This window comes from Nocardioides sp. (genome assembly GCF_035697785.1).
In the GTDB taxonomy this organism is placed as follows: Bacteria; Actinomycetota; Actinomycetes; order Propionibacteriales; family Nocardioidaceae; genus Nocardioides_B.
The window spans coordinates 1-49658 of sequence record NZ_DASSCL010000131.1 but is presented as its reverse complement, the minus strand read 5'-3'; the positions used below and the strand labels follow the sequence as shown (position 1 = coordinate 49658).

The following is a 49658-nucleotide window of genomic DNA, read 5'->3' as shown; positions in this document are numbered from 1 at the left end:
CCGCTGATCAGCCACCTCTACGAGACCGGTGAGCTCGAGGCGCAGTCGATGTCCCAGAGCGACTGCTTCGCCGCGGGCGTGCAGTTCGCCCGCACCGAGGGCATCGTGCCCGCACCCGAGCCGACCCACGCGCTGGCCGCGACGGTGCAGGAGGCCTTGCGGTGCAAGGAGACCGGCGAGGAGAAGGTCATCCTCACCGCGCTGTGCGGACACGGGCACCTCGACCTCGCGGCCTACGACGCCTACCTGTCCGGTCAGGTGACCGACCACGCCTGGGACGGTGCCGGCTCCGAGGCCGCCCTGGCGAAGCTGCCCGTCCTCAACGCATGACCGAGCTCCACGACCTCACCGCGCTGGAGCAGGGCGCGGCGGTACGACGACGCGAGGTGTCACCGGTCGAGCTCGTCGACCACTACCTCGACCGGGTGGACCGGCTCTCCGACGAGGTGGGCGCGTTCGTCACGGTGACCGGCGACCTCGCCCGCGGGCAGGCACGGCTGGCCGAGGCAAGGGCGGGTGAGGGCGGGCCCCTGTTCGGCGTACCCACGGCTGTGAAGGACCTCAACCTCACCGCAGGGATCCGCACGACGTTCGGCGCGAAGGTGATGGCGGACTTCGTGCCCGATGTCTCCGACGAGGTGGTGCTGCGGCTCGAACGTGCCGGGACGATCAGCCTCGGCAAGACGAACACGCCGGAGTTCGGGTCGCCCTGCTACACCGAGCCCGACGTCGCCCCGCCGGCGCGCACCCCCTGGGACCTGACCCGGATGGCCGGCGGCTCGAGCGGTGGCGCCGGTGCCGCCGTGGCCGCCGGGCTGGTGCCGGTGGCGCAGGGGTCCGACGGCGGCGGATCGATCCGGATCCCGGCCTCGTGCTGCGGCCTCGTCGGCTTCAAGCCGAGCCGTGGCCGGGTCAGCGGCAGCCCGGTGCACGGCGACCCGATCGGCCTCGGCACCGCGGGACCCCTCGCGCGCACCGTGCGCGACGCCGCCGCACTGCTCGACGTGATCGCCGGTCCTGCGGTCGGCGACCCGTTCTGGGCCGCGCCGCTGCCGGCGGACCAGACGTTCCTCGGCTGGTGTGACCGCGAGCCGGGGCGGCTGCGGGTGGCACGGTTCGACGACCCGGTGATCGCCGACGCCGCCATCAACCCCGAGTGCCTGGCCGGCTACGAGGCGACCAGCCGGCTGCTCGAGGACCTCGGGCACGACGTCGAGGACGTCGACATGCCGCTCGCACCCGACGCCACCCGGGTCTTCGAGACCTGCTGGTCGGTGCTCACCGCACTTGCCGAGGTGCCGCCGGGCCGCGAGGGAGACCTCCGGCCACTGACGCGGTGGCTGATCGAGCGCGGCCGGAAGGTCTCCGGTCCGGAGTTCGGGCTGGCGCTCGGGGAGATCCGCCGGATCGCGGCCCGGGCGCTGCGCCACCTCGCGGCGTACGACGTGGTGCTGACGCCGACGCTGGCGCAGCCGCCCTTGCCGGTGGGCGCGATCCGTGACGACGCCGACCCGGCCCGGGACTTCCAGAACCAGAAGGAGTTCACGCCGTTCACGTCGGCCTGGAACGTCACCGGCATGCCCGCGGTGTCGTTGCCGCTGCACCGGACAGCCGACGGGCTGCCGGTTGGTGTGATGCTGGCTGGCCGGCCGGGCGAGGACGCGCCACTGCTCGCGCTCGCGGCTCAGGTCGAGGCGGCGGCCCCGTGGCTGGACCGCCACCCGCCCTGCTGGTGAGGCTCAGCGTCGGGCGTCGACCATCCGAAGCGCCAGCGTCGGGCACACCTTGACGGCCTCTCGAGCCAGCCCGATCGTGTCCTCGTCGATGTCGGAGACGACGAGGGGGTAGCCCCACTCGTCGAGCTGGATCGCCTCGGGCAGGATCTCGTGGCACAGTCCCCGGCCCTTGCAGCTGGGCCAGTCGACTCGTAGCTGCTTGGTCATCGCGTGGCTCCCGTCAGGTCGCCGGAGCGGTTCGTGTGCGAGGAGGCCCGCTCGACGTACGAGCAGTGCCCGTCGGCGTGCAGCGCGATCTCCTCCCCGAACGCGGTCATCATCGACTGCACGAGTCTCAGCGTGCCGTCGGGGTGCGCGCAGGCGCCGCGGCGCGCGAGCAGCGCGCCGAGCTGCTCGATCCGCTCGCTTCCGTCTTGGCCGCGATGCACGGCCCAGACGGCGTCGTAGAGGGCGGGCAGCCCGTTGAGGCAGGGGCCGCAGCGCCGGGCGGACTGGCCGGCGAGGTACGCCGTGACTCGCGCGGTCCGGTGCAGCGGACAGTCCCCGGGCTCCAGCGGCAGTACGACGCCCGCGCCGAGCGCCAGGCCGAGGTCGGTCATCCGCGAACGGGACACCGGGACGTCGCGAAGCCCCGAGGGTGCCGCCCAGGTGCCGTGGTAGCCGCCGACCAGGACCGGCCGGTCGAGCACGCGGTCGGTGAGGACGTCGGACCAGGCCGTGCCGTGCGGCACCTCGATAACCTGCGGGCGGTGACCGTCGCCGTTCACGGTGAGCAGGCAGGTGCCCGGCTCGTCCTCGGTGCCGAGAGCCCGGTAGCCCTCGCCGCCGAGGGCGGCGAGCGCGGCGACCTGGGTGTAGGTCTCGGCGTTCGAGAGCAGCGTGGGTCGGTTCTTGTAGCCCTTGTGCGCCTCCGGCCCCCAGGACGTGACCGGCAGGTTCTCGCGGCCGGCCATCAGCTCGATGACCGCACGTGCCTGGCCGGCGACGAAGCGCTGGTCGGCGGTGTGAGTGCGCCACTTGATGCGGCCGTCCGTGCCGTCGCGCTCACGCTCCGCCACCGCCTCGGTGAGCGAACGACGCACCGCGGGGTGCTCACCGGGCAGCACCAGGTGGATCTCCTTGGCGCCGAGCACGCGCGCGGTCAGCACCGCCCCGTCGAGGATCAGGTGCGGCTTGGTGAGCGCCACGGCCGCGTCCTTCATGCTGGCCGGCTCGCCCTCGCTGGCGTTGACCACGACGGTGGCGCGCCCCTTGGCGCCGGCCGCAGCCTCGAGCTTGATCGTGAACGGGAAGCCCGCGCCGCCGCGGCCGCGGATGTTTACGTCCTCGAGCAGCCCGAGCATTCCGGCGAGGTCGAGGTCGGGCAGCGGTCCCGAGATGGCCCGGTGCGCCGCGAGGGACGGCCCGTGGCTGATGCCGTCGAGAAGCCGTGGGCCGGGGTGGACTTGCAGGGGTCCGTAGTTCTCGGACGGACGGACCTCAACGGTGGGGGTGCGACGTGTGGTGGTGTGGCTCATCGGTGGCCTCCTGCGGGGACGACGTACGACGGGACGTGGTGGCGTTCGCGGTTGCGACGCCAGGCCTCGAGGCCCAGCCAGAGGAGCCGGTACAGGACGGCGAGGGCGACGAGGCCGGCGCAGACGATCCCGATCCAGGTGGCCCATCCGGTCTGGGCGTCAGTGCCGATCCCGATCCCGTGCGCCAGGGAGAGCCCCCAGCTGCCGTAGGCGAGGACGTGGATCGCCCGCCACGGACGATGCGGGATCCGGTTGCGGAACAGGCTGGTGACGACGATGACGAGCATCAGGTCGAGCGCCAGTGTGCCGAGCCCGAGCCAGAGCGGTTCGTACGTCGAGCCCCAGAACGGCACCAGCGCCTGCCACCAGCGGATGTCGACATAGGTGTCGACGACCGCGGTGACGACGTGCGCCAGCAGCAGCGCCATCGAGATCAGGCTGACGTTGCGGTGGAACGCCTGCGTCACGAAGCGGGGCAGTCCGCGTCCCGCGTCGCCGCGCGTCGACATGACGCCGAGCAGCGTCGTGAGGGTGAGCAGGAGCAGCAGCACCACTCCCGTCCCCCGGTTGGCGAACCAGAGAAGAGGACCTTCGGTCAGTTCCATCGGTTCCATCCGTTCGTCGGTTGGGTCATGGGTCGAGCTTGGGTCGGCGCCGGCCAGCTGCCGATCAGGGTGACCGCGCCGGTGCGGTCCACGAGGCGCGCGGTGACCTCGTTGGCCTGGAGCCAGGCCGGCGCATCGGCCCCGAGCACGAGGGCGGCTGTGGTGGCCACGTTGGCGGCCACGCAGGTGCCGCCGGTGGCGGTCGCCGTGCGCCAGTGCTCGTCGGTGGGTCGTCCGGTCCGCGGGTCGAGCACGTGGTGCACCTCCCCGTGGTCGGAGGCCCAGCGGCGTCCGGTCGTGCTGGACGTGGCGAGCCCGCCGTAGGTGAGCCAGATCCGCTCCGGGTCCTCGTCGTCGGGCCGCTCGGTGATGTCGATCGCCCAGCCCGGTTGCCCGGGACCGGCGATGCGTACGTCGCCACCGAGGCTCACCACCAGGTCGCACCCGAGGCGATCCACGATGCTCGCGGCGACGAGGTCACTGGCCCAGGCCTTGCAGGTCGCGCCCAGGTCGATCGAGCAGCCCTCCGGCACCAGCAGGCCGCCCTCGGGGTCGGTGCCGATCAGCCGCCACGCGTCGGGGGTGGGCGTCACGTCGGCCCGGTGACCGGGCACCGGGCCGCGTCGCTGCACGACCGCCAGGTCCGCGTCGTACCCGAGCAGGACCAGCGACCGCCCCAGGCACGGGTCGACCAGGCCGTCCGTGGCCCGGGCGGCCGCGACGGCGACGTCGACGGCGGCTACCAGCAGCGGGTCGACGGTGACCCAGCGCCCCGGCCGGCGGTTCGCCAGCTCCAGGTCGGAGTCGTCGCGGAACCGGCTGCAGGTGCGGTCGACGGCGTCGAGCACCTCGCGCGCGATGGCGAAGGCGTCGTCGAGGTGCGCCGGGTCGGCCGTGGCGAGATACCCGTAGGTCCCCAGGGTGTCCCAGCGCACGGACGTCTCGCCGGACGTCGGCGTCACCGTGGTCAGGAGCCGCTGCTCGGTGCGGGCGCGGGTGCCGGTGCGGGCGCCGGTGCTGCGGGGGCCGGGGCCGGCGCGGGCACAGCGGCGGACCCGCCGGACGCCGGTGCGGGCGCTGGAGCGGCGGGTGCGGCGGGTGCCGCGGGTGCGCTGACCTCGCCGCCTCCGCCCATCTGCGTGGCGGCCGGACCGCTGACCTCCTGGACGACGGTGCGCTGCGGACGCGGGTCGGTCACCGTGACGACCGGCGTCCAGGCCGGCTGCCGGGCGGCGGCGAGCGCGGCGGAGTACTTCACCCGCGCGGCCTCGGCCTCCTTCGCGGCCTTCGCCTGCTCCGCCTCGCCGGTCTCCCGGGCGGCGGCGCCGGTGATCGCGCCGGTGGCCACGAACGAGCCGAACGTGGCGGCGCCGGTGAGCACGGCGAGCAGGTTCTTGTACCGGTCACGCGTCTTGGGCGTGTAACGCATGTAGGGGTTCCCTCCCGAGCGGATCAGGTGCGACCACCAGCATGCGAGGTCCTTCTCAAAGCCCGTGTCATCGTCGTGTTAAGAGCACGTCAGGCCGGGGGATCCCGGCGTGCGGCGCAGATGCTTGAGACGGGCTTGAGGTTCACACGAGGTGTGCATAGCGACCGGCGCTGCAGACTCGCTGTCGCACCGCACCTGATCCGATTCTCGAGGATGTGAACCATGCGGATCTCCTCCGCTCTCGTAGCGCTCGTCGGCGCCACCGCTGGCGTGGCCACCGGCGTCACGACCTACCAGTCCAGTGCCGAGGTCCCACCCCCGGCGTACGACGACGGGCCGGTGCTCGCAGTGGGGCAGCCGCTGCCCGGGCCGCCGCCGCAGGTCAAGCACAGGCTCGCCGACTGCGTGGCCCCGGCCGTGCTCCAGGGCGGCGCCTGCGTGACCACCGTGACGAGGACGGTCCCCGCACCCGAGCCGAAGACGGAGCCGCAACCGGCTGCCGAGGCCCCGGCGCCCGCCGCCCCCGCAGCAGCTGCCCCGGCACCGGCGGCACCCCCCGCCCCCGCGCCCGCGGCCGCGCCGCCCACGCAGTGGACCGGAGCCGCCGGCAGCGTCGTGGTGCAGTGCAACGGCGACGCGATCGCGTTGCAGGCCGCGACGCCGGCGAACGGCTACACCGTCGAGGTCGACGAGGGCGGGCCGGAAGAGGTCAAGGTCGAGTTCGAGTCCGAGGAGACCGACGCCGAGGTCGAGGCGATGTGCGCGGGCGGTACGGCGCAGTTCGACGCCGAAGAGGACGACTGACCGCGCCGTCAGTAGGACCGGCCGCGCCGCTCGGCGGTGCCGCGTCGGCCGCGACCGATCCCTCGACGGTGAGGACTGCCGTTCTCGCCCGGGGGCGCGGGCGGTAGCCACACCTGGATCCGGGTCCCCTCTCCTGGAGCCGACGAGGTGGTCATCTCACCGTTGAAGCGCGCCACCGTGCGTCGGACGATCTGCAGGCCCAGCCCGGAGAATCCCTGGCGCTGCCCCGCGGGGTCGGCGGGCTCCGGGGCGCCGGCCATCCCGGGTCCGTGGTCGCGCACGGTGAGCAGGGGCCTGGGTCCGGGCGTGAGCGAGACTTCGAACGGGGTGCTCTCGGGCGTGTGCGCGAACACGTTGTCGACCAGGATGTCGACGATGTCACGCAGGTCGGCTGCCTCGACGGACACCTCCACCGGCTCGCCAGGCAGCCGGCACTCGAACCGGCGCCCCTGGTCCTCGGCCAGCGGTGACCAGAAGTCGGTCCGCTCGCGGACCGTCGCCGTCGCGTCGCAGGTGTGGTGCATGGTGCTCCGGACTGGGCGCCGCGCGGCTCGCACGATCGCGTCGATGGCCAGCTGCAGGTGCTCGACGTGCTCCCGCAGCCGCTCGGCGACCACGGTGTCGTCGACCGCCTCCACGTCCAGGCGGAGCGCGGTCACCGGCGTCCGCAGCCGGTGCGAGAGGTCGCCGACCGCGGCCCGCTCCGCGGCCAGCAGCTCCGTGATCCGGTCGGCCAGGCCGTTGAGGGCCTCACCGAGCTCGCGCGTCTCGGCCGTGCCGCTGGGGTCGGCGCGTGCCTCGAAGTCGCCGCCGCGCAGACGGTGCGCCACCTCGGCCAGGCCGGTCACCGGGCGGCTCAGCCGTCTGCCGAAGCGGTCGGCCACGACAACGGCCAGCGCCAGCAGCACCAGCCCGAGCAGGACGATGCCCAGCCACGCGCGGGTCACCCCGCGGTGCAGCTCGTCGGGACTCACCGTCGTACGGACCACGTCCGTGCCGTTGCCGGTCACGATCGGCACCAGGACCTGACCGCCCTCGGCGTCGACCCGGGTGAACGCGGCCCCCTCGCTGGCCCTGACGACCGCCGGGTCGTCGGCCAGGCCGGGCGCCTCGGCGCCGAGCACGGTGCCGTCGGAGGTGATCACCGAGGTGCTCGCCGGGGAGCGTTCGTCGACCGCGTCGATCAGCTCACCGAGCCTCGGGTCGTCGTGCAGGCCGGAGACCAGGATCGCCACGTTGCGGGCCTCCTGGCTGGCATTGGCCATCGCGCGCTCCTCGGCCATGCTCCGCACCAGCAGGCACAGCGGGATCACGAAGGCCAGGACCACAGCCGACGTCGTGGCCAGCACCAGCAGCGCCAGCCGTCTCCTCATCCGTCGCCGCCGTTCGGGCGCGGCGCGACCATGCGGACGCCGACGCCGCGGACCGTGTGCAGGTACCTCGGTTCGGCCGCCGTCTCGCCGAGCTTGCGCCGCAACCAGGACAGGTGCACGTCCACGGTGCGCTCGCCGCCGCCGTAGCCCTGCTGCCACACCTCGGCGAGCAGCTCGCGCTTGGTGATCACCTCACCGACGCGCGAGGCGAGCACCAGGAGCAGGTCGAACTCCTTGCGGGACAGCTCCAGCGCCCTGTCGTCGAGGGACGCGGTGCGGGTCCGTGGGTCGATCGACAGCCCGCCGACGACGATCGGCTGGGCGTCTCCCGGCGCGGTGCCACCGCGGCGCAGGATCGCCCGGATGCGGGCGTCGATCTGCGGCAGGCTGAAGGGCTTGCTCACGAAGTCGTCGGCGCCGGCGTCGAGCGCCTTGACCAGCGCCTCGTCGTCGTCGCGCGCGGTGATCACGATGATCGGTGTCGCGTCGACCGCCCGGATCATCGAGATCACCTGCAGGCCGTCCACGTCGGGCAGACCGAGGTCGAGCAGCACCACGTCGGGGCGCGCGCTGAGCAGCAGCTCCAGGCCGTTGAGGCCGGCCGTCGCGAGCGTGACCGCGTGGCCCCGCTCGGTGAGGCCGCGGGACAACGCGCCGCGGATGGCGGTGTCGTCCTCGACGACCAGGATGCTGGTCATGGGTCGAACGCTACGCCTGCACGGATGGCTCGGACGCGTGCGACAGTGGGGACGTGCGTCGGTCCGTTCTCGTGGCCGTCATCGCGTGGCTCGGGGTCGTGATCGCCGGCTCGACGATGACGTGGGCCACCATCAACACCGCGGGGCAGGAGGTGCTGTCCCCGCGCAGCGTGCCGACCCCGACCACGAGTGGCGCACCCATGCCGGTGCGCGATCCGGCCACCTTGCGGCCGAGCCCGTCGGGTTCGGAGTCCGCCGAGTCGCGCCCGCGTCGTACCCCTTCGCCGAGCCCGGAGGAGGAGGCGAGCCGCAGTCCGGAAGGCGAGCGGTCACCTGCACCGTCCCCGGCCCGGACGGCGGCCCCACCACCGGCACCCGCCCCTGCTCCGGCCCCGCCCGCCCCGGCCACCCGGGCGTTCACGTGGCAGGGCGCCGCCGGGTCGGTCACCGTCGTGTGTGACGGGTCGACGATCTCGCTGCAGGCGGCGAGCCCGGCCAACGGCTACTCGGTGGACGTCCGCGAGGGCGGGCCCGAGGAGGTCGACGTGCGCCTGGAGGCCGAGGACGAGGAGGCCGACGTCGAGGCGGAGTGCGAAGCCGGCCAGGCGGTCTTCGACGTCAGCACCTAGGCCCGGCCACGTCGAGCAGCCGCTCGCACTCGGCGACCAGCCGGGACCGCAGCGGGGCGCCGCGCTTGGCGAACTCCCGCTGCGCCGCGACGTACTCCTGCTTGCCCGCCGGGGTCTCGACCCGGACCGGGGAGTAGCCGAGCCCGGAGAGGTCGTACGGCGACGCCCGCATGTCGAGCACCCGGATGTCGCGGGCGAGCGCGAAGCAGTCGGTGACCAGCTCCGAGGGCACCATCGGGGTCAGCCGGTAAGCGTGCTTGTAGAGGTCCATCCCGGCATGGAGGCACCCGGGCTGCTCGAAGTCCGCACGGTCGTCACGGCCCGGCCGCAGCGTGTTGAACGGCCGTGCCTCGTCGGTGAAGAACCGGAACGCGTCAAAGTGCGAGCAGGCGATCCGGTGGCCCTCGACCACCTCGTCGGTGCCCGTGCCGCCGAGCCGCAGCGGCCACGTCGCGTGCCGCACGTCGTCCTGCTCGAGCCGGTAGACCATCGCCCACTCGTGCATCCCGAAGCAGCCGAGCTGGGGCGGGCGCGCGGCCGTGGCGCGCAGCAACCGGAGCAGCGTCGCGAGCAGCACCTGCTGGGACGCGACGTGGTCGTCGGACACGGTCAGCCCGGCGAGTGATCCCCTCGTGACCCGCACGTAGCCCTTGAGCCCCGCGTACTCCTCGGCCTCACGGCCCGTCAGCAGCTCGCCGTACCCGGGGTGCCAACGCCGCAACGCGGCCGGCCGCTGCGAGTAGTAGGTGAACAGGAAGTCCTCGACCGGGTGCGCCGCACCGCGTTGCCGACGCTCGAGGTGCGGGGCGACCCAGGCGTCGACGCGTCGCCGGTGCGCGTCGCGCCGCGCGATCCAGGCGGGTGTCGTGAGGGCCTCCACGGCATCGAGGGTAGATGCGAGGAGGGTGCCGCTCCGCCGGTAGGCTCGGGGAGTGCGTATCGCGAGGTTCACGACCGGAGAAGATCCCCAGTACGGCGTGGTGACGGGGGACGTCGACGAGCTCGGCATCCCCGCCGACGACACCGTCCTGGTCGCCCTCGCGGGCGACCCGCTCTATGTAGGGGTCCAGCTCACCGACAAGGAGATCCCGCTCTCCGAGGTTCGCCTGCTCGCGCCGGTCCTGCCACGCAGCAAGGTGGTCGGCATCGGCCGCAACTACGCAGCCCACGCGGCCGAGCTGGGCAACGAGGTGCCCGACGAGCCGATGATGTTCATGAAGCCCAACACCTCCGTGGTCGGCCCCGGCGACCCGGTGTTCTACCCCCGCCAGTCCGCCGACGTGCACTACGAGGGCGAGCTCGCGGTGGTCATCGGCCGCATCTGCCGCGACGTGGCGCCCGACCGCGTCGGCGAGGTCGTCTACGGCTACACCGTCGGCAACGACGTGACCGCCCGCGACCTGCAGAAGAAGGACGTCCAGTTCACGCGGGCCAAGGGATTCGACTCGTTCTGCCCGCTCGGACCCTGGATCGAGACCGGTCATGAGGGCTTCGACCCCGGCGACCTCAGGCTGACCACGCACCTCAACGGCGACATCGTCCAGGACGGCACCACCAAGGACATGATCTTCGACGTGCCGAGCCTCGTCTCGCACGTCTCCTCGGTCATGACGCTGCTGCCCGGCGACGTGATCCTCACCGGCACCCCGGAGGGTGTCGGACCCATGAACGTCGGCGACGAGGTCGAGGTGACCGTCGCCGGCATCGGCTCCCTGACCAACAAGGTGGTTTCCCGTGACTAGCGACAACCCCGCCCCGGCCACGGCCGTGCGGGTCCGCATGGCGCCCTCCCCGACCGGCAGCCCGCACGTCGGCCTGGTGCGCACGGCGCTCTACAACTGGGCGTTCGCGCGTCACCACGGCGGCACCTTCGTGTTCCGGATCGAGGACACCGACGCCGCGCGCAACACCCAGGAGTCCTACGACGCGCTGCTCGACCTGTTCCGGTGGCTGGGGCTCGACTGGGACGAGGGCCCCGAGGTCGGTGGCGCCTATGCGCCGTACCTCCAGTCCGAGCGCTTCGACATCTACGCCGACGTGGCGACCAGGCTGCTCGACGCGGGTCACGCGTACCACTGCTACTGCTCGTCCGACGAGCTCGACCAGCGCAACGAGAAGGCCCGCTCGGAGGGCCGGACGCCCGGCTACGACGGCCACTGCCGCGGCCTCTCCGACGAGCAGAGGGCCGCCTTCGAGGCCGAGGGCCGCAAGCCGGTGCTGCGGTTCCGGATGCCCGACCGGGCGATCACGTTCACCGACCTGGTGCGCGGCGACATCACGTTCCAGGCCGAGCACGTGCCCGACTACGTCCTGGTGCGCGGCAACGGCCACCCGCTCTACACCCTAGTGTCGCCGGTCGACGACGCGCTGATGGACATCACCCACGTGCTCCGTGGTGAGGACCTGCTGTCCTCGACGCCGCGCCAGATCGCGCTGCACGCCGCGCTCGCCGAGATCGGTGTCGGCGGCGGTCGGATGCCGGAGTTCGGGCACCTGCCCTACGTCATGGGGCAGGGCAACAAGAAGCTGTCCAAGCGCGACCCGGAGGCCAACGCCCTCGGCTACCGCGACGCGGGCTTCCTGCCCGAGGGCCTGCTCAACTACGTGGCGCTGCTCGGCTGGGCGATCGCGGACGACCGAGACGTCTTCACCGTCGACGAGATGGTGCAGGCGTTCGAGATCGGGCGCGTCAACCCCAACCCCGCGCGGTTCGACCTGAAGAAGTGCGAGGCGATCAACGCCTCACACATGCGGCTGCTCTCCGCCGAGGAGGTCGCCACCCGGATGGTGCCCTACCTGCAGGCCGCCGAGCTCGTCGCCGACCCGCCGACCGAGCAGCAGCAGGCGGTGCTGCGCGCGGCCGTCCCGCTGGTGCACGAGCGCATCGGCAAGCTGACCGAGGCCGTCGACATGCTGGGCTTCCTGCTCGTGGAGGAGCCGCAGTTCACGCGCGACCCGGGAGACGTGGAGAAGCTGTTCGACGAGGACGGCCGCGGCGTGGTGAAGGCCGCGCACGACGCACTGGCGTCGCTGGACGAGTGGACCACCGAGGCGATCGACGCCGCCCTCCGGCAGGCCCTCGTGGAGGAGCTCGGGCTCAAGCCGCGCCACGCGTTCGGGCCGGTGCGGGTCGCGGTGACGGGGAGCCGGGTCTCCCCGCCGCTGTTCGAGTCGTTGGAGCTGCTCGGTCGCGAGCGGTCGCTCGCGCGGCTGAGCAGCGCGCAGGCCGGCTGAGAGACGAGGACCAACGGGGATGACGGACCAGCAGACACCGGGCGGGCCCGCGGCATGGCCGCCGCCGCAGCAGCTTCCGCCGGCTCCGTCGTACCCGGCGTACCCGACGTTCCCGCACGCCGAGCCGCAGCCCTACCACCAGATGCTTCGCACCTGGAGCTATGCGTGGTGGAAGCCGGTGGTCGGCACGATCGCTCTGTTCGTCGGGTTCTTCCTGGTGGCACCGCTGCTGCTGCTGCCGATCGTGCTGGTCGGGGTGATGCCCGAGGAGGGCGACTACCTCGAGAACCTCGTGAACGCCCTGACGTTCGAGTCGATCGAGCCGGTCACACTGCTCTACCTCAACCTCACGCTCGGGTCGATCATCCTGATCACGTGGGCGATCCATCGCGTGGTGCACCGGCTGCGGCCGCGCTGGCTGAGCTCCGTGGTGCCCAAGCTCCGCTGGAAGTTCCTCTGGGTCTGCATGGCGCTCTCGGTGGCGGCCCTCGTCGCCCAGGTCGTCGTCGGGCAGCTGGTGCCGGGGGAGAACGAGGCCGACCTGAGCGGCGCGGTCAACGACTTCACCGCCACGACCGCGGTGCTCGCGCTCATCGTGTTGCTCACCACGCCGCTGCAGGCGGCTGGTGAGGAGTACGCCTTCCGTGGGTACCTGACGCAGGCGGTCGGCTCCCTCACCCGGAACGTGTGGCTGGCGGTGCTCGTGCCCGCCCTCATCTTCGCGCTCGTGCACGGCGCCCAGAACGTCCCGCTCTTCTTCGACCGCTTTATGTTCGGTCTCATCGCGGGCTGGCTGGTGATCCGCACCGGTGGCCTCGAGGCCGGTATCGCGCTGCACGTGCTGAACAACCTGCTGGCGTTCGGCTTCGCCCTCACCTTCGGCGACATCACCGACTCGCTGACGGTCTCCGAGGTGTCGTGGTGGAACATCCCGCTCACCCTCACCCAGTCGGGTGTGTACGCCGTGCTGGTGGTGCTGGTGGCGCGACGGATGGGCCTGCAGACCCGCACCCGACCGCCCGAGACGGAGCAGCCGCAGCCGCCCGCGACCCTGCCCGCGTGAGGGCTGTGTGAGGGCCCTCACCCGGCCGCTCCCCTTTTGGTGGCGGCCGACCCGCACGTGTATCCTCGTCCGGGCTTCGCAAGGAGCTCATCCCATGGGGTATGGGGTAATTGGCAGCCCGACTGGTTCTGGTCCAGTTAGTCTAGGTTCGAGTCCTAGTACCCCAGCGATTTGGCCGGATCTCTCGCTACCGCTAGAGTTTCGTCCGCTTCAGGCCCCCGTTGTGTAGTGGCCTAGCACGCCGCCCTCTCAAGGCGGTAGCGCGGGTTCGAATCCCGTCGGGGGTACCCATTCGAGAGGGGCCCTGTCCAGCGGAAACGTTGGGCGGGGCCCCTTTCTGCATTTCCCTCGTGCCAGGTGGAGACCGCCAGGGGCGGCGGGCCGTCCGCAACGGGTGATCCGTGGAGGCTCCGACTTGGCTAGCGTGCCAGCGTCCTAGCAGTGCCGCCCGCTGTCGCAGGAGAGCCTGTGTCCCCCTCAGATCAAAGCCCATCCGTCTCCACCGCCGAGCTGGCCGAGCAGCTGGCGAATCCGACTGACGACGAGGTCGCCGTCGTGGATGCCTGGTGGCGGGCGAACAACTACCTCACGGTCGGGCAGATCTATCTCCTGGCGAACCCGTTGCTGCGGGAGCAGCTGGTCTCCGAACACATCAAGCCCCGCCTGTTGGGCCACTGGGGCACCAGCCCGGGGCTGTCGCTGATCTATGCCCACGCATCGCGGCTGATCCAGCGGACGGACCAGGAGATGATCTACCTCGCGGGTCCTGGGCACGGCGGGCCGGCGCTGGTGGCGGCGGCGTACCTGGAGGGGACCTACAGCGAGATCTACCCCGGTGTCTCCCTGGACGAGGACGGCCTGCGTCGGCTCTTCCGGCAGTTCTCGGCTCCCGGTGGGATCCCGAGCCACGTCTCCGTGCCGACGCCCGGCTCGATCCACGAGGGCGGCGAGCTCGGCTACGCACTCGTGCACGCATTCGGCGCGGTGATGGACAACCCGGGTCTGATCGCGCTCACGGTGGTCGGCGACGGCGAGGCGGAGACCGGCCCGCTGGAGGGGTCCTGGAAGGGCATCTCGTTCCTCAACCCGGCGCGGGACGGGGCGGTGCTGCCGATCCTGCACCTGAACGGCGCCAAGATCGCCGGACCCACCGTGCTCGCACGCAAGGATCCTTCCGAGGTCCGGTCCCTGTTCGAGGGCCACGGCTACGACGTCATCGAGGTCGAGGGCGACGACCTGCCCGGGATGCACCACCGGTTCGCCGCTGCACTCGCCGGCGCCTGGGCGTCCATCCGCACCATCCAGGACTCCGCACGCGGTGGCGACTGGGACGGCACGCGCCCGCGTTGGCCACTGATCGTGCTCCGCACGCCGAAGGGCTGGACCGGCCCGGACGTCGTAGACGGCGTGCAGGTATCCGGCACGTGGCGCGCACACCAGGTGCCGCTCTCAGGCGTACGCGGGAACGACGCGCACCTGCGGGTGCTGGAGGACTGGATGCGCTCATACCGGCCGGAGGAACTGTTCGACGACGAGGGTGCGCCTGTCGAGCTGGTGCGGAGAGCCAACCCCGAGGGGGAGCTGCGGATGAGCGCGAGTCCCCACGCCAACGGCGGCCTGCTCACCCGGGACCTGGACCTCCCCGACTTCCGCAAGTACGCCATCGACGTGTCCGCGCCGGGGACGGACCGGGCCGAGTCGACCCGCAAGCTGGGGGAGCTGATGCGGGACATCTACCAGGACAACCCGGACCGGTTCCGCCTCTTCTGCCCCGACGAGACGAACAGCAACAGGCTGGGCGCGGTCTTCGAGGTCTCCGACCGCGCGTTCGCCGAGCGCGTGACCGAGGACGACGTCGCGATCTCCCGAGACGGTCGCGTCATGGAGGTGCTTTCTGAGCACAACTGCCACGGCTGGCTGGAGGGTTACACCCTGACCGGACGGCACGGCTGGTTCGCCACCTACGAGGCATTCGCGATGGTGTCCGCCTCGCAGACCATCCAGCACAGCAAGTGGCTTCAGGAGGCCGACCACCTGCCTTGGCGGACCAAGATCCCCAGCCTGAACATCCTGCTCACCTCGACCGCCTGGCGAAACGACCACAACGGGTTCAGCCACCAAGGACCGGGCCTGATCCAGAACGCCATCACCCAGCGCGGCAACGTCTGCCGGGTCTACCTGCCGCCCGACGCCAACTGCCTGCTCTCGGTCGCCGACCACTGCCTGAGGTCCCGCTCCTACGTCAACCTGGTGGTGATCGACAAGCAGCCGCAGCTGCAGTGGCTCACCATCGACAAGGCGATCGAGCACTGCGCCCGGGGCGCCAGCGTGTGGGAGTGGGCCGGCACCGATGACGGCTCCGGCGAGCCCGACATCGTGCTCGCCTGCGCCGGCGACGTGGTCACCATGGAGACGGTCGCCGCGGCCCGGATCCTGCGCGACCGGCTGCCCGGGCTACGAACCCGGGTCGTGAACGTCGTGAACCTGATGACGCTGCCCCGGCGCAAGGACCACCCGCACGGCATGGACGAGACCCTGTTCAAGGAGCTCTTCACCGACCACGTCGACGTGGTCTTCGCGTTCCACGGCTACCCGGGCGCGATCCACCAGCTGGTGCACGGACGACCCGATGCCGACCGGTTCCGGGTACGGGGTTTCGTCGAGGAGGGCACCACCACGACGCCGTTCGACATGGTGGTTCGGAACCGCGCATCGCGCTATCACCTGGTGATGGACGCCATCAACAACGCCCGGCGGACTCCCACCGGAGCGAGCGAGCTGAAGGCCTGGTGCGAGCAACGCCTGGCGGAGCACCGGGCCTACGTCGTGGAGCACCTCGAGGACATGCCCGAGGTGCGTGACTGGGTGCTCGGCGACTGGGCCGTGACGGGCTGACCCGCCGGAGTCGGCGCCGGAGGAGGAGTCGGTCTGGGGCCTCGGCAACCGCAGGCAACGGTCGAGCCCGTCGAGACCATGTCCGATTTCCGCGAGTAATGGTCGGTGCCATCGGCGATGCTTGGGGCATGGACATCGAGGACACCGAGGCCTGCTACCGGGCGGTGAAGAGCCGTGACCGCAGATTCGACGGCGTCTTCTACACCGGGGTGACGTCGACGGGCATCTACTGCCGGCCCTCCTGCCCGGCGATCACGCCGCAGCGGCGCAACGTCACGTTCCACCGCACCGCCGCCGCGGCACAGGCCGCGGGCTTCCGCGCCTGCAAGCGCTGCCTGCCGGACGCCACTCCCGGCTCGCCGGACTGGGACGTCGCCGCCGACGCCGCCGGACGGGCGATGCGGCTGATCTCCGACGGCGTCGTCGAGCGCGAAGGCGTCGAGGGCCTGGCGCGCCGGGTCGGCTACACCTCCCGCCACCTCAACCGGCTCCTCGTCTCCGAGCTCGGCGCTGGGCCGCTGGCACTGGCGCGCGCCAAGCGGGCCCAGACCGCGCGGGTGCTCGTGGAGACCACGACGATGACGCTCGCCGACGTCGCGTTCGCGGCCGGCTTCTCCAGCGTCCGGCAGTTCAACGACACCGTCCGCGAGGTGTACGCCGCGTCGCCGAGCGAGCTTCGGTCCCGGCGCGCTCGAGCCGCCACGACGACCCCCGGCCGGCTCGAGCTGCGGCTGGCCGTCCGCGCGCCGTACGCCGCGGCGGAGATGCTCGCCTTCCTCGCGGCCCACTCGGTCGCCGGTGTCGAGTCGTGGGGTCCGGGCTGGTACGCCCGCACGCTGCGGCTGCCGCACGGTGCCGGCCACGTCGTCCTCGAGCTCGACGACGGGGTCGCCGACCGTGGTCACGTGCGCTGCCGGCTGCGGGTCGAGGACCTGAGGGACGTCTCCGCCGCCGTCGAGCGGTGCCGCCGGCTCCTCGACGCCGACTGCGACCCGCTCACCGTCGAGGACGCGCTCGCCGACGACCCGCTGCTGGCCCGTCTGGTGCGGACCCGCCCGGGGCTGCGGGTGCCCGGGCACGTCGACGGTGCCGAGGTCGCGATCCGCACCGTGATCGGGCAGCAGGTGTCGGTGGCCGCCGCCAACACCGTCACCGCCCGTCTGGTCGCCGGTCACGGCGAGCCCTATGGCGACGCCGGTGAGCGGCTGTTCCCGACCCCCGACCTGCTCGCCGAGACCGACCCGGCGACACTGCCGATGCCGCGCTCGCGCGGGCGCGCGCTGGTCCGGCTGTGCCGGGCGCTCGCCGACGGCGACATCCCGCTCGACCGCGGCACGGACCGCTCCGAGGTCCGGCACCGGCTGCTCGCGCTGCCCGGCATCGGGCCGTGGACCGCCGACTACATCGCGCTGCGGGCGCTCGGCCATCCGGACGTGTTCCTGCCCACCGACGTAGGCGTCCGCAACGCCCTGGCCGGGCTCGGGGAGCCGGCTACGGACGTGGCCGCGCGCACGGAGGCGTGGGCCCCGTGGCGCTCCTACGCGCTCATGCATCTCTGGTCGTCGCTAGCCGTGCTCAGCCCCGACCGCGTTCTGTCACTACGCTCGACCACGAAGGAGTTGTGAGCACCATGTGGACCTCAGTCGAGTCGCCCGTCGGCCCGTTGAAGATCGTCGCCCACCAGGATGCGGTCACCGCGATCGAGTTCAGCGGCGACCCCGGACCGGGCGTCTCGCCGCACACGTCGGCGAGCATCGCCGCGGCCCGGTCGGCGGGACGGCCGGTGGGGGAGCGCGTCGACGACGACCCGTTGCTCGCCGAGACCGCCCGGCAGTTGGCTGCATACTTCGCCCGCGACCTCAAGGAGTTCGACCTCCCGGTCCGCCCCGAGGGCTCGGACTTCCAGCAGCGCGTGTGGGCACAGCTCCAGCTGATCGGTTACGGCGAGACCGCGTCGTACGGCGAGATCGCCCGACGTCTCGGGATGACCAACGCGGCCTCCCGCGCCGTCGGCCTGGCCAACGGCCGCAACCCGATCCCGATCGTGATCCCGTGCCACCGCGTCGTCGGGTCCAACGGCACCCTCACCGGTTACGCCGGCGGCCTGGAGCGCAAGCAGCTGCTCCTCACCCTCGAGCAGGACGCCCTCTTCTGAGCAAGCCCTACCGGGCTCTCCGCCGAGGAGTCAGAAAATCAGCCTCCTCACCGGCGTGTCATGACTTGCGTGACCCCTCGCTGAGCCGGGCGGACGCGTCCTCCTGCGCCATCCGGCGCAGCAGGACCAGCACCGGTTCGAGCAGGAGGGTGCCGACGACGGCGTGCTCGGCGCCGGCCACCCGGTCCTCGCGACCGACCGCGGCGACGTCGCGCTCGGCCACGGCCTGGGCGGCGTCGGCGTAGTCGTCGAGGAGATCGTCGCTCGCGGCGTGGTCGAGCCCGGCGAGGGCGTCGAGGGCGCGGGCCAGCGCGAGGCGGTGCGGGTTGGGCTCATACAGCTGCCAGCCGCGCCGGGCGACCAGTGCGTCGACCTGAGCCAGCGCCATGGGGGAGGCGTCGCCCCTGCCGGCCGAGAGCCGGTGGTGCACGCTGCCCATCGCCTGGTGGAAGGACCGGCTGTCGTCGTCGACCATGGCGAGCACCGCACGGACCGCGTCGAGGCGCAGCCCCGCGACCTCGGTCAGGGCCCGGATCAGCCGCAGCCGCTTGACGTGGCTGTCGTCGTACCGGGCGCGGGTCGCGCCGGTCGCCTCGCCGGGCGGCAGCAGTCCCTCCCGCAGGTAGAACTTCACGGTCGCCACCGGCAGGCCGCTCGCGGCGGCCAGGTCCGACATCCACATGGAAAGCATCTTGACATTGGATAGTGCTGATCTCCAATATTGGAGAGTGATGCTATCCAAGGTTGAACGGCTGCCCGAGGCGGTCGGAAGGGTCGGCCACCACGGAACCGGCCGAGTCGTCCGGCATGTCGTGGTGATCGGCGACTCGGTCGCCGCCGGTGTCGGGGTCGCGCACGGTGAGGACACCGTGGCCGGCTGCCTGGCGCGGGCCCTCGCGGCCCCGGCCGCGACGTGGGCCATCCATGCCCGGGGCGGCCTCGACGCCCGCGGCGTCCGGGGCCTGCTCGACGGCCCGGGCGTCATGGACGACCTGGCCGCGGCCGACGTCGTGGTGCTGTCGGTGGGGGTCAACGATCTCAAGGCGGCCCACGGCCTGGGCCGCTGGCGCACCGACCTCGACGAGCTGCTCGGCAGCCTGGTGTGGGCCGCGCCGGGCGCCGTCGTAGTGCTGCTCGGGATGCCGCCCGTGGCGACGTTCCCGGCGCTGCCCCGGCGGCTGCGCGGCCTGCTCGGTGCACGTGCCGCGCACATGGACGAGGTCGGCATCGACACCGCACGCCGGTACGGCGTACGCCACCTGCCGCTGGGCGCGGACCTGTTGGAGACCGCCGACGCGTTCGCCGCCGACGGCTTCCACCCGTCCGCCCGCGCGCACTCGCGACTGGCCGAGCTCGTCGTCGAGCTGCTGGACGAACACGCGAAAGGAGAAGCGGATGCTGTCGGATGAGTCTCGGGTGCTGGCGGGCGTGCTCCTGCTCGCGCTCGTCACCGTGGAGATCGGTGGGATGTACATGGTGAAGCTGGTGCGCGGCAAGGCGCCCGCGACGCCGTTCCAGATGTCGTTCGCGCGGGCGGGCCACGCCCACGCCGGCGTGCTGCTGATCCTCGCACTGGTCTGCCAGGTGCTGGTGGACTCGACGAGCCAGACCGGCTTCTGGGACTGGGTGTCCCGGTCGGGAGTCGCGGTCTCGGCACTGCTGATGCCAGGCGGCTTCTTCTTCTCCTCGATGGGTGCCGGCCGCGAGCAGCCCAACAAGCTGATCGCCCTGGTCTTCGCCGGCGCGGCTGTGCTCGCGGTGTCGCTGACGAGCCTGGGAGTCGGTCTGCTGACGGCAGGGTGAGCGTGCCCCGGTGGGGCTGAGTTTGTGACTCCTCGCCGGTGCTACTCGGCGGCGCGGCGGAGGCTCTCGGAGAGGCGCTCGGCGGCCGCGAGGACCGCGGGAGCGTGCATGCGGCCGGGCTGGCGGGACAGCCGCTCGAGCGGGCCGGACACCGAGACGGCGGCGATGATCTTGCCGGACGGGGAGCGCACCGGCGCCGACACGGAGGCCACGCCCTGCTCGCGCTCGCCGACGGACTGGGCCCAACCGCGGCGGCGGATGCCGGACAGCGCAGTCGCGGAGAAGGCGGCGTTCTGCAGGCCGCGGTGCATCCGCTCGGGGTCCTCCCAAGCGAGCAGCACCTGGGCGGCGGAGCCGGCGCGCATCGTCAGCTGCGAGCCCACCGGGATCGTGTCGCGAAGGCCCGAGGGACGCTCGGCGGCCGCCACGCAGACGCGGTAGTCGCCCTGGCGGCGCCACAGCTGCGCGGACTCGCCGGTGATGTCCCGCAGCCGTGCCAGCACCGGGCCGGCCGCGGCCAGCAGCCGGTCCTCACCCGCGGCCGCGGAGAGCTCGGAAAGGCGCGGTCCCAATACGAAGCGGCCCTGCATGTCGCGGGCCACCAGCCGGTGGTGCTCGAGCGCCACCGCGAGCCGGTGGGCGGTCGGACGGGCCAGGCCGGTGCCCGCCACCAGACCGGCCAGGGTGGCGGGTCCGGACTCCAGTGCCGACAGAACGAGGGCGGCCTTGTCGAGCACGCCTACTCCGCTAGAGTTGTCCATACTCTGATAATGGCGTCTCGTATACTGGAAAGCAAGTCAGGATCGGTGTCACGATGAGGCGGTCGGAAAGACGGACGAAGGAGAGCTGAGATGGGCAGGACCCTGTCGGAGAAGGTGTGGGACGAGCATGTCGTCCGGACGGCCGAGGGAGAGCCCGACCTTCTCTTCATCGACCTGCACCTGATCCACGAGGTCACCTCGCCCCAGGCGTTCGAGGGCCTCCGGCTGGCCGGTCGCAAGGTGCGTCGTCCCGACCTCACCCTGGCCACCGAGGACCACAACGTCCCGACTCTCGACATCGACAAGCCGATCGCCGACCCGGTGTCCCGCACCCAGGTCGAGACGCTGCGCAAGAACGCCGCGGAGTTCGGTGTCCGGCTGCACCCGCTCGGTGACGTCGAGCAGGGCATCGTGCACGTCGTCGGCCCGCAGCTCGGGCTCACCCAGCCCGGCATGACGATCGTCTGTGGTGACTCGCACACGTCCACGCACGGTGCGTTCGGCGCGATCGCGTTCGGCATCGGTACGTCGGAGGTGGAGCACGTGCTCGCCACCCAGACTCTGCCCCAGTCGCGCCCGAAGACGATGTCCGTCACCGTCAACGGATCGCTGCCCGCCGGTGTCACCGCGAAGGACCTGGTGCTCACGCTCATCGCGCACACCGGCACCGGTGGCGGTCAGGGCTACATCGTCGAGTACCGCGGCAGCGCCATCGAGGAGCTCTCGATGGAGGCCCGCATGACGATCTGCAACATGTCGATCGAGTGGGGCGCCAAGGCCGGGCTGATCGCACCCGACCAGACGACCTTCGACTACATCGAGGGACGTCCCGAGGCCCCGAAGGGCGCCGACTGGGACGCGGCCGTGGCCCATTGGAAGACACTGGTCAGCGACGACGACGCCGTGTTCGACAAGGAGATCGTGCTGGACGCGTCGGAGATGGCGCCGTTCGTCACCTGGGGCACCAACCCCGGCCAGGGCGTCCCGCTGAGCGCGAGCGTTCCGCGCCCCGAGGACTTCGAGAGCGAGGGCGACAAGATCGCCGCCGAGAAGGCCCTCGAGTACATGGGCCTCGCCGCCGGCACCCCGATGCGCGAGGTGCGCGTCGACACCGTGTTCGTGGGGTCGTGCACCAACGGCCGGATCGAGGACCTGCGCGCCGCGGCCGACGTGATCAAGGGTCGCCAAGTCGCCACCGGCACGCGGCTCCTCGTCGTACCGGGATCGGTGCGCGTCCGACTGCAGGCCGAGGAGGAAGGGCTCGACGTTGTCTTCAAGGAGGCCGGTGGCGAGTGGCGCGGGGCCGGTTGTTCCATGTGCCTGGGCATGAACCCCGACCAGCTCGCGCCGCAGGAACGCAGCGCGTCGACGTCCAACCGCAACTTCGAGGGACGCCAGGGCAAGGGCGGCCGCACGCACCTCGTGTCGCCGCTCGTCGCGGCCGCGACCGCCGTCACCGGCACGCTCTCGTCACCCGACGACCTGCCCGCGCTCGAGCCCGTCGCGACCAAGGAGTGACCATGGACAAGTTCACCCGTCACGCCGGCACCGGGCTGCCGCTGCGCCGGAGCAACGTCGACACCGACCAGATCATCCCGGCCGTGTACCTCAAACGCGTCACCCGCACCGGCTTCGAGGACGGCCTGTTCGGTGCCTGGCGCAACGACCCGGAGTTCGTGCTCAACAGAGCGGAGCATGCCGGCGCCACCGTGCTCGTCGCCGGCCCCGACTTCGGCACCGGATCCTCGCGCGAGCATGCGGTCTGGGCGTTGATGGACCACGGCTTCAAGGTCGTGATCTCCAGCCGCTTCGCCGACATCTTCCGCGGCAACTCCGGCAAGGCCGGCCTGGTCGCGGCCGAGGTGACCCAGGACGTCCTCGAGCAGCTGTGGAAGCTGATCGAGGCCGACCCCACCACGGAGATCGTCGTCGACCTCGAGAAGCGAACGATCCAGGCCGACGCCCTGACCGCACCCTTCGAGATCGACGACTACACGCGCTGGCGTCTGCTCGAGGGACTCGACGACATCGGCATCACGATGTCGCACGAGGACGCCATCGTCGCGTTCGAGAGCAGCAGGCCGAGCTGGAAGCCGGCGACGCTCTAACCCTTCATTTGGTACGACGGGGCAGGTTTTCCCAAACAAGCAAGGGAAAAGTGGCGTGTGGTGATTGTGGCGAGCCCCGCGAGTGCTTAACGTGCGAGGCAGACGTCGAGCACGGGCTCGACCCCTCCACGTTCACGAAAGGGAAGCCAGTGAACAAGAGTCAGCTGATCGACACCCTCGCCGGCCGCTTCGAAGGCAACCGCAAGCAGGCAGCCCACGCGCTCGAGTCGGTCCTCGACACGATCACCCGCGAGGTCGCCAAGGGCGAGAAGGTCGCCATCACCGGCTTCGGTTCGTTCGAGAAGCGGGTCCGCGACGCGCGCTGGGTGCGCAACCCGCGCACGGGCGAGCGCATCAAGGCGAAGAAGACCGCGGTCCCGAAGTTCAACGCAGGCGCGGACCTGAAGGCCGTGGTGTCCGGCGCCAAGAAGCTGCCGAAGCTCTCGCTCGCCGCCGCCTCGAGCGCGGGCCGGTCGGCGACCGGTGCCGCCAAGAAGGCCACGTCGAAGACCGCGAGCACGGCGAAGAAGGCGCCGGCGAAGAAGACGACGGCCGCCAAGTCGACCGCCAAGAAGGCGCCGGCCAAGAAAACCGCGGCGAAGAAGACCACGGCCAAGAAGGCGCCCGCCAAGAAGAGCACGGCCAAGAAGACGACGGCGAAGAAGACCGCCAAGAAGTCCTGACCTCCGCGTCGCACAACACGACGGGTCGCCCTCCGGGGCGGCCCGTCGTCGTTTCTTCCGGGCCAGGCTAGGCGAGGGTGAGGATCTGCAGCCCCTCGATGCGACGTTCGGCGCCGGCGCCAGAGACCTCGAGCCGCACTCGCTGGCCCGGCCGCAGCAGCCGTAGCCCCGTACCCCGCAAGGCCTCGGCGTCGAAGCTGAGCTCGACCCCGTCGTCGAGGAGGACCGCACCCGCCCGGGTGTTGTCGTCGAACCGCGAGACCGTCGCCTGCATGGGACCGACCCTAGCGCCCGTCAGAACAGGTCGGCCGTGACCCGCGACGTGTGCGGTCCGATGCCCATCCCCAGCGCGGCCGCGAGGTCGTCGGTGGTGTCCACGTCCCTGCGCACACTGTCGATCCCGTCGACGTCGATCTCGCTCGCACCCAGGCCGCGGTGCGCCGCACGCGACCCGGACCCGAAGGCCGGGCGGAAGTCAGCCAGGTCGACCGCGGTGAGCAACGTGGTGCCCACCTCGTCCGCATCGGCGACGAACGCGGCGCCGTCACCCGCGGCGGACAGGGCCCGGTCGAGCTCGGCCGGACGGAGCGACGGAAGGTCGGCACAGAGTGCGGTGGGACGCACCCCCGGCGACCTTCTGACAAGCTCCGCGGCGGCCTGCATCAGCGACGCATTGAGGTCGTCGGTGGTTCCGTCGGGGATGACATCGGCGCCGAGCGTGCGCAGGCTCGCGGCGAGACGATGGTCGTCGGTGACGACCAGCACCACGTCGACGAGCTCCGCCCGCATCGCCGCCTCGACGGTGTCGGCGGCGAACGCCGCGGCGAGGCTGCGTCGTACCTCGTCGCCGAGCCGCCCGAGTCGCGACTTCGCGAACGCAGGCGGCTTGGCGGGGACGATCACACCGAAGCGAGCGTTCGCGGAGGGCACGCTCGCGATCCTCTCACTGGGTGCGCGCGGTGCGGACCACTGGCGAGTAACCTCATCCGCAACCAGGCCCGGCGTGGCCCGACAAGGAGAGTGCTGCGTTGTCCTACCCCCGGAAGCTCCAGGAGCCACGAGGCCTGGCGTTCGGGACCTGCGTTGCCATTGTCGAGCCGCTGGCCCGGCTGCTCACGAAGCGGCGGTGGATCGACGGCACCAAGATCCCCGCGACGGGCGGATGCGTGGTGGTTGCCAACCACGTCTCGCACGTCGACCCGTTCACGTTCGCTCACTTCGTCTACGGCCATGGACGTGTCGTCCGCTTCCTCGCCAAGGCCGAGGTGCTCGACCTCCCGGTCGTGGGGCGGCTGGTTCGCGCCACCGGCCAGATCCCGGTGTACCGGCTCACCACCGAGGCGTCGCAGGCGTTCGCGGCCGCGGTCGAGGCCGTCGAGGAGGGCAAGTGCGTGGTGGTCTACCCGGAGGGGACCATCACCCGAGACCCCGGGCTGTGGCCGATGACCGGCAAGTCCGGCGCGGCCCGGATCGCGCTCGCGTCGGGTGTGCCGGTGATCCCGGCCGCGCAATGGGGGCCGCAGGACATCCTGGCGCCGTACGCCAAGCGGCCGCGGCTGTTCCCGCGCAAGACGATGACCGTCAAGGCCGGCGACCCGGTCCCGCTGGACGACCTCCGGGAGCTCAAGCCGACCCCCGACGTGCTCCACGAGGCCACCGACCGGATCATGGACGCGATCACCCGTCAGCTGGAGGACATCCGGGGCGAGAAGGCTCCGGCGCAGCGGTTCGACCCCCGGGCGCGCGGGGTCAGGCAGATAGGCAACCCCAACGCCCCCGAGCGGCCGCGCGGCCGTCGGCACCGGACAGGAGACAGTGCATGACCAAGGTCGCGGTGATGGGTTCCGGATCGTGGGGTACGGCGTTCTCCGTCGTACTCGCCGACGCGGGCAACGATGTCACCCTGTGGGCGCGCCGCGAGGAGCTCTGCACGACGATCAACGAGAAGCGCGAGAACACCGACTACCTCCCGGGGATCGAGCTGCCCGACACGGTGCGCGCGACGCACGACGCCGAGGAGGCGTTGACCGAGGCGGAGGACGTCTTCTTCGTCGTACCCGCGCAGACCTTCCGGCAGAACCTCCGCGACTGGGTCGACTTCATCCCGGGTGACGCGTTGCTCGTCTCGCTGATGAAGGGTGTCGAGCTCGGCACCCTGCGAAGGATGAGCGAGGTCATCGAGGACGAGACCGGCGCGGACCCGCACCGGATCGGTGTGGTGAGCGGCCCCAACCTGGCCAAGGAGATCGCCCGGCGGGAACCCGCCGCCAGCGTCGTCGCGTGCACCGACGAGGACAACGTCAAGAAGCTGCGGGCGATGTGCCACTCGGCGTCGTTCCGGCCGTACTCCAGCACCGACCTGATCGGTTGCGAGCTGGGCGGCACCTACAAGAACATCATCGCGCTCGCGGTCGGGATGGCGGTCGGGCTGGGCTTCGGCGACAACACCACCGCTTCGGTGATCACGCGTGGCCTCGCCGAGACGGCGCGGCTCTCGGAGCGGCTCGGCGCCGACCCGATGACCCTGATGGGCCTGGCCGGACTCGGCGACCTGGTCGCCACGTGCTCGTCACCGCTGTCGCGCAACCGCACCTTCGGCGAGAAGCTCGGCCAGGGCCTGACGACGGAGGAGATCACCTCGTCGACGCGGCAGGTCGCCGAGGGCGTGAAGTCCTGCTCGTCGCTGCTCGACCTGGCCCGCAGCGTCGACGTCTACGCGCCGATCGTCGAGGCCGTGCATTCGGTCGTCGAGGGCGAGATGACCGCGGCCGACATGCTCACCGCCCTGATCTCCAAGGAAGCCAAGCACGAGCGGGACTGAGACCGTCAGACGGTCAGGTCGTCCAGGGCGGCGGCCAGGTCGTCCCACAGGTCGTCGACGTCCTCGATGCCGACCGACATCCGGACCAGGCCGTCGGGGATCGTGGCCGGCTCGGACTTCCACCGGCGGCGGCGCTCGAACGTCGACTCCACGCCCCCCAGGCTGGTGGCGTGCACCCACAGGCTCGTCTTGCGGGTGAGCAGGTCGGCGGCCGTGGCGCCCTCGGCGAGGACCACGCACACCATTGCCCCGAAGCCGGGGTATCGCACCTCGCCGATGGCCGGGTGCCCCTCCATCCGGCGGACCAGCTCCTGGGCGTTGGCCTGGGCCCGCTCCAGACGCACGTGCAACGTGCGCAGGCCGCGCAGCGCCAGCCACGCCTCGAGGGTGCCGGGCGTGGCGCCGACCATGTCGCGACGGTTCTTCAGCACGCGATAGAGCTCGTCGTCGCGGGTCACCACCGCCCCGAGCAGCACGTCGCTGTGACCGGAGATGAACTTCGTGGCCGAGTGCAGCACGACGTCGGCGTCGAGGCCGAGGGGCTGCTGCAGCAGGGGGGTCGCGAACGTGTTGTCCACGACGACGTACGCGCCGGCCTCGTGGCCGGCGGCGATGATGGCCGGCAGGTCGGCGACCTCCAGCGCGGGGTTGGTCGGCGACTCCACCCACACCAGTGCCGCGTCGGCGCACGCCTTGACCACCGCCTCGGTGTCGGTGATGTCCACCAGCTCGGCGGTGATCCGGCCGCGGGCCTCCAGGTCGGCCAGCTGCATCACGCTGCCGTTGTAGGCGTGCCGCGGTGCCACCACCTTCTTGCCCTGACCTACCAGGTCGAGCAGCGTCGACACGGCCGCCAAGCCGGTCGAGAACGCCAGGCAGCGGCCGCCCTCCAGGGCGCCGAGCGCCTCCTCGAAGGCCGCCCAGGTCGGGTTGCCGTAGCGGCCGTACTCCGTGTCACCGCCCGCGACGTACGTCGACGCCATCGTGATCGGCGCGTTCAGCGGGCTGTCGGGGTCGTGCGCCGGACGGCCGGCGGTGACCGCGATCGTGCCGGGACGGAGCGGGGGCTTCAGCGGCTCGGACATGCGCCCAGCCTACGAGTCCGGCGACGACCGGCGGGTAGGGTCCGTCTGCATGGACGACCTCGCCGCCGCGACCGCTCCCCAGACCCGCAAGCCGCGCATTGCCGTTGTCTTCGGCGGCCGTTCGAGCGAGCACGCGGTGTCCTGCTCGACCGCGGGGAGCGTCCTGCAGGCGATCGACACCGACCGCTACGACGTCGTACCCGTCGGCATCACCCACGAGGGCCGGTGGGTGCTCGAGTCCGGCGACCCGGAGCGCCTCGCGATCACGTCGGCCGACAAGCTGCCCGAGGTGGACGGCTCGCGTGCGCCCGTGGCGCTCGCCAACGACTCCCGCGGCAGCGAGCTGGTCGTCCACGAGCCGAGTGAGGTGCCGCGAACCCTCGGCGAGGTCGACGTGGTGTTCCCGTTGCTGCACGGCCCGTGGGGCGAGGACGGCACCCTGCAGGGCCTGCTGGAGATGGCCGGGGTCCGGTACGTCGGAGCGGGGGTGCTCGCCTCGGCCGTCGGCATGGACAAGCACTACATGAAGGTGGTGTTCCAGGCACACGGCCTGCCCGTGCTGCCCTACACCGTCATCACGCCCCGCGGCTGGGAGGCCGACCGGAGCGCGTGCCACGAGTCGGTGGACTCGCTGGGTTACCCGGTGTTCGTGAAGCCGTGCCGCGGCGGTTCGAGCATCGGGATCAGCAAGGTGCACGACGCGAGCGAGCTCGACGCCGCCGTCGCGGAGGCCCGCCGGCACGACCCGAAGGTGCTGGTCGAGACCGCTGCCGAGGGCGGTCGGGAGATCGAGTGCGGCGTCATCGAGGGCTTCGGCAGCAACCCTCCGGACACCAGCGTCGTCGCCGAGATCACCATCGGCGGTGGGCACGAGTTCTACGACTTCGCCGCGAAGTACCTCCCCGAGGAGCACACCCGCCTCGACGTCCCTGCCGACGTACCCGAGCAGGTCGCCGCCGAGGTGCGCGACCTGTCCGCGCGGGCCTTCGACGCGCTGTCCTGCGAAGGCCTGGCGCGGGTGGACTTCTTCCTGCTGCCCGACGACCGGCTGGTCATCAACGAGATCAACACGATGCCCGGGTTCACGCCGTCGTCTATGTTCCCGCGCATGTGGGCCGCCACCGGCCTCGACTACCCGGCGCTCGTCGACCGCCTGGTGCAGCTCGCGCTGCACCGCGACACCGGTCTGCGCTGACTCGCGCTCGCTCATGAGGCGGCGGCCAAATACCACGGGACCGTGGTAATCCACCCCTTCCCGCAGTGAACTCGCCAGGGAAGGGGCAGATCGCCTGGGGGAGTGCCACGCGCGGCCGGGGTGCGCGGTACGGCGGCGGCCAATTACCACGGGACCGTGGTAATTGGCCCCGGTGTCGACGCCGATCAGCTTGCCCACCCGGTCGGTCACGCTCCTAGCAGCGCTCGACCCGCTCGGTGTGCCGCTTCAGCGCAGGGGCCAGGTCGACCATCGCGTCCGCGGGCGGGAAGTAGTCGGCGGGGATGCGCACCTCGACGTCCGGCGAGCGCCCGATGGTCGTCATCACGATGTCGACGGCCGCACCGGTGATCTGCTCGTCGGGGATGTACCACGCGACTCCGTTGGTGATCTGGCAGGTCGACAGCTCGTCGAAGCCACCGGGGCGTGGCACCCCGCAGCGGAGCACGATCGGCGGGTCGCCCCAGGCGGCCGCGGCCCGGTCGTCCGGCTCCACGGAACGTCGCAGCTCGTCGGCGACCTGGTCGGGGAGGCCGTCGACCAGGTCGGCGCACGCGGCCGCGTCGGCGCCGGACAGCTCGGGGGCGTCGACCTCGACGCTCGTCGTGCAGCCGCAAGCGAGGAGCAGACAGGCCACGGCGCCCGCGTTCGCGAGAACCGGGCGCCGTCGAGGCAAGAGACTGTGCGCGGGCAGCGTCAGATGTGCACGACCGGGCAGGTCAGGGTGCGGGTGATGCCGGCGATGTTCTGCACCTTGGCGACGACGAGCTTGCCGAGCTCGTCGACGTTGCGCGCCTCGGCACGGACGATGACGTCGTAGGGACCGGTGACATCCTCGGCCATCGTGACCCCCTTGACATCGGCGATCTCGGCGGCGACCTCGGCTGCCTTGCCGACGTCGGTCTGGATCAAGATGTAGGCCTGAACCACCATGCTGGTCTCCTGGGGTCTCGAGGTCGGTTGCGCCGTTGCGGGTCAACCTATCGTGCGGCGAGTCCCGGTCGGAACACGATGCAGGCATCGGATTGAATGGGGCGCATGGGCAGCCCCACGATCACCGCGACGACCACCATCGCCGACCTCGGCGAGTTCGGACTCATCGCGGAGCTCGGCCGCCGCTTCGCCCAGGGCGAGCACGTGCTGATCGGACCGGGCGACGATGCGGCGATGGTCGAGATCCCCGGGGGTCGGGTCGTGGTGTCGGCCGACGTGCTCGTGGACACTCGGCACTTCCGGCGCGACTGGGCCTCGGCCGAGGACATCGGCCACCGGGTCGCGGCGGCCAACCTCTCCGACATCAACGCGATGGGCGGTCGCGCGACCGCGCTGACCGTGGCTCTCGCGGCGCCGGCCGACCTGCCGGTGGAGTGGGCGCTCGGGCTGGCTGACGGCATCGCCGCCGAGGCCGCGCTCGTCGGGGCCAGCGTCGTCGGTGGTGACCTCACGGGTGCTGACCAGGTGATGGTGGCCGTGACGGCGCTCGGGTACGTCGACGGCGAACCCGTGCGCCGGTCCGGTGCGCGTCCCGGCGACGTGCTCGCGCTCGCGGGTCGCCAGGGCTGGGCCGCGGGCGGTCTCGCCGTGCTGGCCCGGGGTTTCCGGTCGCCGCGCAAGCTGGTCGATGCCTACCGTCGCCCCGAGCCGCCGTACGCCGCCGGCGCGGAGGCGCTGGCGAATGGGGCGACGTCGATGATCGACGTCTCGGACGGCCTCGTCGCCGACGTCGGGCACATCGCCGAGGCGAGCGGCGTGTGCGTCGACATCACCACGTCCGCGTTCGAGCTGGCCGAGCCGCTGCAGGCGGTCGGGGCCGCGCTCGGGGCCGACCCGATGCGCTTCATCCTCGGCGGCGGCGACGACCACGCCATCGCCGCGACCTTCCCGGCGGGCACGGCACTGCCCGACGGGTGGAAACAGATCGGCACCGTGGGAGCCGGCGAAGGTGTCACCGTCGACGGTGCGGCCCACGAGGGCCCCATCGGACACACGCACTTCTCCTGACGCCAGCGCGCTGTTCCGGCGCACGAAAAAAGCCGCCCCGGAGGGCGGCTTCCTCGTCAGACGGCGGAGGTCAGCGGGTGACCTTGCCGGCCTTCAGGCAGCCGGTGCACACGTTGAGGCGCTTGGGGGCACCGTTGACCGTGGCGCGGACGCGCTGGATGTTCGGGTTGAAGCGACGCTTCGTAATCTTGCGCGACCACGGCCGGTTGTGACCGAAGCCCGGGCGCTTGGCGCAGATGTCACAGACGGCAGCCACCGTGAACTCCTGGGATAGCTAGGCTTTCGAGAACATGAGTGCCCGTCAGGCGTGCACGGGCAACCGCACAAGAGTATCCGATGGCCCCGTTCGGCTCCTAATCGGCGCGGGACGGTTCGGGGCAGGAGAACGCTACCCTGACCCGCGGCGGTGCGCGGGGCCGCCGGCCAGCCGAGGACGACCGAGACAACCCGGGAGGTGCACGTGCCGGACGGCTCCCAGGCCGCGACGATCGACCTGCCGACCGTGCAGCGCTTCGCCGAGCTGGCGCTGGCCGCCCTAGCGGCCGCCCGCGAGGAGATCGACGCCCTCAACGTCTACCCGGTCCCCGACGGCGACACCGGCACCAACATGTTCCTCACCTTCGAGTCGGCCCGCGACGGGCTGCTCACGGCCGAGCCGCGCGACGACCTTCGCGCCGCCCTGGCCGGCTTCGCCCGCGGGGCCCTGCTCGGCGCGCGCGGCAACTCGGGGGTGATCTTCTCCCAGCTCGTGGGCGCGATGGTCAAGCGGCTCTCGGAGGCGGGGCCCGACGACCGCTCCGCACTAGTGTTCGCCGAGGGCCTCGCGCTGGCCAGCGAGGCCGGCTACGCGGCGGTCGGCACGCCCGTCGAGGGCACGATCCTGTCCGTGGCCCGGGCGGCCGCCGGTGCCGCCACGGAGGCCGCCGCGGTCGAGCACCACCGGCTCGGACACGTCATCCTGGCCGCGGCCGACGCGGCGCGCGAGGCCCTCGGACGTACGCCGGATCAGCTCGCCGTGCTCCGCGACGCGGGCGTCGTCGACGCCGGCGGCCGGGCGCTGTGCGTGGTGCTCGACGCCGCCGAGACCGCGGTGACCGGCAAGCGGCCGGTGTCCTCGCCCGTGCCCCTCGGCACGCACGCCATCCCGGTCCCGCTGCCGTCGGGCGACCTCACCGAGGAGGGTCCGGCCTACGAGGTCATGTACCTCCTCGACGCCGAGGACGAGTCGGTCCCGGGGCTGCGCGCGGCCCTCGCGCCGCTCGGCGACTCGCTCGTGGTGGTCGGCGGTGACGGGCTCTGGAACGTCCACGTCCACGTCGACGACGTCGGCGCCGCAGTCGAGGCGGGCATCGCCGCGGGCCGCCCGCACCGGATCCGGGTGACGCACTTCGCCGAGCAGGTCGGGGAGCGTGCCCGCCCCGGCACCGTGGCCCGTCGCGGCCGCAAGGTCGTGGTGGTCGCGGCCGGTGCCGGTCTCGGGAGGCTGTTCGCCGAGGCCGGCGCGGTCGTCGTCGAGGGGGGTCCGGGGCAACGGCCGTCGACCGGGGAGATCCTCGAGACCCTCAACGGCTGCGAGGGCGCCGAGATCGTGCTGCTGCCCAACGACGGTCACAGCATCCCGGCCAGCGAGGCGGCCGCCCAGACCGCCCGCGACGAGCTCGGCGTGCGAGTCGCGGTCATTCCCACCACCGCCCAGGTGCAGGGCCTCGCCGCGATGGCCGTGCACGAGCCCGGGCGCACCTTCGAGCAGGACGTCCTGCAGATGACCGCGGCCGCCAGACACGCCCGGTCCGGCGCGGTCACGGTCGCGGTGCGCCAGGCGATGACCACCGCGGGGCCGTGCGAGCCGGGTGACGTCCTGGGCGCCATCGAGGGCGACTTCACCGTCGTCGGGTCCGACCTGTTCGGCGTCGCCACCGACGTGGTGGAGCGGCTGCTCGGCGGTGGCGGTGAGCTCGTCACGCTCGTCTCCGGGGAGGACGGCGCCGGGCTCGCCGACCGCTGCGCGGCGTACCTCGCCTCCGTCCACCCCACCGTGGACGTGGTCGTCTACGACGGCGGCCAGTCCCGCTACCCGCTCCTCGTGGGTGTCGAGTAGGCCGGGTTCGATGACAGCCATCACCTGGGACTCCAAGCTCTCCGCGGTCGCGGGCTCCGCCGCCTCGAAGATCGAGAAGGCGTTCGGCTACCGCACCGTCGGCGAGCTGCTCGGGCACTACCCGCGGCGGTACGTCGACAAGGGCGGCGTCAGCGACCTCGAGAACCTCACCCTCGACGAGCACATCACCTTCGTCGCCCGGGTGGTCCGGTCGCAGCAGAAGGCCTACCCCGACCGGCGCCGCGGCGGGATGGCCTACCGGCTCGAGGTCGTCGTGGCGACCGAGCACGACCGGCTCGCGCTCACCTTCTTCGACAAGAAGAAGCACCTCGCCGACTGGCGGGCCCGCACGATCGCGGAGGGCAGCACCGGCCTCTTCTCCGGCAAGGTCGGCCGGTTCCGCAACGACTGGCAGCTGACCAACCCGCAGACCAAGATCTTCGGCGCCGGTCACGAGGACGAGGCCGGGCTGGCGCTCGCGGAGTTCGACGCGATGCCGGACCTGCTCACCATCTATCCGGCGACGTCGACGGTGCAGTCCTGGCAGATCCAGGACGCGATCACGCTCGCGCTCCGGATGATCGAGGAGGTCCCCGACGTCCTCCCCGAGGCGGTACGCCGGGAGCACGGGCTGCTCGACGCCCGGCAGGCGCTGGAGTGGATCCACCGGCCGGACAGCTGGGGGGAGAAGGGGGCCGCGGAGAAGCGGCTGCGCTTCGACGAGGCCCTCGTCACCCAGACGGCCCTGGCGCAGCGCCGGGCCGTGCTCGCCGCGCTCGCCGCCGAGCCCCGCACCGGCCGCCCCGGCGGGCTGCTGGACCGCTTCGACGAACGGCTGCCGTTCACGCTCACCGACGGGCAGCAGCAGGTCTCCGCCCAGGTCCTCGACGACCTCGCCGCCGGGCACCCCATGCACCGGCTGCTCCAGGGCGAGGTCGGCTCCGGCAAGACGGTCGTCGCGCTGCGGGCGATGCTGCGGGTGGTCGACTCCGGTGGCCAGGCCGCGCTGCTCGCACCCACCGAGGTGCTCGCCCAGCAGCACCACCGCTCCATCGTCGAGATGCTCGGCGATCTCGCGGCCGGCGGGATGCTCGGCGGCGACGCCGACGGCACCCAGGTCGCGCTGCTGACCGGGTCGATGGGTGCGGCCGCACGCAGGTCCGCCCTGCTCGACGCCGCGTCGGGCACCGCCGGCATCGTGGTCGGCACGCACGCGCTGCTCGAGGACAAGGTGCAGTTCGCCGACCTCGGCCTGGTCGTCGTCGACGAGCAGCACCGGTTCGGTGTCGAGCAGCGCGCCGCGCTCACCGAGAAGGCAGGGGCGACCCCGCCGCACGTGCTGGTGATGACCGCCACTCCGATCCCGCGGACCGTCGCCATGACGGTGTTCGGCGACCTCGAGACCTCGACGCTCGTCGAGCTGCCCCGCGGACGAGCGCCCATCCAGACCAACGTCGTACCGCTGCGCGACCAACCGGGCTGGATCGAACGGGTCTGGGCCCGGCTGCGCGAGGAGGTCGAGGCGGGCCGGCAGTGCTACGTCGTCTGCCCGCGCATCGACGACACGTCGAAGGGGTCCGACGAGGAGACCGCCGCCGCCGACGAGGGCCCGGCCCTGGCCGCGGTGGCCGACATCGCGCCGATGCTAGAGACGGGTGCTCTCGAGGGGCTGCGGGTGGGCGTCATGCACGGAAGGCTCCCGGCCGACGAGAAGGAGCGGACGATGCGGTCCTTCGCCGACGGTGACATCGACGTGCTCGTCTCCACGACGGTGATCGAGGTCGGCGTCGACGTCGGCAACGCCACCGCGATGGTGATCCTCGACGCCGACCGGTTCGGCGTCTCCCAGCTGCACCAGATGCGGGGCCGGGTCGGGCGCGGCGGCCATCCCGGCCTCTGCCTGCTGGTCACCAACGCGGAGGCCGGCACGCCCGCCCGCGAGCGGCTCGCCGCGGTCGCCGCCACCTCTGACGGCTTCGAGCTGTCCCGGCTCGACCTGGAGCAGCGTCGCGAGGGCGACGTGCTCGGTGCCTCGCAGTCGGGGCGCAGGTCGGGCCTCAAGCTGCTCTCGGTGATCCGGCACGAGGAGGTCATCGCGCAGGCGCGTGGCGTGGCCGAGGGCGTCGTCGCCGACGACCCCGCCCTCAGCCGGCACCCGGACCTGCGGCACGCCCTCGAACGGCTGCGCGAGTCCGAGCAGGCCGACTACCTCGAGAAGGCGTGAGCATGACCCGGATCATCGGCGGCACCGCCGGCGGGCGTCGCATCAAGGCGCCGGCGGGGGAGAGCACCAGGCCGACGTCCGACCGGGTCCGTGAGGCGCTGTTCTCCTCCCTGGAGTCGACGCTCGGGTCCCTGACCGGGCTCCGGTTCCTCGACCTGTACGCCGGGTCCGGGGCGATCGGCCTCGAGGCGAGGTCGCGCGGCGCGGGGGTGGTGACCCTCGTCGAGCACGACCGGCGCACGGCGGGACTGATCCGCGACAACATCCGCACCCTCGGGTTCGACGGCGTCGAGGTGCTGACCTCGCACGTGGGCCGGGCCCTCGCCCACCCGCCGCGCACGCCGTACGACATCGTCTTCCTCGACCCGCCCTACCCGCTTCCGGTCGGCGACGTGGAGGCGGATCTCGGCGCGCTCCGCGACCAGGGCTGGCTGGCGGCCGGCGCGCTGGTCGTGGTGGAGCGCTCCAGCCGCGGACCGGGCATCACGTGGCCGCACGGCCTCGCCGGCGGGCGCGAGCGGAAGTACGGCGAGACCATGCTTTGGTACGGTCACGCAGCAGCCGCCGCCACCCCCGACCCACCCCTCTGACCTGCCCACGACAGCAAGGAGCAGCCGTGCGTCGAGCAGCCTGCCCGGGGTCCTTCGACCCGGTGACCAACGGACACATCGACATCATCGCCCGGGCCGCGACACTCTTCGACGAGGTGGTGGTGGCGGTCGGGGTCAACCAGGCGAAGAAGCGCCTGTTCACCCCGGAGGAGCGGATCGGCATGCTGACCGAGTCGTGCGCCGGCTTCTCCAACGTGCGGATCGACAGCTTCGACGGGCTGCTCACCGACTTCTGCCGTCAGCAGGACGTGGTCGCGATCGTGAAGGGACTGCGCGCGGTCAGCGACTTCGACTACGAGCTGCAGATGGCGCAGATGAACTCCAGCCTCGCCGACATCGAGACGGTGTTCGTCCCAACGAGCCCCGAGTACTCCTTCCTGGCCTCGAGCCTGGTCAAGGAGGTGGCCATGTTCGGCGGCGACGTGTCCTCCCTCGTGCCCGACCACGTGCTCCGGGCCCTCACCGATCGACTTGCGGCGAGGCGCTCCGACGTGTGACCTTTCCTAGTCCGTCGTATCGTCGACAGACGGCGCGGGCACTCCCTGGGGAGGGAGCAGGCGCCGGGAGACCCCCGGTGATCGAGAAAGGGACAACGTGGACGTGCACGCCAAGCTCGCCGAGATCCGGCAGCTCGTCGAGGAGGCCCGGTCGATGCCGATGTCGGCCTCGGCCGTCGTCAACCGGGCCGAGCTGCTGGCCCTGATCGACGAGCTCGGCGGCGGGCTGGCCGCCGCGTTCACCGACGCCGACCGGGTCGTGGCCGACCGGGCGTCGGTGGTCGATGACGGCCGCCGCGAGGCCGAGCAGATCCTGGAGCGGGCCCGCGACGAGCGCGAGGCGATCATCTCCGACACCGAGGTCTACCGGGTCGCCAAGCACCAGGCGGACCGGCTGCTCGAGCAGGCCGGCACGGAGGCCGACGAGCTGCGCAAGGAGACCGACGAGTACGTCGACAGCAAGCTCGCCAACTTCGAGATCACGCTCGAGAAGACGATCGACGCCGTCCGGCGCGGACGCGAACGGCTCGCCGGACGCACCGACATGCACGGCATCACCGACGACGAGGTCTCCAAGATCCAGCTCCCCGAGCACCTCGAGGGCGGTTCCTGAGCCTGCCGAAGGGCTCAGCCGCCGGCGGGCGGCCGTCGTTTTGGTCGACCGCGACCGCGTTCGGTACCCTTGACGACGGTTCTGCGTGTCCGCTCGCGGTGATCCCGGGGGTGGCCCACGTGGGACCGATGATCTGTTCTGCCCGATGACGACGAAGGACCCGCTGTGCGTCTCGACCCGAGAGCGCCGCTCGTGCTCGACACTCGCGAGCTCGGCCGCCGCCCGGGGTCGCAACGCAAGCAGACCCTCTCGGCACCGGCGCCGGCAGATCTTGGCATCGAGGTTCTTCGCGTCCCCGAGGGTTCGCCGGTCGACATCGACCTGCGGCTCGAGGCGGTCATGGAGGGCGTTCTCCTGACGGGCACGGCCACGGCCGGCCTCGAAGGGGAGTGCGTGCGGTGCCTGGAGCCGATCCGCGACCGGGTCGAGGTCGAGCTCCAGGAGCTCTTCGTGTACGAGGAGAGCGACACCGCCTCCGACGAGGAGGACGCCGGTGCCAGCCGGCTGGAGGGCGACCTGCTCGACCTCGAGCCACTGCTGCGGGACGCGGTGGTGCTGTCGCTGCCGTTCCAGCCGCTGTGCCAGGACGACTGTCCGGGTCTGTGCACCGAGTGCGGTGCGCGGCTCGCGGACGACCCGGGACACCAGCACGACGAAGCGATCGACCCTCGGTGGGCGGCACTCGTCGAGCTGACGCAAGACGATCAAGCCGGGGACCCGGCCGACAAGAGGAGTGAGTGAAGTGGCTGTTCCGAAGCGGAAGATGTCGCGCAGCAACACGCGTCACCGTCGCTCGCAGTGGAAGGCCGTCGCGCCCTCGCTGGTGAGCTGTGCCAACCCCGCCTGCGGCGCGAAGCACCTGCCGCACCGGGCCTGCCCGGAGTGCGGTCAGTACGGCGCGCGCGCCGACCGCCGCCAGGTCCTCTGACGGCCCTGGTCGCGAGCCAGTCGTGAGCGAGCCGTCGTACGACGACTTGCGCGAGGCGCTCGGCAATCCCTCGTTGGATGCCGAGCTCCTCGAGCGATCCCTCACCCACCGTTCCTACGCCTACGAGAACGGCGGGCTGCCGACCAACGAGCGGCTCGAGTTCCTCGGTGACTCGGTGCTCGGCCTGGTCGTCACCGACCACCTCTTCCGGTCGCACCCCGACCTCTCCGAGGGCCGCCTGGCCAAGCTCCGGGCCGCCGTCGTCAACGCGCGTGCCCTCGCCGACGTCGCCCGCACGATCGGTCTCGGTGAGCACATCAAGCTCGGTCGCGGCGAGGAGACCACGGGTGGCCGCGAGAAGGCGTCGATCCTCTCCGACACCGTCGAGGCCGTGATCGGCGCCGTCTACCTCTCCGACGGCTTCGAGACCGCCGGCGAGGTCGTGCACCGGCTGTTCGACCCGCTCATGGAGACCGCCGCCCGCCTCGGCGCCGGCCTGGACTGGAAGACCAGCCTCCAGGAGCTGTCGGCCGGCCACTCCCTCGGCGTCCCCGAGTACGTCATCGAGGACGAGGGCCCCGACCACGAGAAGACCTTCACCGCGCAGGTCCAGGTCGGCGACGAGCTCTACGGCCACGGCACCGGCCGCTCCAAGAAGGAGGCCGAGCAGCAGGCCGCCGAGACCGCCTACCGCGCGATCGCCGAGCGACACGGCGACGTGCACCCCTCGGCGGCGATGACCGCCGCGGAGTCCACCCCCGCCGCGGGCTGACCTCACCGGTGCCCGAGCTCCCCGAGGTCGAGGTGGTCCGCCGCGGCCTCGACGCGCACGTCGTCGGTCACCTGGTCACGGGCGTCGAGGTCCTGCACCCGCGCCCGGTGCGCCGGCACGTCGCCGGCCCCGACGACTTCGCGGCCCTGGTCACGGGACGGCGGATCCTCGGCGCGCGCCGCCGCGGCAAGTACCTCTGGCTCCCGCTCGACAGCGGCGACGCCGTGCTCGGCCACCTCGGCATGAGCGGCCAGATGCTCGTGCAGCCGCCCGCGGCGATCGACGAGCGGCACCTGCGCGTCCGGTTCCGGCTCGACGCGCCGTACGAGCTGCGCTTCGTCGACCAGCGAATGTTCGGCGGTCTCGCCGTCTCCCACGGGGGAGCCGAACTGCCCGCCGAGATCGCGCACATCGCCCGCGACCCGATGGACCCGGACTTCGACGACGACCTGTTCTCGGTGCGCGTCCGCAAGCGGGCCTCGGGCATCAAGCGGATCCTGCTCGACCAGACGGTCATCTCCGGCGTCGGCAACATCTACGCCGACGAGGCACTCTGGCTGGCCCGGCTGCACGGCGACCGGCCCGGGCTGCGCCTGCATCGCAAGGACGTGGTCGAGGTGCTCGCCGGCGTGCGCGCGGTGATGCAGTCGGCGCTCGCCCAGGGCGGCACGTCGTTCGACGCGCTGTACGTCGACGTCAACGGGGCGAGCGGATACTTCGACCGCTCGCTGCAGGCCTACGGGCAGGAGGGGCAGCCGTGCTCACGATGCGGTACCCCGATCGCCAGGGTGTCCTTCATGAACCGTTCGTCCTACTTCTGCCCGGTCTGTCAGCCCAAGCCACGCGCGCGCCGGGCCCGGTAGCTGGCAGCGCCTCCCCGGCGGTGGAACCGTTCGTCCACTGCGCCCACCCCCGTCTGTCAACCGCGCCCGCGGCGCTCCCGCACCGCCCGCTGAACCGGACCCGGCACCCGTCCGGTCCAGTCGATCGGCGTCCACGGCTGCGACGGCACCCACTCGCTGCCGCATCCCGAGCAGACGAACAGCGGTTCGTCGTCGAGGCGCTCCCCGGAGGCGTCCCAGGCGCACGCCGAGCGGCACGCGGCGATCTCCAGGGGGCGGCTCATGCGGCGAAGGTACCCCGGCATTGACCACCCCCGGCAGGCGTGGGACTCTTGAAAGCGAGCACCCCAAGCAGGCCCCGGCTGGGATCCGGCCGGAAGCGGGTGTGCCCCCCTCTTTTCACCCATCGGAGGACCAAATCCATGGCCAAGGCGCTCCTCGGCTACATGAGCAGCACTGACCCTCGCATCGTCTCCCAGCTCTCGTCCGAGAACCGCCGACTGCGCCAGCGCGTCGCCGACCTCGAGGCCGCCGTCATGCGCCTCCAGGCCGAGAACGACAAGCTCGCGGCGGCGGTCCACGACGAGCCGCTGCTCACCCTCGAGCACGCCTGACGCGCACTGCCCCCGTCGACCGGCGGCGCGTCACCGCGTGACAGCTCCCGGGCAACGCATGCCCGGTCTCCGGCCTGACGCCGAAACGGCGGTGCTCCCCGGATCGGCACGCCCGGACAGGTAGGCTCCTGTCCGCTGACTTCCCCACGGCAGCCCGTGGCGGCCCCGGATCACGGTGCTGCCAGAATCCGTCGTTCAGCCAAGACCACCGGCACCCCGCAGACCGAGGCGCCGATCGGCGACCGTGAGGAGCTCCACCTTGTACCTGAAGAGCCTGACGCTCCGCGGGTTCAAGTCGTTCGCGTCGGCGACGACCCTCCAGCTCGAGCGGGGGATCACCTGCATCGTCGGCCCCAACGGTTCCGGCAAGTCCAACGTCGTCGACGCGCTCGCGTGGGTGATGGGTGAGCAGGGGGCCAAGTCGCTGCGCGGCGGCAAGATGGAGGACGTCATCTTCGCCGGCACGTCGGGTCGCCCGCCCCTCGGCCGCGCCGAGGTCGCGCTGACGATCGACAACGCCGACGGGGCGCTGCCGATCGAGTACGCCGAGGTCACCATCAGCCGGACGATGTTCCGCAACGGCGGCTCGGAGTACGCCATCAACGGCCAGTCCTGCCGGCTGCTCGACGTCCAGGAGCTGCTCTCCGACTCCGGCATCGGCCGCGAGATGCACGTGATCGTCGGGCAGGGCCAGCTCGACTCGATCCTGCACGCGACGCCGGAGGACCGACGCGGCTTCATCGAGGAGGCCGCCGGTGTCCTCAAGCACCGCAAGCGCAAGGAGAAGGCGCTCCGCAAGCTCGACTCCACCGACGGCAACCTGACCCGGCTCAGCGACCTGCTCAGCGAGATCCGCCGCCAGCTCAAGCCGCTCGGCCGGCAGGCAGAGGTGGCCCGCAAGGCCGCCGTCGTCCAGGCCGACGCCCGTGACGCCCGGGCCCGGCTGCTCGCCGACGACCTGGTCACCGCCCGGACCGCGCTGGAGCAGGAGCTCGCCGACGAGACGGTGCTGCTGGAGCGTCGTGCCGAGGTCGAGGCGGCGGTCGAGGCGGCCCGGCAGGCCGAGGCGGCGCTGGAGGCGGCGCTGCGGGAGGACCTGCCCGCGCTGGCCAAGGCGCAGGAGACCTGGTTCGCGCTGTCCGGGCTGCGAGAGCGGCTCAAGGGCACCGCCGGGCTGGCCGCCGAACGGGTCCGCAACGCCGCCGAGCACACCGAGACAGCCGATGCTTCGACCTCGGGTCGTGACCCGGAGCAGCTGGAGGCCGAGGCCGAGCGGGTGCGCGGGCAGGAGCGGGAGATCACCGCCGAGGTCGAGCGCAACCGCGCCGGCCTCGATGGCGCGCTCGCCGCCCGCCAGCGGGCCGAGACCGCCCACCAGGACGAGGAACGCCGGGTGGCCGGGCTCGTCCGCGCCGCGGCCGACCGCCGCGAGGGGCTGGCCCGGCTGCACGGCCAGGTCAACGCGCTGCGCAGCCGCTCGACCGCCGCCGCTGAGGAGCTCGGCCGGCTCACCGCCGCCCGGACCGAGGCGCTCGCCCGCGCCGAGCGGGCCCAACGCGACTTCACCGCCCTGGAGACCAAGGTCGCCGGCCTCGACGCGGGGGAGGAGGGGTTGGACGCCGAGCACGAGGGCGCCGCGTCCCTGCTCGCCGACCTCGAGGACCGGCTCGCCAAGACCCGCGAGGAGGTCCAGGCCGCCGAGCGCGACCGCTCCGCGCTGACCGCCCGCAAGGAGGCGCTCGAGCTCGGCCTCGACCGCAGGGACGGTGCCGGCGCGCTGCTGGCGGCGTCCGACTCGGTCTCCGGGCTGCTCGGATCCGTCGCAGCGCTGCTGTCGGTGCGGGCCGGCTACGAGACCGCGGTGGCCGCCGCGCTCGGCTCCGCGGCCGACGCCGTGGCCGTCGAACACGTCGACGCCGCGGTCGGCGCCCTCGGTCACCTCAAGAGCGAGGACCTCGGCCGCGCCGGGATCCTGCTCGGCGGCAACGGCGCAGACGGCTGGGGCGACAGCGCGGACGACCGCGACTGGCCCGGCCTGCCGGCTTCGGCGGCCTACGCCATCGACGTCGTCGAGTGCCCCGAGGCCCTGCGCCCGTCGCTGGGCCGGGTGCTGTTCAAGACCGCCGTCGTCGACACGCTCGCCGACGCCCGCGCCCTGGTGCGCGACCTCCCGGACGTCACGGCCGTCACCCGCGACGGCGACCTGCTCGGCGCGCACTTCGCCGCCGGCGGGTCGTCCAGCCGGCCGAGCCTCATCGAGGTGCAGGCCGCCGTCGACGAGGCGACCGAGCAGCTCAGCGCCGCGACCCACGCCTGCGAGCGGCTCGCCTTCGACCTCTCCCGGCTGGAGGAGGAGCGCGCCCAGGCCCAGCACCGGGTCGACGTCGCCCTCGCCAAGCTGCATGAGTCCGACGCCACCCTGGCCGCGGTCGCCGAGGAGCTGGGGCAGCTCGGCTCCCTGGCCCGGTCCGCGAAGGGCGAGGCCGAGCGGCTCGCCACCGCGATCGCCGCCGCGGAGGAGGCCCGCGACCAGGACCTGGCGGGGCTCGCCGACCTCGAGGCCCGACTCGCCGCCGCCGAGGACGCGCCCGAGGAAGAGCCCGACACCGCCGAGCGCGACCGGCTCGCGGAGGCGGCCAGGTCGGCGCGCGCCCACGAGATGGACGCCCGGCTCGCCCTGCGCACCGCCGAGGAGCGGTCCCGCGCCCTCGCCGGCCGGGCCGACTCCCTGGTCAACGCCGCCCGCGCCGAGCGCGAGGCGCGCGCCAAGGCCGCGGCGCGACGAGAGCGGATGATCCGCGAGGGCAAGGTCGCAGCGGCGGTTGCCCGCGCGGTGACCGTGGTGCTGCAGCGCCTCGAGCTTTCGATCGCCGCCGCTGCCGACGAGCGCACTGCCGTCGAGCAGTCCCGGCGTGGACGTGAGGAAGAGCTGATGACCGTGCGGGGCCGGCTGCGCGACCTGGCCCGCGAGCACGACGAGCTCGTCAACACCGTGCACCGCGACGAGATGGCCCGCACCCAGCAGAAGATGCGCATCGAGCAGCTCGAGGAGCGTGCCCTCGAGGAGCTCGGCCTGGACGCCGAGGCCCTGGTCGACGACTTCGGTCCGCAGCACCTGGTCCCGCCGGTGACCGCCGACGGCGAGGACGGTTCCTCCGACGATGCCGAACCGGTGCCGTTCGTCCGCGAGGAGCAGCAGAAGCGGCTCCGGGCCGCCGAACGCGCGCTGTCCATGCTCGGCAAGGTCAACCCGCTCGCCCTCGAGGAGTTCTCGGCGCTGGAGGAGCGGCACAAGTTCCTCACCGAGCAGCTGGAGGACCTGAAGCGGACCCGTCGCGACCTGCTCGACATCGTCCGCGAGGTCGACGAGCGGGTCGAGCAGGTCTTCACCGAGGCCTGGGAGGACGTCCGCGACGCGTTCGACTCGGTCTTCGCACGGCTCTTCCCGGGTGGTGAGGGACGGCTCGTCCTCACCGACCCCTCCGACATGCTCAACACCGGCATCGAGGTGGAGGCGCGGCCGCCCGGCAAGAAGGTCAAGCGGCTGTCCCTGCTGTCGGGTGGCGAGCGGTCCCTGGTCGCGGTCGCGTTCCTGGTGTCGCTGTTCAAGGCCCGCCCGTCGCCGTTCTACATCCTCGACGAGGTCGAGGCCGCTCTCGACGACACCAACCTCGGCCGGCTGCTCGAGATCTACGAGGAGCTCCGGGAGAACAGCCAGCTCCTGGTCATCACCCACCAGAAGCGGACCATGGAGGTCGGCGACGCGCTCTACGGCGTGACCATGCGCGGCGACGGCGTCTCCGCGGTGATCAGCCAGCGGCTGCGTGAGGCCGAGCCGGCCTGATGGGCTCGACCAGCGCGCGTCGTCCGCCGCCCACCCGCGACGACTACGTCGTGTGGCGACGGCTGACCACGCGGTGGGCCGACGACGACGTCTACGGCCACATGAACAACGCCGTCTACTACGAGATGTTCGACACGGCGGTCAACGCGCACCTGCTCGAGGCGACCGGTGTCGATATCCGGCGGCTGCCGGCGGTGGGCGTGGTGGCGGAGACGTCCTGCCGCTACTTCCGCGAGATCGGCTTCCCCGAGCCCGTCGACGCCGGGCTGGCCGTCGAGAAGGTCGGCAGCTCCTCGGTCATCTACCGCATCGGCCTGTTCCAGGGCGACGCCGCGGAGGCCGCGGCCGAGGGCCGGTTCGTGCACGTCTACGTCGACAACACTTCCGGTCCCGGTGACCGGCCGGTGCGGCCGTTGCCCGACGAGATCCGCGCGGTCGCCGAGCCGCTGCACCGTCCCACGGGCTGAGCGCGGACCGCTCACGAGTTGGGCGACCCCCGGGATCCTGGCACGATGGGAGCGTCCGTCGTCCGCCCCCTCGGGAAGGTGTGATCCGAGTGATCTCGATCCTGGTCACCATGCTCGTCATCCTCGTTCTCGCGGGCCTCGTCGTGGTCTACGTCGCCTACCCGCACCGCGGTGAGCAGATGCCCAACCTGCCCTGGGTCGGCGACGCCATGAAGAGGGGCGTGGACGCCCTGCCCACGCTGGACAACCAGCGGGACCGGGAGCACCAGCCGCACTGATCCGCTCGGGCCGCCCCGTCATCGACGCGGCGGCCTCTGATTGGATGAGGCCGTGGAATATCTCTGGCTGATCATCGCCGTCGCCGTCGTCGTCGTGGGTGGCCTCGCCGGCCTCGTCGCGACCCGCGGGCGCGGTCGCCGTACGGACAGTCCGGTCGCGACGAAGGACGTCCCCGACGTCATCGCGCCGGCCGAGCCGACCGTCGGCGAGGACGCCGAGACCCCCCGGGACACCCCGACGCGCACCGTCGAGGACGCCGCGCTCCCGACCCTCGAACGCCCCGAGCCGACCGCCAGCCGGCTGGTCCGGCTCCGCTCCCGGCTCTCCCGGTCGCAGGGCGCCCTCGGCCGGGGCCTGCTCACCCTGCTGTCCCGTGACGTCATCGACGAGGACACGTGGGAGGAGATCGAGGACACCCTGCTCACCGCCGACGTCGGCGTGACCCCGACCCAGGAGCTGGTCGAGCGGCTGCGCACCCGGGTCAAGGTGGAGGGCAAGACGGCCGCCTCGATGCGCGACATCCTGCGCGAGGAGCTGCTCACGCTGATCGACCCGTCCCTCGACCGAGCGCTGCACGTGGACCGCAAGGACGGGAAGCCCGGCGTGGTGCTCGTGGTCGGCGTCAACGGCACCGGCAAGACGACCACGGTCGGCAAGCTCGCCCGGGTGCTGGTCGCCGAGGACAAGCAGGTGGTGCTCGGTGCCGCCGACACGTTCCGGGCCGCCGCGGCCGAGCAGCTTACGACCTGGGGGGAGCGGGTCGGGGTACCCGCCGTGCGGGGTCCCGAGGGCAGCGACCCGGCCAGCGTGGCGTTCGAGGCGGTGAAGACCGGCGCCGAGCAGGAGGCCGATGTCGTCATCGTCGACACCGCCGGCCGGCTGCAGAACAAGGCCGGCCTGATGGATGAGCTCGGCAAGGTCAAGCGGGTCGTGGAGAAGCAGGCGCCGGTCTCCGAGGTGCTGCTCGTGCTCGACGCGACCACCGGCCAGAACGGCATGGTGCAGGCCAGGGTCTTCAGTGAGGTCGTCGACGTCACCGGCATCGTGCTGACCAAGCTCGACGGCTCGGCCAAGGGCGGAATCGTGGTCGCGGTGCAGCGGGAGCTCGGCGTCCCCGTCAAGCTCGTGGGGCTCGGCGAGGGTGCCGACGACCTGGCGCCGTTCGACCCGGAGACATTCGTCGACGCCCTCCTGGGCGGGGCGGACGCCTGAGCCCGTCGCCGATCAGGCGCGGATGCCGCGCAGTGTGAAGGCCACCAGGTCGGGGACGTCGTCGAGCGTCGGCAACGGGCGTCCGGTCACCTCGCGCATGATGAGCAGGCCGCCCAGCCACTGCACGGCCATGTCCATGTTGATGTCCGCGCGCACCTCGCCACGCTCGATCGCCCGCTCGAAGGTGCGGCGGGCGATCTCCTCGCGCCTCTCGGTGGAGGCGCGGTAGAGCGAGGCGATGCGTTCGTCGCGGATCGACTCCATGATCGACATCCGCAGGAAGCTGGCCCCGGTCTCCGTGTTCACGAACGCGATGATCGACCCGTACGTCGCGGTCAGGTCACCCTCGATGGTGCCGGTGTCGGCCTCGGGGAACTCGTCGCTGTAGAGCGACTGCATTGCCGCGAACGCCAGGTCCTCCTTGGAGGGCCAGCGCCGGTATACCGTCGCCTTGCCCACTCCGGCGCGGGCGGCGACCTCGTCGACCGTGGTCTTGTCGAAGCCGCGCAGCAGCAGCAGCTCCGATGCCGCGCGGGTGATCTTGCTGTCGGTCTCCGGGTCGCGGGGTCGCCCGCGACCACGCTTGGCGGGTGCGGCGAGGGAGTCCTGCTCGGGCATGTCTGTAACGATACTCGCAGTTCCGATACGGAAAAGTGCCGAACTGATTCGCAAAACGTGACACATGCCCGTAACACGGGACCCGGAAGCGTCACGTTCCCGCAACGTGCGCCGCCGCGACGCGAAACATCGCCGCACCAGAGTGCTGTCGCATCAGGCGTCGACCGGTGACAGCGCGGTCGAACGGTCGTCGTCGTCCTGATCTGTTTAATCGATGGAGGTTCCATGGACTACGGCTTGCAGGCCTGGATGCTGGTCTCGGCATCCCTCGTCCTCCTGATGACCACACCTGGGCTGGCGCTCTTCTACGGGGGGATGAGCCGTTCGAAGTCCGTGCTGAACATGATGATGATGTCGTTCTCCGCGATGGGCGTCATCGGGATCGTCTACGTGCTGTGGGGCTGGAGCATGTCCTACGGCGCGCAGGACGTCGCGCTGCTCTTCAACAACCCCTTCGAGACCTTCGGGCTCAACGGGATCTCCGGCACCGGCTACATGGGTGTCGGCTTCCAGCTCACCTTCGCGGTGATCACGGCGGCCCTCATCAGCGGCGCGGTGGCCGACCGGCTGAAGTTCTCGGCCTGGCTGGTCTTCCTGCCGCTGTGGGTGACGCTGTCCTACTTCCCGCTGGCCCACATGGTGTGGGGCGGCGGCTTCCTCAGCGGGGTGCAGAACGGCCTCGCCGACCTGCTCTTCTCCGGTGACGGCGGCGCCGCGGTGGCTCCGATCGACTACGCGGGCGGCACGGTCGTGCACATCAACGCCGGCGTGGCCGGGCTGGTGCTGGCACTCCTGCTCGGTCGGCGTCTCGGCTTCGGCAAGGAGCCGATCAAGCCGCACAGCCTGCCGCTGACGATGATCGGCGCCGGGCTGCTGTGGTTCGGCTGGTTCGGGTTCAACGTCGGCTCGTGGGTCCCCGGGGACCTCACCGGCGATGCCGCCGGCACCTACTGGCTGGAGGAGACCAGCCTGGTCTGGCTGAACACCACCGTCGCGACCTGCGCGGCGATGATGAGCTGGCTGCTGGTCGAGAAGCTCCGTGACGGCAAGGCGACCAGCCTCGGTGCCGCGTCGGGGGTCGTGGCCGGGCTGGTCGCGATCACCCCGGCCTGTGGCGCGCTCTCGCCGGTCGGCTCGATCATCCTCGGCGCGGTCGCCGGTGCGCTGTGCGCCCTGGCGGTCGGCCTCAAGTACCGGTTCGGGTACGACGACTCGCTCGACGTCGTGGGCGTCCACCTCGTGGGCGGACTGGTCGGGACTATCGGCATCGGTTTCCTGGCTCTCGACGGTGGCCTGTTCTACGGTGACGGCATCCGGCAGCTGGTGGTGCAGCTCGCGGTCGCGCTGTTCGCGGTCCTCTGGTCGGCGGTCGCGACGCTGGGCGTCGGGCTGCTGGTCAAGGCCGTCATCGGGCTGCGGGTCACCGAGGAGGACGAGGTCGCGGGCATCGACCTCGCCGACCACGGAGAGTCGGCGTACGACCTGAGCAGCACGTCGGGCAGCAGCCGCCGCCCGGCCGTGCTGGCCGAGAGCAAGCCGGTCGCGGAAGGAGCGAACGCATGAAGCTCGTCACCGCGGTGATCAAGCCGCACAAGTGGGAGGACGTCCGGGAGGCCCTCGAGACCTTCGGGGTGGCCGGGATGACCGTCAGCGAGGTCAGCGGCTACGGCCGGCAGAAGGGCCACACCGAGGTCTACCGGGGCGCGGAGTACGACATCGCGCTGGTGCCCAAGATCAGGCTCGAGATCGTGGTCGAGGACGCCGACGCAGACGACATCGTCGAGATCATCGTCAAGACGGCGCAGACCGGCCGGATCGGCGACGGCAAGGTCTGGGTGCAGCCGGTCGACGCGGTGGTGCGGGTGCGCACCGGCGACCGCGACGAGTCGGCGCTGTAGCGCGGAGCGCCGAGGCCTGCGGTTTGGTCCCCAACCGCAGGCTTCGGCGGCGCCATCATGCAGTTCATGACCAAAGGGCGCAGCCCGTCGCGGCCCCCGGGATCCTCCCGGTGACCACATCGGAGCGCGCCGAACGCACGCGCATCGCCGACGAGCTCTGCCGGAGCGCCCTCGAGAAGGCGCTCGACGGGCGGGAGGGGACCGGCCTGGCCCTGGTGGCCGTGGGCGGCTACGGCCGCGGCGAGCTCGCACCGGCCAGCGACCTCGACGTGGTGCTCGTCCACGACGACGGCCTCGACGAGACGGTGGTCGCCGAGGTGGCCGGCTCGGTCTGGTACCCGCTGTGGGACACCGGAACCTCCCTCGACCACTCGGTGCGCGCCCTGGCCGACGGGACCGCGGCGGCCGCGTCCGACGTACGCGTCGCGCTCGGCCTCCTCGACGCGCGCCACCTGGCCGGCGACCCGAACGTGACGCTCCGGCTGCGCACGGACGTGCTGGCGCAGTGGCGGCGGGACGCCCGCCGCCGGCTGCCCGAGCTGCGAGCCCTGGTCGACGCCCGCGCCGAACGGCTCGGTGAGCTGGCGCACGTGGCGGTACCGGACGTCAAGGAGTCCATGGGCGGGCTGCGCGACGCCACCGTGCTCAAGGCCCTGGTGGCGACCTGGCTGGTCGACGTGCCGCACACCGATCTCGAACGCACGCGTCGACAGCTCCTCGACGTCCGCGACGTCGTGCAGACGCTGGCCGGGCGGGCGACCGACCGGATCGGACCCGACGACTGGCCGGACCTCGCCGCCGGCCTCGGGCTGCCGGACGCCGAGGCGGCGCAGCAGACGGTACGCCGGCTCGGCCGCCGGATCACCCATCTCTCCCGGCTGACCTGGCGCCGGGTCGACGCGGTGCTGGACCGGCCGGCAGCCACCCGGCGCCGCGCCCCCGACCTCACTCCGGTGGCCCCGGGCGTCGCCGTCACCCGCGGCGAGGTGGTGCTCGGTGCACGGGCGGACCCCAAGGCCGACCCCGCGCTGCTGCTCCGGGCAGCGGCGGAGGCGGCCGAGCGCGGCCTCGTGCTCGCCCCCGCGACCGCCGCCCGGCTGGCCCGCGCGGCGGCGCCGTTGCCGGAGCCCTGGGACGCCGAGTCCCGCAACCTGCTCACCCGCCTGCTCGCGGCCGGCCCCGGCCTGCTCGAGGTGTGGGAGACGCTCGAGGAGACGGGTGCGCTCGCGCTGCTGCTGCCCGAGTGGGAGCGGGTGCGGCTGCTCGCACACGCGTCCGTCGTGCACCGCTTCACCGTCGACCGTCACGTCGTGGAGACCTGCATCGAGGCCTCGCGGCTGATCCGCCGCATCGGCCGGCCCGACGTGCTGATGGTCGCCGCGCTGCTGCACGACATCGGCAAGGGGGAGCTGCAGGACCACAGCGTGGCCGGTGAGCCGCTCGCCGGGGCCGTCGCCGAGCGCTGGGGGTACGACGCCCACGAGGCCGCGCTGGTGCGGCGGCTGGTGCGCTGGCACCTCCTGCTCGT

Annotated in this window: 53 protein-coding genes, 2 tRNA genes and 1 pseudogene; 38 read left to right on the top strand and 18 right to left on the bottom strand. The window is 72.0% G+C overall.

Going from position 1 to position 49658, the window contains the following annotated elements; all coding sequences use genetic code 11:
* A pseudogene (locus tag VFH10_RS14375) lies at positions 1 to 330 on the top strand (TrpB-like pyridoxal-phosphate dependent enzyme); the annotation flags it as partial.
* Positions 327 to 1736 (top strand): amidase, encoded by a 1410-nt coding sequence (locus VFH10_RS14370; protein WP_325129729.1) that lies wholly within the window; start codon positions 327 to 329, stop codon positions 1734 to 1736. The pseudogene VFH10_RS14375 and the gene VFH10_RS14370, both read left to right, overlap by 4 nt.
* A 3-nt stretch (positions 1737 to 1739) precedes the next feature.
* On the opposite strand, the gene VFH10_RS14365 is transcribed toward VFH10_RS14370, so the two are convergent.
* From VFH10_RS14365 to VFH10_RS14345, 5 genes are read right to left on the bottom strand one after another with little or no spacing between them, the layout of a single operon-like run.
* Positions 1740 to 1943, bottom strand: coding sequence for a ferredoxin (locus tag VFH10_RS14365; protein ID WP_325129727.1), 204 nt, complete (start codon positions 1941 to 1943; stop codon positions 1740 to 1742).
* Positions 1940 to 3253, bottom strand: a complete 1314-nt coding sequence (locus tag VFH10_RS14360; protein WP_325129725.1) for an NADH-ubiquinone oxidoreductase-F iron-sulfur binding region domain-containing protein — start codon at positions 3251 to 3253, stop codon at positions 1940 to 1942. Before VFH10_RS14360 ends, VFH10_RS14365 begins: the two co-directional genes overlap by 4 nt.
* Positions 3250 to 3858 (bottom strand): ferric reductase-like transmembrane domain-containing protein, encoded by a 609-nt coding sequence (locus tag VFH10_RS14355; protein WP_325129723.1) that lies wholly within the window; start codon positions 3856 to 3858, stop codon positions 3250 to 3252. The genes VFH10_RS14360 and VFH10_RS14355 overlap by 4 nt, the downstream gene beginning before the upstream one ends.
* Positions 3849 to 4820: an FAD:protein FMN transferase gene (locus VFH10_RS14350; RefSeq protein WP_325129721.1), complete on the bottom strand. Its 972-nt coding sequence runs from the start codon at positions 4818 to 4820 to the stop codon at positions 3849 to 3851. Before VFH10_RS14350 ends, VFH10_RS14355 begins: the two co-directional genes overlap by 10 nt.
* A 5-nt stretch (positions 4821 to 4825) precedes the next feature.
* Positions 4826 to 5287 carry a hypothetical protein gene (locus VFH10_RS14345; protein ID WP_325129719.1) on the bottom strand — a complete coding sequence of 154 codons (462 nt, stop codon included), beginning with the start codon at positions 5285 to 5287 and terminating at the stop codon, positions 4826 to 4828.
* 222 nt (positions 5288 to 5509) lie between these two features.
* On the opposite strand from VFH10_RS14345, the gene VFH10_RS14340 reads away from it, so the two are divergent.
* Positions 5510 to 6091, top strand: a complete 582-nt coding sequence (locus VFH10_RS14340) for a hypothetical protein (RefSeq protein ID WP_325129718.1) — start codon at positions 5510 to 5512, stop codon at positions 6089 to 6091.
* Between the two features lie 8 nt (positions 6092 to 6099).
* On the opposite strand, the gene VFH10_RS14335 is transcribed toward VFH10_RS14340, so the two are convergent.
* Both VFH10_RS14335 and VFH10_RS14330 read right to left on the bottom strand, forming a co-directional pair.
* Positions 6100 to 7464, bottom strand: coding sequence for a HAMP domain-containing sensor histidine kinase (locus tag VFH10_RS14335; protein WP_325129717.1), 1365 nt, complete (start codon positions 7462 to 7464; stop codon positions 6100 to 6102).
* Entirely contained in the window at positions 7461 to 8162 is a 702-nt protein-coding gene (locus VFH10_RS14330; RefSeq protein WP_325129714.1) for a response regulator transcription factor, read from the bottom strand. Before VFH10_RS14330 ends, VFH10_RS14335 begins: the two co-directional genes overlap by 4 nt.
* Positions 8163 to 8215: 53 nt before the next feature.
* Between VFH10_RS14330 and VFH10_RS14325 the strand changes: the two genes are divergently transcribed.
* Positions 8216 to 8791 carry a hypothetical protein gene (locus VFH10_RS14325; RefSeq protein ID WP_325129712.1) on the top strand — a complete coding sequence of 192 codons (576 nt, stop codon included), beginning with the start codon at positions 8216 to 8218 and terminating at the stop codon, positions 8789 to 8791.
* On the opposite strand, the gene VFH10_RS14320 is transcribed toward VFH10_RS14325, so the two are convergent.
* On the bottom strand, positions 8781 to 9671 hold the full coding sequence (locus VFH10_RS14320; protein WP_325129710.1) for a 3-methyladenine DNA glycosylase: 891 nt from the start codon (positions 9669 to 9671) through the stop codon (positions 8781 to 8783). The genes VFH10_RS14325 and VFH10_RS14320 overlap by 11 nt on opposite strands.
* A 52-nt stretch (positions 9672 to 9723) precedes the next feature.
* Here VFH10_RS14320 and VFH10_RS14315 point away from each other — a divergent pair, with 52 nt between their 5' ends.
* The 8 genes from VFH10_RS14315 to VFH10_RS14280 all read left to right on the top strand — a co-directional run bounded on the left by VFH10_RS14315 (position 9724) and on the right by VFH10_RS14280 (position 18138).
* On the top strand, positions 9724 to 10533 hold the full coding sequence (locus VFH10_RS14315) for a fumarylacetoacetate hydrolase family protein (protein WP_325129708.1): 810 nt from the start codon (positions 9724 to 9726) through the stop codon (positions 10531 to 10533).
* Between the two features lie 37 nt (positions 10534 to 10570).
* The gene (gene gltX, locus VFH10_RS14310) at positions 10571 to 12025 is read left to right on the top strand and encodes a glutamate--tRNA ligase (RefSeq protein ID WP_325129734.1); all 1455 of its coding nucleotides are present in this window, start codon (positions 10571 to 10573) and stop codon (positions 12023 to 12025) included.
* A 19-nt stretch (positions 12026 to 12044) separates the two neighbouring features.
* Positions 12045 to 13088 (top strand): CPBP family intramembrane glutamic endopeptidase, encoded by a 1044-nt coding sequence (locus tag VFH10_RS14305; protein WP_325129706.1) that lies wholly within the window; start codon positions 12045 to 12047, stop codon positions 13086 to 13088.
* A gap of 95 nt (positions 13089 to 13183) precedes the next feature.
* Positions 13184 to 13255 (top strand) — tRNA-Gln (locus VFH10_RS14300).
* Between the two features lie 47 nt (positions 13256 to 13302).
* Positions 13303 to 13375: transfer RNA gene (locus tag VFH10_RS14295), tRNA-Glu, on the top strand.
* Between the two features lie 181 nt (positions 13376 to 13556).
* Positions 13557 to 15983, top strand: coding sequence for a phosphoketolase family protein (locus VFH10_RS14290; RefSeq protein ID WP_325129704.1), 2427 nt, complete (start codon positions 13557 to 13559; stop codon positions 15981 to 15983).
* Between the two features lie 128 nt (positions 15984 to 16111).
* Positions 16112 to 17608 carry an AlkA N-terminal domain-containing protein gene (locus tag VFH10_RS14285; RefSeq protein WP_325129702.1) on the top strand — a complete coding sequence of 499 codons (1497 nt, stop codon included), beginning with the start codon at positions 16112 to 16114 and terminating at the stop codon, positions 17606 to 17608.
* A gap of 5 nt (positions 17609 to 17613) precedes the next feature.
* Entirely contained in the window at positions 17614 to 18138 is a 525-nt protein-coding gene (locus VFH10_RS14280) for a methylated-DNA--[protein]-cysteine S-methyltransferase (RefSeq protein ID WP_325129700.1), read from the top strand.
* 58 nt (positions 18139 to 18196) lie between these two features.
* Here the strand turns inward: VFH10_RS14280 and VFH10_RS14275 are convergent, their stop codons facing one another.
* Entirely contained in the window at positions 18197 to 18829 is a 633-nt protein-coding gene (locus tag VFH10_RS14275; protein ID WP_325129698.1) for a MerR family transcriptional regulator, read from the bottom strand.
* A 40-nt stretch (positions 18830 to 18869) separates the two neighbouring features.
* On the opposite strand from VFH10_RS14275, the gene VFH10_RS14270 reads away from it, so the two are divergent.
* Both VFH10_RS14270 and VFH10_RS14265 read left to right on the top strand, forming a co-directional pair.
* The gene (locus VFH10_RS14270) at positions 18870 to 19547 is read left to right on the top strand and encodes an SGNH/GDSL hydrolase family protein (protein WP_325129696.1); all 678 of its coding nucleotides are present in this window, start codon (positions 18870 to 18872) and stop codon (positions 19545 to 19547) included.
* Complete coding sequence (locus tag VFH10_RS14265) at positions 19534 to 19941, top strand: hypothetical protein (RefSeq protein WP_325129695.1); 408 nt, start codon at positions 19534 to 19536, stop codon at positions 19939 to 19941. Before VFH10_RS14270 ends, VFH10_RS14265 begins: the two co-directional genes overlap by 14 nt.
* A gap of 41 nt (positions 19942 to 19982) precedes the next feature.
* Here VFH10_RS14265 and VFH10_RS14260 read toward each other — a convergent pair whose 3' ends face one another.
* Positions 19983 to 20702, bottom strand: coding sequence for an IclR family transcriptional regulator (locus VFH10_RS14260; RefSeq protein ID WP_325129693.1), 720 nt, complete (start codon positions 20700 to 20702; stop codon positions 19983 to 19985).
* A 90-nt stretch (positions 20703 to 20792) separates the two neighbouring features.
* Here VFH10_RS14260 and leuC point away from each other — a divergent pair, with 90 nt between their 5' ends.
* The 3 genes from leuC (at position 20793) to VFH10_RS14245 (ending at position 23493) form a co-directional block, all read left to right on the top strand.
* Positions 20793 to 22220 carry a 3-isopropylmalate dehydratase large subunit gene (gene leuC, locus VFH10_RS14255; RefSeq protein WP_325129690.1) on the top strand — a complete coding sequence of 476 codons (1428 nt, stop codon included), beginning with the start codon at positions 20793 to 20795 and terminating at the stop codon, positions 22218 to 22220.
* A gap of 2 nt (positions 22221 to 22222) precedes the next feature.
* Positions 22223 to 22810 (top strand): 3-isopropylmalate dehydratase small subunit, encoded by a 588-nt coding sequence (gene leuD / locus VFH10_RS14250; RefSeq protein ID WP_325129689.1) that lies wholly within the window; start codon positions 22223 to 22225, stop codon positions 22808 to 22810.
* Between the two features lie 149 nt (positions 22811 to 22959).
* Positions 22960 to 23493, top strand: coding sequence for an HU family DNA-binding protein (locus VFH10_RS14245; protein ID WP_325129688.1), 534 nt, complete (start codon positions 22960 to 22962; stop codon positions 23491 to 23493).
* Positions 23494 to 23560: 67 nt separating this feature from the next.
* Here VFH10_RS14245 and VFH10_RS14240 read toward each other — a convergent pair whose 3' ends face one another.
* On the bottom strand, positions 23561 to 23767 hold the full coding sequence (locus VFH10_RS14240; protein WP_325129687.1) for a hypothetical protein: 207 nt from the start codon (positions 23765 to 23767) through the stop codon (positions 23561 to 23563).
* A 20-nt stretch (positions 23768 to 23787) separates the two neighbouring features.
* Entirely contained in the window at positions 23788 to 24423 is a 636-nt protein-coding gene (gene cofC / locus VFH10_RS14235; protein WP_325129686.1) for a 2-phospho-L-lactate guanylyltransferase, read from the bottom strand.
* Positions 24424 to 24521: 98 nt separating this feature from the next.
* Here cofC and VFH10_RS14230 point away from each other — a divergent pair, with 98 nt between their 5' ends.
* Both VFH10_RS14230 and VFH10_RS14225 read left to right on the top strand, forming a co-directional pair.
* Positions 24522 to 25316 (top strand): lysophospholipid acyltransferase family protein, encoded by a 795-nt coding sequence (locus VFH10_RS14230; protein ID WP_325129685.1) that lies wholly within the window; start codon positions 24522 to 24524, stop codon positions 25314 to 25316.
* Complete coding sequence (locus tag VFH10_RS14225; RefSeq protein ID WP_325129683.1) at positions 25313 to 26314, top strand: NAD(P)H-dependent glycerol-3-phosphate dehydrogenase; 1002 nt, start codon at positions 25313 to 25315, stop codon at positions 26312 to 26314. The genes VFH10_RS14230 and VFH10_RS14225 overlap by 4 nt, the downstream gene beginning before the upstream one ends.
* 5 nt (positions 26315 to 26319) lie before the next feature.
* Here VFH10_RS14225 and VFH10_RS14220 read toward each other — a convergent pair whose 3' ends face one another.
* Positions 26320 to 27399 (bottom strand): trans-sulfuration enzyme family protein, encoded by a 1080-nt coding sequence (locus VFH10_RS14220; protein ID WP_325129681.1) that lies wholly within the window; start codon positions 27397 to 27399, stop codon positions 26320 to 26322.
* A gap of 49 nt (positions 27400 to 27448) precedes the next feature.
* Between VFH10_RS14220 and VFH10_RS14215 the strand changes: the two genes are divergently transcribed.
* Positions 27449 to 28594 carry a D-alanine--D-alanine ligase family protein gene (locus VFH10_RS14215; protein WP_325129680.1) on the top strand — a complete coding sequence of 382 codons (1146 nt, stop codon included), beginning with the start codon at positions 27449 to 27451 and terminating at the stop codon, positions 28592 to 28594.
* A gap of 214 nt (positions 28595 to 28808) precedes the next feature.
* On the opposite strand, the gene VFH10_RS14210 is transcribed toward VFH10_RS14215, so the two are convergent.
* Entirely contained in the window at positions 28809 to 29249 is a 441-nt protein-coding gene (locus tag VFH10_RS14210; protein ID WP_325129678.1) for a DUF3515 domain-containing protein, read from the bottom strand.
* Positions 29250 to 29308: 59 nt separating this feature from the next.
* Positions 29309 to 29542, bottom strand: coding sequence for an Lrp/AsnC ligand binding domain-containing protein (locus VFH10_RS14205; RefSeq protein WP_325129732.1), 234 nt, complete (start codon positions 29540 to 29542; stop codon positions 29309 to 29311).
* A 108-nt stretch (positions 29543 to 29650) separates the two neighbouring features.
* Here VFH10_RS14205 and VFH10_RS14200 point away from each other — a divergent pair, with 108 nt between their 5' ends.
* Positions 29651 to 30613 (top strand): thiamine-phosphate kinase, encoded by a 963-nt coding sequence (locus VFH10_RS14200; RefSeq protein ID WP_325129676.1) that lies wholly within the window; start codon positions 29651 to 29653, stop codon positions 30611 to 30613.
* Between the two features lie 70 nt (positions 30614 to 30683).
* Here the strand turns inward: VFH10_RS14200 and rpmB are convergent, their stop codons facing one another.
* Positions 30684 to 30869 (bottom strand): 50S ribosomal protein L28, encoded by a 186-nt coding sequence (rpmB, locus tag VFH10_RS14195; protein WP_297415750.1) that lies wholly within the window; start codon positions 30867 to 30869, stop codon positions 30684 to 30686.
* Positions 30870 to 31073: 204 nt separating this feature from the next.
* Between rpmB and VFH10_RS14190 the strand changes: the two genes are divergently transcribed.
* The 9 genes from VFH10_RS14190 (at position 31074) to mutM (ending at position 39219) form a co-directional block, all read left to right on the top strand.
* Positions 31074 to 32711 (top strand): DAK2 domain-containing protein, encoded by a 1638-nt coding sequence (locus VFH10_RS14190; protein WP_325129669.1) that lies wholly within the window; start codon positions 31074 to 31076, stop codon positions 32709 to 32711.
* Positions 32712 to 32721: 10 nt separating this feature from the next.
* Complete coding sequence (recG, locus tag VFH10_RS14185; protein WP_325129667.1) at positions 32722 to 34935, top strand: ATP-dependent DNA helicase RecG; 2214 nt, start codon at positions 32722 to 32724, stop codon at positions 34933 to 34935.
* Positions 34936 to 34937: 2 nt separating this feature from the next.
* On the top strand, positions 34938 to 35525 hold the full coding sequence (gene rsmD / locus VFH10_RS14180; RefSeq protein WP_325129665.1) for a 16S rRNA (guanine(966)-N(2))-methyltransferase RsmD: 588 nt from the start codon (positions 34938 to 34940) through the stop codon (positions 35523 to 35525).
* Between the two features lie 26 nt (positions 35526 to 35551).
* On the top strand, positions 35552 to 36043 hold the full coding sequence (gene coaD, locus VFH10_RS14175; protein WP_325129663.1) for a pantetheine-phosphate adenylyltransferase: 492 nt from the start codon (positions 35552 to 35554) through the stop codon (positions 36041 to 36043).
* A 97-nt stretch (positions 36044 to 36140) separates the two neighbouring features.
* On the top strand, positions 36141 to 36656 hold the full coding sequence (locus VFH10_RS14170; RefSeq protein ID WP_325129661.1) for a hypothetical protein: 516 nt from the start codon (positions 36141 to 36143) through the stop codon (positions 36654 to 36656).
* A 192-nt stretch (positions 36657 to 36848) separates the two neighbouring features.
* Positions 36849 to 37397: a YceD family protein gene (locus VFH10_RS14165; RefSeq protein ID WP_325129659.1), complete on the top strand. Its 549-nt coding sequence runs from the start codon at positions 36849 to 36851 to the stop codon at positions 37395 to 37397.
* Between the two features lies 1 nt (position 37398).
* A complete protein-coding gene (gene rpmF / locus VFH10_RS14160; protein ID WP_325129657.1) occupies positions 37399 to 37584 on the top strand; it encodes a 50S ribosomal protein L32 in 186 nt (61 codons plus the stop codon).
* A 22-nt stretch (positions 37585 to 37606) separates the two neighbouring features.
* A complete protein-coding gene (gene rnc / locus VFH10_RS14155; protein WP_325129655.1) occupies positions 37607 to 38356 on the top strand; it encodes a ribonuclease III in 750 nt (249 codons plus the stop codon).
* 8 nt (positions 38357 to 38364) lie between these two features.
* Positions 38365 to 39219, top strand: coding sequence for a bifunctional DNA-formamidopyrimidine glycosylase/DNA-(apurinic or apyrimidinic site) lyase (gene mutM, locus VFH10_RS14150; protein WP_325129654.1), 855 nt, complete (start codon positions 38365 to 38367; stop codon positions 39217 to 39219).
* Between the two features lie 56 nt (positions 39220 to 39275).
* Here the strand turns inward: mutM and VFH10_RS14145 are convergent, their stop codons facing one another.
* A complete protein-coding gene (locus tag VFH10_RS14145) occupies positions 39276 to 39482 on the bottom strand; it encodes a hypothetical protein (protein WP_325129651.1) in 207 nt (68 codons plus the stop codon).
* Between the two features lie 138 nt (positions 39483 to 39620).
* On the opposite strand from VFH10_RS14145, the gene VFH10_RS14140 reads away from it, so the two are divergent.
* The 5 genes from VFH10_RS14140 to ftsY all read left to right on the top strand — a co-directional run bounded on the left by VFH10_RS14140 (position 39621) and on the right by ftsY (position 45614).
* On the top strand, positions 39621 to 39812 hold the full coding sequence (locus tag VFH10_RS14140) for a hypothetical protein (protein ID WP_325129649.1): 192 nt from the start codon (positions 39621 to 39623) through the stop codon (positions 39810 to 39812).
* 259 nt (positions 39813 to 40071) lie between these two features.
* A complete protein-coding gene (smc, locus tag VFH10_RS14135) occupies positions 40072 to 43656 on the top strand; it encodes a chromosome segregation protein SMC (RefSeq protein WP_325129647.1) in 3585 nt (1194 codons plus the stop codon).
* Positions 43656 to 44123 carry a thioesterase family protein gene (locus VFH10_RS14130; protein WP_325129645.1) on the top strand — a complete coding sequence of 156 codons (468 nt, stop codon included), beginning with the start codon at positions 43656 to 43658 and terminating at the stop codon, positions 44121 to 44123. Before smc ends, VFH10_RS14130 begins: the two co-directional genes overlap by 1 nt.
* A gap of 89 nt (positions 44124 to 44212) precedes the next feature.
* Positions 44213 to 44401, top strand: coding sequence for a hypothetical protein (locus tag VFH10_RS14125; RefSeq protein WP_325129643.1), 189 nt, complete (start codon positions 44213 to 44215; stop codon positions 44399 to 44401).
* A gap of 52 nt (positions 44402 to 44453) precedes the next feature.
* The gene (ftsY, locus tag VFH10_RS14120; protein ID WP_325129641.1) at positions 44454 to 45614 is read left to right on the top strand and encodes a signal recognition particle-docking protein FtsY; all 1161 of its coding nucleotides are present in this window, start codon (positions 44454 to 44456) and stop codon (positions 45612 to 45614) included.
* 12 nt (positions 45615 to 45626) lie between these two features.
* On the opposite strand, the gene VFH10_RS14115 is transcribed toward ftsY, so the two are convergent.
* Positions 45627 to 46232 carry a TetR/AcrR family transcriptional regulator gene (locus VFH10_RS14115; protein ID WP_325129639.1) on the bottom strand — a complete coding sequence of 202 codons (606 nt, stop codon included), beginning with the start codon at positions 46230 to 46232 and terminating at the stop codon, positions 45627 to 45629.
* 225 nt (positions 46233 to 46457) lie between these two features.
* On the opposite strand from VFH10_RS14115, the gene VFH10_RS14110 reads away from it, so the two are divergent.
* From VFH10_RS14110 to VFH10_RS14100, 3 genes are all read left to right on the top strand, one after another.
* Positions 46458 to 47795 (top strand): ammonium transporter, encoded by a 1338-nt coding sequence (locus tag VFH10_RS14110; RefSeq protein WP_325129637.1) that lies wholly within the window; start codon positions 46458 to 46460, stop codon positions 47793 to 47795.
* A complete protein-coding gene (locus tag VFH10_RS14105) occupies positions 47792 to 48130 on the top strand; it encodes a P-II family nitrogen regulator (protein WP_325129635.1) in 339 nt (112 codons plus the stop codon). Before VFH10_RS14110 ends, VFH10_RS14105 begins: the two co-directional genes overlap by 4 nt.
* A gap of 110 nt (positions 48131 to 48240) precedes the next feature.
* Positions 48241 to 49658, top strand: a 1418-nt coding sequence (locus VFH10_RS14100; RefSeq protein ID WP_325129633.1) for an HD domain-containing protein, incomplete at its 3' end; no start/stop codon positions are given.

Excerpts from the sequence above, each read along its gene's own strand:
- VFH10_RS14260 (WP_325129693.1), bottom strand. The coding sequence starts at position 20,702 with ATGGACAACTCTAGCGGAGTAGGCGTGCTCGACAAGGCCGCCCTCGTT.
- VFH10_RS14240 (WP_325129687.1), bottom strand. The coding sequence starts at position 23,767 with ATGCAGGCGACGGTCTCGCGGTTCGACGACAACACCCGGGCGGGTGCG.
- leuC (WP_325129690.1), top strand. The coding sequence starts at position 20,793 with ATGGGCAGGACCCTGTCGGAGAAGGTGTGGGACGAGCATGTCGTCCGG.
- VFH10_RS14360 (WP_325129725.1), bottom strand. The coding sequence starts at position 3,253 with ATGAGCCACACCACCACACGTCGCACCCCCACCGTTGAGGTCCGTCCG.
- VFH10_RS14355 (WP_325129723.1), bottom strand. The coding sequence starts at position 3,858 with ATGGAACTGACCGAAGGTCCTCTTCTCTGGTTCGCCAACCGGGGGACG.
- VFH10_RS14110 (WP_325129637.1), top strand. The coding sequence starts at position 46,458 with ATGGACTACGGCTTGCAGGCCTGGATGCTGGTCTCGGCATCCCTCGTC.
- VFH10_RS14215 (WP_325129680.1), top strand. The coding sequence starts at position 27,449 with ATGGACGACCTCGCCGCCGCGACCGCTCCCCAGACCCGCAAGCCGCGC.
- VFH10_RS14335 (WP_325129717.1), bottom strand. The coding sequence starts at position 7,464 with ATGAGGAGACGGCTGGCGCTGCTGGTGCTGGCCACGACGTCGGCTGTG.
- VFH10_RS14265 (WP_325129695.1), top strand. The coding sequence starts at position 19,534 with ATGCTGTCGGATGAGTCTCGGGTGCTGGCGGGCGTGCTCCTGCTCGCG.
- VFH10_RS14225 (WP_325129683.1), top strand. The coding sequence starts at position 25,313 with ATGACCAAGGTCGCGGTGATGGGTTCCGGATCGTGGGGTACGGCGTTC.
- VFH10_RS14130 (WP_325129645.1), top strand. The coding sequence starts at position 43,656 with ATGGGCTCGACCAGCGCGCGTCGTCCGCCGCCCACCCGCGACGACTAC.
- VFH10_RS14275 (WP_325129698.1), bottom strand. The coding sequence starts at position 18,829 with ATGCTTTCCATGTGGATGTCGGACCTGGCCGCCGCGAGCGGCCTGCCG.
- VFH10_RS14115 (WP_325129639.1), bottom strand. The coding sequence starts at position 46,232 with ATGCCCGAGCAGGACTCCCTCGCCGCACCCGCCAAGCGTGGTCGCGGG.
- leuD (WP_325129689.1), top strand. The coding sequence starts at position 22,223 with ATGGACAAGTTCACCCGTCACGCCGGCACCGGGCTGCCGCTGCGCCGG.
- VFH10_RS14285 (WP_325129702.1), top strand. The coding sequence starts at position 16,112 with ATGGACATCGAGGACACCGAGGCCTGCTACCGGGCGGTGAAGAGCCGT.
- VFH10_RS14270 (WP_325129696.1), top strand. The coding sequence starts at position 18,870 with ATGCTATCCAAGGTTGAACGGCTGCCCGAGGCGGTCGGAAGGGTCGGC.
- VFH10_RS14140 (WP_325129649.1), top strand. The coding sequence starts at position 39,621 with ATGGCCAAGGCGCTCCTCGGCTACATGAGCAGCACTGACCCTCGCATC.
- VFH10_RS14145 (WP_325129651.1), bottom strand. The coding sequence starts at position 39,482 with ATGAGCCGCCCCCTGGAGATCGCCGCGTGCCGCTCGGCGTGCGCCTGG.
- recG (WP_325129667.1), top strand. The coding sequence starts at position 32,722 with ATGACAGCCATCACCTGGGACTCCAAGCTCTCCGCGGTCGCGGGCTCC.
- VFH10_RS14340 (WP_325129718.1), top strand. The coding sequence starts at position 5,510 with ATGCGGATCTCCTCCGCTCTCGTAGCGCTCGTCGGCGCCACCGCTGGC.
- VFH10_RS14370 (WP_325129729.1), top strand. The coding sequence starts at position 327 with ATGACCGAGCTCCACGACCTCACCGCGCTGGAGCAGGGCGCGGCGGTA.
- VFH10_RS14200 (WP_325129676.1), top strand. The coding sequence starts at position 29,651 with ATGGGCAGCCCCACGATCACCGCGACGACCACCATCGCCGACCTCGGC.
- VFH10_RS14365 (WP_325129727.1), bottom strand. The coding sequence starts at position 1,943 with ATGACCAAGCAGCTACGAGTCGACTGGCCCAGCTGCAAGGGCCGGGGA.
- gltX (WP_325129734.1), top strand. The coding sequence starts at position 10,571 with ATGGCGCCCTCCCCGACCGGCAGCCCGCACGTCGGCCTGGTGCGCACG.
- VFH10_RS14345 (WP_325129719.1), bottom strand. The coding sequence starts at position 5,287 with ATGCGTTACACGCCCAAGACGCGTGACCGGTACAAGAACCTGCTCGCC.
- VFH10_RS14305 (WP_325129706.1), top strand. The coding sequence starts at position 12,045 with ATGACGGACCAGCAGACACCGGGCGGGCCCGCGGCATGGCCGCCGCCG.
- VFH10_RS14105 (WP_325129635.1), top strand. The coding sequence starts at position 47,792 with ATGAAGCTCGTCACCGCGGTGATCAAGCCGCACAAGTGGGAGGACGTC.
- VFH10_RS14280 (WP_325129700.1), top strand. The coding sequence starts at position 17,614 with ATGTGGACCTCAGTCGAGTCGCCCGTCGGCCCGTTGAAGATCGTCGCC.
- rsmD (WP_325129665.1), top strand. The coding sequence starts at position 34,938 with ATGACCCGGATCATCGGCGGCACCGCCGGCGGGCGTCGCATCAAGGCG.
- VFH10_RS14220 (WP_325129681.1), bottom strand. The coding sequence starts at position 27,399 with ATGTCCGAGCCGCTGAAGCCCCCGCTCCGTCCCGGCACGATCGCGGTC.
- VFH10_RS14330 (WP_325129714.1), bottom strand. The coding sequence starts at position 8,162 with ATGACCAGCATCCTGGTCGTCGAGGACGACACCGCCATCCGCGGCGCG.